This window comes from Micromonospora sp. NPDC005707 (assembly GCF_040631005.1).
GTDB lineage: Bacteria > Actinomycetota > Actinomycetes > Mycobacteriales > Micromonosporaceae > Micromonospora.
The window spans coordinates 317,701-372,915 of the sequence record NZ_JBEXYR010000004.1; the positions used below are offsets into that span (position 1 = coordinate 317,701).

A 55,215-nucleotide genomic window follows, 5' to 3' on the forward strand; every position below is an offset into this window, starting at 1 on the left:
CAGCGCCGTCGCGGCCACCGTGGCCGCCTCCGCCCGCACGGGCGGCGGGGCCGTCGCGAGCAGGCGGTTCGCCAGCCGCAGCGCGTCCTCCAGGTCGCCGGCGAGCGCCGCCGCGACGGCCTGGCGGGCGCCGGTCGGCAGCCCTCGCGCGGCGGCCGCGGCGAACAGCTCGGCGGAGAGGGCCGGCTCACCGCCCAGCGCCTCCTCGGCCGCGGCCTCCAGGGCCGCCGCCGGGCAGTCGTCGAGGGCGCCGGCCGTGCGCAGCGACCGGACCAGGGGGAGGACCGCCGCACCACGACTCAGCTGCCCCTCGGTGAGGCGGCGCCAGATGGCGGTGCGTTCGGTGGCCGGGCTGAGCGCGACGACCGCCCGCCGCACGATCGGCGCGAGCCGGCCGTCGGCGCCGAGCAGGCCGGCCGCCCTGGTGTACGCCACCAGGTCGTCCACCGCGGCCGGCTCCCGGTCGAGCAGCGGGCCGAGCAGGTCGACGGGCAGCGGCAACCCCGCGGCGACGGCCAGCAGCAACCGCCGGACGTCCTGCGGCAGCTCCTCCAGGTCCGGCCCGAACGCGAGGACGGCCGGCCGCGGGGGCTCGGTCGGCAGGGCGTTCTGGTTCGCCGACCCGCGCAGCCCGACGGCCAGCCGCTCGACGTCCCGCGGCACCCCGCCGGTCTGCGCGTGCACGAACGCGGCCAGCTCGCCTGCCCGGCCGAGGTCGGGTACGCCGGCGAGGTAGTCGCGGGTCTGCTCGGCGGTGAACGGGTCGAGCACGACCTGCCGGCCGTCCCGCTTCAGCGCCTCGGCCAGCCCGGCCAGCGCCGCGGGCCGGGGCCACGGGCGGTAACCGATCAGCAGCCGGTGCCGACCGCCGGTCACCAGCCGGCGCAGCGTTTCGAGCCGCGCGTCGTCCAGCAGGTGCGCGTCGTCGACCAGCAGCACGGCCCCGGGGTCGACCGGGACGTCCGGGCTCGGGGCGCCCTCCCGCACCGTGCCACCGGCGTCCCGGTAAGTCCGCGCCAGCTCCCGGAGCAGGGCGGTCTTTCCGTGGCCGCCGGGGCCCGTCACGCCGACGGCGAGGGGGCGTCCGGGGTCCGCCACGACCGCCCCGAGCAGGGCGGTCGGCCCGGTGCCCAGCACGAGCCGGGCGTCGGTGACGGTACTCATGATCATGTGGGTCATCCTTCGCGGTCCCGGCCCCGGCCGCGGGCCAGCGCCAGGCGGGACGCCTTCGGCAGGTTCAGCGGGGTGATCCGCACCGGGGGGCGGGCCGGAGGCTCACCGTGGCGGGGCTGGTCGGGTTCGGTGTGCCGCCGCGCCGGAACGGCCGGTCCCGCGTCACCGGACGGTGCGGTGGCGGGGACCGGGGCCGGGCGGCGCGGCCGCGGTGACACCACCTGGCAGGCGGCCAGCGCCGCCCCGGTGGCGGCGGTCAGTTGAGGGTCCGGCTCCACCTCGACCGGGACGGGAAGCGCCGCGGTGAGCAGTTCGGTGACCAGCGGGATCCGGGCCGAGCCGCCGGCCAGGAGGACGCCGTCGAGCTGCGCCGGCGTCAGGCCGGCGGAGTGCACGGTCTGCGCCAGCAGGTCGACGGTGGCGCGGACCGCGGGACGGATCAGGTCCTCGAACTGCGCCCGGGTCACCGGCACCCGGACCGGGCCGCTCGGCAGGGTGAGCATGACGTCGGCCTCCGTACCGATGGTCAGCTCGCGCTTGACGCGGTCGCACTCGGCCAGCAGCCCGTGCGGGGTCGGGTACGCCTCCCCGCCGGTCGGACCGGCGAACTCCCGGCCGAGCGCGGCGCGTACGTGCTCGGCGAGCGCCTCGTCGAAGTCGGTGCCGCCGAGCGCCTCCAGGCCCTGCGGCAGGCCGAACGTCTCGTACCTGCCCCGCGCGTTCCGGCGGACCAGCGCCGCCTCGAACGAGTTGCCGCCCAGGGCGTAGACCGCGGCCGTGGTGCCCGGGAAGCCCCGCGCGGCATGGCTCTCGGCCACCGTGACCGTGCGCGGGAGCAGCGTGACGTTCCGCAGGTCGACGGCCCACAGTGCCCGGTGCAGCAGGTCACGCCGGTGCGGGCCCCACCCGGCGGGGTGGCTCAGCACGACGGCTTCGGCGAACGCGGCCTCGTATGCGGAGACCCGGTGCACCACCCAGGCCGCCAGCTCGGCGACCAGCGTTTCCGGCGGGCAGGGCTCGCCGCCGAGCAGGAGGGGCACGTCGTCGCCGACGCGCCGGACGAAATCGCGGGTGGTGCCGCTGCGGTCCTCGGTCGCCGGCTCGCCCACCCGCAGCGACCCGTCCGGCGCCAGGTGCAGCACCGACGGCACCGCGGCCGACCGGTCACCCAGCGCGACGACTTCGGGGCGCGCCCAGGACCCGCCCCGCCGCCTCGCGACGGCGGCGGCCGTGCCGGTGTTCCCGATGTCCAACCCCAGGACGTACGGCATGTGTTTCTTCCTCCACCGCGAGTGGCCTGGGGACGGTGTCGGCACCGTGGCGACCCACCCCCGGCGAACCCCGTGGGCTCCTACGTTCGTACCAGAGATCGCCTCCGACCCGGTACCCTAACTCCGGCCGGCCCGCCTCCCCCTGCCCCCCTAACGCACGAGGGGGCGAGGGCCCCTAATCGGCGGGGGCCGGTTGCGGGTCGCGCCCCGATGACGACCGGTGACCCCCGGCCCTAGCGTCACTGTCGCGGCACGACGGTGCTGACGCTACGTTCGAGGAGAAGCCCCCATGGATTCGCACCAGACCCTGCACGACTTCGTGCTCAACCTGCTCACCGACCCCGACGCGCGGTCGGCCTTCGACCTCGACCCGGAGGGCGCGCTGCAGGCCGCGGGGCTCACCGACGTCACCGCCGCCGACGTGCAGGACGTCGTGCCGCTGGTGGTCGACTACGCCCCCGGCGCGGCGGGGCTCGCCCCGGTGGCCCCGGTGGTCGGGCAGCTCGGGCTCGACCCGCTCACGAGCGACGTCACCGACGTGGTCGGCCAGGTCCAGGCGGTGCCGCACCAGATCGGCGTGAGCAGCTCGCACAGCGGTGTGGACGTGTCGGCCGGCGCGCTGGGCGCCATCGCGGTCGACCCGGCCGGCCTGTACGCCGGGGCGGCCCTGGTCCCGGGCATCGGCCTGGGTGTCGGGCCGGGCGGGCTGGGCACCGACCTGACCGCGGTGCACGACGTGGCGGACACCCTCGACTCCGACGTGGTGGGCACGGTGAACACCGCCGTCGACCCGGTCGTCGGGGACGTCACCGGGGCGGTCGGCGACCCGCTCGGCGCCACGGCCGGCACCGACCTGCTGCACGACGGCGGCGTGCTCGGCGGCGACCTGGGTGTCCTGTCCGGCACGCAGGCCCAGGTCCACGGTGTGGTCGGTTCGCTCGGCGTCGACCAGACGCTGGGCGGGCTCGGCCTGGGCGACGGCAGCGGTGTGGTCCCGCCGGTGCACGTGCCGGCCACCGTGGACGGTGTGACGCACCAGGTGGACAGCACGCTCTCCGGCGTGACCGGCACGGTGAGCGGCGTGACGGGCACCGTCGGCGGTCTGACCGGCGGGCTCACCGGGGATGCCGGGGCGCACGGCGCCGGGGTCCACGGCGACGTGCACGCCTCGTCCGACGGCGGCCTGCTGGGCGGGCTGCTCTGACGGAGGGTTCAGGCAGGGAGCGGGAGGCCCGATCCGGCCTTCCGCTCCTCTTCCGTTCAGGACCCTCTTGATAATTGAGCCGAAATCAGCACACTTGGTGCGTGATCGCGGGGATCTGGCTGGATGTGCTCGATGAGATCGCCCGTACGTGCGGCGCACACGGGCGAGGCGACCTGCTTCAGACGGTGCGGCAGAAGCGGGTGCAACTGCTGGACCCCAGGCTGCGCGTCCTGGTCATCGGCGAGTCGCAGCAGGGCAAGAGCCAGCTGATCAACGCCATCGTCAACGCGCCGGCCTGCCCGGTCGGTGACGGCCGCACCACCGTGCTGCCGACCGTGGTGCAGCACGCGGAGGTCCCGTCCGCCGCCCTGGTCCAGACGCCACCTCCCACCCCGGGCCGGGCCGCCGGCGCGGTGCTCCCGGTGACCGGTGAGCGGACCCTGGTGCCGCTGGACCAGGTCGCCGCCGGGGTCGCCGGCACGTTCGGCCGCCGGCCGGGCGGCGGGCCCGCGTACGTCGAGATCGGACTGCCGCGCGCGCTGCTCGGCTCCGGGCTGGTGCTGGTGGACACGCCGGGCACCGAGGAGGCGGCCGCACTGGGCGCGGCCGGCCCGGCCGCGGCGCCGGCGTGGGCGGACACCGTGCTGCTCGTCTCCGACTCCACCCGGGAACTCTCGGCCGGCGAGCTGACCATGCTGCTGCACGTCGCGCGGTCGCACCCGAACGTGGTGCTGGTGCAGACCAAGACGGATCTCGTGCCGGACTGGCGCGCGGTCGCCGAGCGCAACCGGCAGCACCTCGCCGAGGCCGGCGTGCCGGCGCCGGTCATCCCGGTCTCGGCGGCCCTGCGGCTGCGCGCGGCCGTCGGGGACGACCGGGAGCTGAACGCCGAGTCCGGCTTTCCCGTGCTGATCGGCCGGTTGCAGCGGGACCTCGCCGGCAAGTCCGACCGCCTGGCCCGGGCCGCGGTCGGCGCGATCGCCCGGAGCGTGGTGGAACAGCTGGCCGCGCCGCTGCGCGCCGAGCTGGAGAGCCAGGAGGTCGAGGAGCAGTCCGGCCCCATCTCCCGGCTGCACGCGGCGCAGCGCGAGGTCGACGAGCTGCGCCGCTGCTCCACGAGGTGGCAGAACACGCTCGCCGACGAGATGGCCGACCTGCTGTCCGACATCGAGTACGACCTGCGCGACCGCACCCGGCAGATCCTGCGCGAGGTCGACGACGCGTTCGACAGCGCCGACCCGCTGGTCAGCTGGGACACGTTCCAGGAGTGGCTGGAACGCAGCCTGTCGGAGTCGGCCGAGGCCAACCACGAGTGGCTGGTGCGGCGCTGCGACTGGGCCGCGCGGCGGGTGGCCGACAACTTCGCCCGGTACGGCGGCGACGTGCTGCCCCCCTGGTCGATGACGACGCCCCCGGACCTCGGCGACGGCCTGCCCGAGCTGGAACGGCCCGCCGTCGACCGGTTCACCACCAGCCAGAAGCTGATCAGCGGCATGCGGGGTTCGTACGGTGGCCTGTTGATGGTCGGGCTGGCGACGACGCTGGCCGGCATGCCCATGATCAACCCGCTGTCGGTCGGTGTCGGCGCGCTGTTCGGCGGGAAGAGCATCCGCGACGAGAGCAAGCAGCTGCTCCGCCGCCGGCAGGCGGTGGTCAAGACGGCGATCCAGCGGCACGTGGACGACTTCTTCGTCCGGGTCACCAAGGACCGCCGGGACGCCGTCCGGCAGGTGCAGCGGATGCTGCGGGACCACTTCACGGCGCTGACCGAGGAACTCCAGGAGGCCATCATCCGGTCGTTCCGCAGCGCCAAGCAGGCCGCCGACACCGACGCGGCCGTCCGCGACCAGCGGCAGCGGGAGATCCGGTTGAAGATGACCCGGCTGGCCGGGCTCTTCGAGCAGGCCCAGCAGTTGACCGGCGCGCGACCCGCCCCGGCGCCGCTGGAGCCCCGGCCATGACGGTCGGGCTGCGGCTGGACGAGGCGGTCTGGGGACTGCTGCACCAGGCGCTCCAGCACTACCGGGACGACCCCCGGGCGACGGACCACCTGCGGCACCAGTTGGCGCGGCTGGAGCAGCCGCTGCGGATCGCGATCGCCGGCCCGTGGCGGTCCGGCAAGTCGACCCTGCTGAACGCGATCATGGGCGAGGAGGTCGCGCCGGTCGACGGGGTGGACGGCAGCACCGTCTTCACCTGGTACGAGGACGGGCCGCAGCCGAGCGCCACCGCGTACGCGAACGGCCAGCCGCCGCAGGAGCTGGCGATCGCCAAGTCGGCGACCGGCATGCGGGTGGACCTCGTCGGCTGGCGGGCGGGCGAGCTGCGCGACATCGTGGTGCAGTGGCCGACCCGGACGCTGCGTCAGGTCACCCTCATCGACACCCCGGCCACCGGTCGCGACGAGCAGGGCCGGGCGCCGGTGATGGAGCGGGTGCTGCGGGACGCGGACGCGGTGCTGTACCTGACCCGCGACGGCCGCGACAGTGACCTGCGGGTGCTGGAGACCAGCCGGGAGAGCGCGGTCGGGCAGGCCGCCGCGGTGCACGTGATCATGGTGCTGTCCCGGGTGGACGAGACCGGCGGTGGGCGGATCGACGGCCTGCTCACCGCCCGCCGGCTCGCCCGCCGCCAGCACCGGGACCCACGGGTGAACGAACTCAGCGTGCACGTCGTCCCGTGCAGCGGCCTGCTCGGCCTGGCCGGCCGGATTCTCAGCGAGTCGGACTACGCCGTGCTCGCGGCGCTGGCCCGGGTGCCCCGGCCGGAGCTGGAGACGCACCTGCTCTCGGCCGATCGGTTCCTCCGCGGCGACCTGCCCGTCCGGCTCGACACCGGGGTGCGCGCCGCGCTGCTGGACCGGCTCGGGCTCTTCGGGATCCGGCTGGCGACCACGCTGATCCGCACCGGGTGCGACAGCCGGGCGAAGCTCTCCGCCGAGCTGATCCGGCGCAGCGGCCTGACCGAGCTGCGCGAGTCGATGGCCCGCTTCCTCGTCGACCGGCGGGACACGCTCAAGGCGCGCTCGGCGCTGGCGGCCGTCGAGGCGCTGCTGCGGGCCGAGCCCGGCCGGGGCACGGAGGAACTGCTCGGCCGGGTCGAGCAGATCCTCGTCGGGGCGCACGAGTTCCGCGAGCTGCGCCTGCTCGCCGCGCTGCGGACCACCAAGCTCGGCTTCGACGCCGAGCTGGCCGCGGAGGCGGCGCGGCTGGTCGGCGGCGACGGCGTCGGCCTGGCGGCCCGGCTCGGCGTGGAGCACGACGCGACGGTGCACCGGCTCTGGGACGTCGCCTCGGAGGCCCAGTGGCGGTGGCGGAACCGCGCGGAGGATCCGCTGCTACGCCTGGCCCAGCGGCGCGGCGCCCAGGTCGTCGTCCGCAGCTGCGAGGGGATGCTCGCCGAGCTGGCCGAGGGGGGCCGGTGACCGGCGCCGGCGGAGCCACGCGATCGGGCGGACCTTCTCCAGCGGCAGGAAGCTGGTCATGGCCACCAGGTGCGGCGCGAACGAGATGGTGATCGTCGCGATGGTCACCAGGTGGAACGAGTAGAAGAAGCCGACCATGGCCAGCCGCCACCGCTCGGGCAGCAGGAAGACGAGCGGGCTGAGCAGCTCGAAGGCCAGGATGCCGAACTGGGCGACGATCAGCAGGTGCGGCACCTGGGCGATCACGTCCGCGAGGTCGGTGCCGCGCCGGATGATCGCGCGGGCCAGCACCGAGCCGGTGGCCCAGTCCAGGCCGCCGAAGCGGAACTTCGCCCAGGCGGCCAGGAAGTAGGTGCAGATGACCGCGATCTGGGTGACCCGCAGCGCCCAGCCGCCCGCCTCGGTGCGGGTGGGATCGCCGTGCCGGGCCCGCCCGGCGGTGGGCAGCACGGCCAGCGCGACGAGCAGCCCGACCCGGTCATGGTCGACCTTGCCGTAGCTCATCGCGACGATCATCCACTCGAAGTAGAGGGCGAAGACCGTCCAGCCGAGCAGCCGGGGCGCCCGGCCGGTGGCGGCGAGCAGCGAGACCGCCAGCAGCACCCAGAAGATCACGCCGACCAGGGCCGGGGTGGGGGTGGGCAGCGGGAGCAGCCGGCCGATCAGCAGCGGCTGGTAGAGGTCGCCGGGCACGTCGACCCGGGTGCGTACCCAGGGGGTGAAGACCACCAGGTCGGCGGCGACGAAGAGGTAGACGAGGGTGCGGAAGGCGGCCACCCGGCCGCGCGGGACCGCCTCGGTGAGCCAGCCGGTCACGGGACGGTCTCCCAGCGTACGGCGGTGCGGTCGGTCCAGCGGCCGGTCGGCCGGCCGCCCTGGATGTCGTACCAGCGGACCACGATGCGCACCTCGGCCAGCGCGGGGGCGGCCGGGTGGCGCTCGGCGTACGCCTCGGCGACCCGGCGCAGGAGGCTCGGGTCGGCGGCGTACCGGTCCTGCTGGCCCTCGATCTCGGCGCGCCGGATGCCGGTGGCGTCCTGGCCGAGCGGCACCACGGCCCCGCTGCGGTCGACGCCCTCGACGCGGGTGTCGGGGGCGGGCGCGTCGGGCGGGTCCGAGGTCGAGTACATCCGGAACGGCCCGAACGGGAAGTCGTCGTCGGTGCCGCGCACGGTGCCGAGAAGGAGCAGCGCCAGCCCGAGCAGAGTGGCGCCCAGCCGGACGGCACGCCCGCGGGTGGTCAAGGTCTCCATCGGCTGGTGACGATACGGGATGAACATGGCCGGAAGACGTCGTACCGTCGTCCATTCCTCGCTGCCCGTGTCGCTCTTTCCGGCCGGCCCGACGACACCGGCCGGGCCCCCGTGGGGACCCGGCCGGTGGTGTCGGAGCCGGTCGGCTCAGTGCTGGTGGCCGTGCTCGGCGAGCTTCTTGCGGACGTCCTCCATGTCGAGCTGCTCGACCTGCTCGATCAGGTTCTCCAGCGCCGACTCGGGCAGGGCGCCCGGCTGGGCGAAGACGATCACGCCGTCGCGGATCGCCATGATGGTCGGGATGGAGCTGATGTTGAACTTGGCGCCCAGCTCCTGCTCCGCCTCGGTGTCGACCTTGCCGAAGACGATGTCCGGGTGCTTCTCGGACGAGCGCTCGTAGACGGGGGCGAAGCGCTTGCACGGGCCGCACCAGTCCGCCCAGAAGTCGAGCAGGACGATGCCGTCGCGTTCGGTCACCTCGTCGAAGTTGGCCGTGGTCAGCTCAACCGTTGCCATTGCACTCTCCGATCAGCGCGGATTGCCTACGTCCCGTGGAACCAGGGTGGATGGCTTGGCATTCCCGTGACGTGCGCGACCAAACACTGCGCAGCGCCGCGGTGACGGAGAGACGCATCGAGCGAGGTCTGTTTACCCCCGTCCTGCGGAACGCAAGTGCACGACGCATTTGCGTGACGGGACGTGATGGGAGCGTTTCCATGGAGATCGCACGCGGTTCGCGCTACGAATCGGTAACTTGACGCTTGACAAGCGGGGATCCGGCCTGCGGAGATCGCTTGTGGAGTGATCACGAGTCACTACGCGTAGTGTTACGAAAAGATAAATGTGACGTCCGTCTCTGTCGTCACAGTACCGGCGTACGGCAGAATCTGTCGCATCAGAGCGTGGGCGGCGGGTGCCGGGGAGGGCCCCGCCGCTCATTGCGTCTCCACCCGGGTCGGTCCGGGTGTGACTTTTCCGCACCGGCTGCGCCCCGTCCACCGCCTTAACAAGCGGTAAGGCATGCTGTGCCGAACTCCATCGCCGCCCGTCGAAGGGACAAGGATGCAGTTCGGCCGCTACTACGAGGAGTTCGAGGTCGGCGCCGTCTACCGGCACTGGCCCGGCAAGACGGTCACCGAGTATGACGACCACCTCTTCTGCCTGCTCACCATGAACCACCACCCGCTTCACATGGACGCCCACTACGCCGAGTCGGCGAGCCAGTTCAAGCGCAACGTGGTGGTCGGCAACTACATCTACTCCCTGCTGCTCGGCATGTCGGTGCCGGACGTCAGCGGCAAGGCGATCGCCAACCTGGAGATCGAGTCGCTGCGGCACGTCGCCCCGACGTTCCACGGCGACACCATCTACGGCGAGACGACGGTGCTGGACAAGCGGGAGTCCTCCTCCAAGCCGGACCGCGGCGTGGTCGCGGTGGAGACCCGGGGCTACAACCAGGACGGCACGCTGGTCTGCGTGTTCCGCCGCAAGGTCATGGTCCCCAAGAAGGAGTACGCGGCCGCCGCCCTGCCCGAGGGCGTCGACCCCGAGCGGCCCAGCTTCCCCGAGCCGCGCTGACCTCTTCCTACGCCCGGAAGGGCCCCTTTGCCGATCCGTCGGGAAGGGGCCCTTTTCCCGTTCCGGGGCATATGCTGACGCCGGAGGTCACCATGAGCCACTCCGTCGCCGGAGAGCCGCCCTCTGCCGGCCGTCGTGCCGCACCGCTGACCACCGCCGTCTACTCCGCGGCCGAGTGGGACCTGCTGACCGACCTGCCCGGCCGGGTCCTCGTCGCCGCCGCCACGCCCGGGCCGGGCCGTCCGCCGCGCGGCGTCGCCGCCGGGCTCGCGGGGCTGGACGCGGTGGCCGCCGGCCGGGCCTTCGACAGCGACCTGATCCGGGCCGTGGTCGCCGCGATCTACGCCCGCCACGACGGCGCCGCCGACCGGGACGAGCGCCTCACCGATCTGGTCGACCTGCTCGCCGCCGCCCGGGCCGCGGTACGGGTCCTGCGGCGGCGCGCCGACCCCGCCGACTCGGCGGCGTACCGGCAGTGGGTGGAGTCGGTGGCCGCGCGCGTCTGCCGGGCCGGCGAGGCCGCACCGAGCCCCGCCGACCGGCGCTTCCTCGACCGGCTCGCCGGGGCGCTGGACCTCCGCTGACCTGCGGGCCCGTGGCGCCCGTCCCGCCGGTCGGGCCGTACCCTCTGCAGACCGTGACCGACGACCAGCTCGACGTGGGCGTGGGGCCGTGGCCCGGCGACCCGCCGGACGACCCGCGTTACGACCCCGAGCTGCTCGCCCAGGGCGACCGGCGCAACGTCGTGGACCGGTACCGCTACTGGCGGCGCGAGGCCGTGGTGGCCGACCTGGACCGCCGCCGGCACGACTTCCACGTGGCCGTCGAGAACTGGCAGCACGACTTCAACATCGGCACGGTGGTCCGCAACGCCAACGCCTTCCTCGCCGCCGAGGTGCACATCGTCGGGCGGCGGCGGTGGAACCGGCGGGGCGCCATGGTGACCGACCGCTACCAGCACGTCCGGCACCACCCGACCATTGAGGAGTTCGTGGCCTGGGCGGCCGGCGAGCGGCTGCCGGTGGTCGGCATCGACAACCTGCCCGGCTCGAAGCCGCTGGAGACCAGCACGCTTCCCCGCCGCTGCGTGCTGCTCTTCGGCCAGGAGGGGCCGGGGCTGTCCGAGGTCGCCCGGGACGCCTGCGACCAGCTCATCTCGATCGCCCAGTACGGCTCGACCCGCTCGATCAACGCCGGCGTGGCCAGCGGGATCGCCATGCACGCCTGGATCCGGGCGTACGCCGGGCCGCCACCGGACTGACCGATCCGGCCGCTCCGCTTGACGGCCCGCCGGTCCGGGGTGACCGTGAAGGCGTGAGTGTCGCGGTGAGTTGTCCCAGGTGCGCGGGGACGGTCCGGGAACCGGACCTGATGCACGGCGAATACCGGTGCCTGCGCTGCGGTCCCGTGCCGCCGCTGCACGTGCCGGAGCACATCGGCGCCGAGATCATGGCGAGCGTGGTGGAGCGGGTGGCCGCCGACACCGACCCGGCGGGGCGGCCGGGAATGCCGCTCTGGTGCCCGTGGCCGCTGCCCACCGGTTGGACGCTGACCGGGGTGGCCTGGGTGGGGGACGACCGCTCCGGGGTGCGCGCCACGGCGGTGGCCTGCGCCGGCCCGGCCCCGCTCGACGGTGGACCGGCCGACCTGCTCTTCGTCGCCGAGGAGCCGGGCGTCGGGCTGGGCTCCCGCCTCGCCGGCCTGCCCGGCCCCGACCCGGGGCCCGAGATGGCGGAGGCGCTCACCGATCCCGGCCCTGGTCACCCCGAACGGGTGCCGCACGCCAAGATCCGGGTGGGCGGCCATCCCACTCCACTGTGGCTCGTGAATTCCCCGACCGATCGAAGCGCGTACGCCGGCGAGGCTCGGGGAATGTGGCTCCATGCGATAGCCTGGCCGGCGAGTGCGGGTCACCTCCTCGCGGAAGAAGTCGTGCTGCACGACCTCACCGAGTGGACACCGCCCGAGCTCGTGTACGGCGCACCATCTCCGTACCTGCACGGGCGGGCCTGACCGGCCGGCACCGGCAAGTCGGGGAACAGACGCAGATATTCACTCTACGACACCATACTGATACTCTGGGTGCCGCTGCGGTAAACGGACCCGGCTCCGCGCGAGAGGATGGCCCGCTATGGTCAAGAAGGTCCTCACCTGGGCCGGCATCGCATTCTTGATCTTCTTCGTTGCCTACCGGCCCAACTCCGCCGCCGACGTGTTCAAGTCCCTGGGCGGCGGCATCATGGACATCGCGCAGGGCTTCGGCGACTTCTTCACCAACCTGGTCGCCTAGCCGCCCATGGGAAGCCCCTCCGGTCCACCCTTCGACCCGGACGACCCCGACCGGGAGCGCCGGGAGCGCGACACCGAGCCGATCCCGCGGATCGACCCCGACGACGGTCCGGGCTTCGGCTCCGGCTCCGGCTACGGTGGCGGCCCCTCCCTTTCGGACGACGCCGCCTTCGGTGACGGCCCGGGCTACGCCGGGGAGGGGCGGTCCGGCCGCGCCTGGATCCGCGACCCGGAGGCCGGCTACCAGAACCCGCAGATCTCCGAGGAGGAGCTGGCCGGCCTGCGTGCCGACGCCTCCGGCATGGCGCCGCGCCGGGTGCTGCCGATGGAGGACGAGCCGAGCGCGCTGGCGGCCCGCTACCTCTTCCCGACGGAGCGCTTCCGGGGCGAGTGGAAGCGGCACTGGGTCCACCTCTCCACGCCGATCATCGTCGGCATCGCGGCGACGTTCGTGCTCGGCTACCTCTCCGGCTTCCTCGCCGGGCGCGACGTCGGGGCGCTGACCACCGTCGCGGTGCTGCTCTGGTTCGCCGTGATGGGCTGGGTCGCCTGGCGGGTCGCCGACTGGTGGTACGACCGCTTCATCCTCACCAACAAGCGGGTCATGGTGGTCAACGGGATCATCACCCGCCGGGTGGCGATGATGCCGCTGGTCCGGGTCACCGACATGAAATACGAGCAGACCCCGAGCGGTCGCGCGCTCAACTACGGCACCTTCGTCCTGGAGTCGGCCGGCCAGGAGCAGGCCCTCCGGGAGATCAAGAACCTGCCCAACCCGAACGAGCTCTACCTCCGCGTCGTGGAGGAGATGTACGAGCCGCAGGCCGTCGAGGCGCGGATCGGCAAGGAGCAGGACGAGGCGAAGGCCGACGACGGCGCCTGAAGCTTTCTGTCCGAACATCGGAGGAACTGCGCACCTTTTGCCGTCGACCCACCCCGCTCTACCGTGGGAGCCTGCCAGGCAGGACGGGGTGTGGAGGTGGGCGTGGCGAGCAGGGATCCGCTGGAGGAGGAGTTCCGCGACTTCGTCGCGGCCCGCTCCGGTGCCCTGCTGCGCACCGCCTACCTGCTGGCCGGTGACTGGGCGACGGCCGAGGACCTGCTCCAGACCGCGCTGACCAAGACCTACCTGGCCTGGAAGCGGCTCGGCGGGATCGACGCCATCGAGCCGTACGCCCGCCGGGTCCTGGTCAACACCTCGACGAGCTGGTGGCGCCGGCGCTGGCACGGTGAACGCCCGACCGAGGTGCTGCCCGAGCGGGCCGGGGTCGACGAGATCGAGCAGCAACTCGACCGGGACGCGCTGTGGCGGCACCTCCAGGCGCTCCCGGCCCGGCAGCGGGCCGTGCTCGTGCTCCGCTTCTACGAGGACATGTCCGAGGCCCAGACCGCCGCCCTGCTGGAGATCTCCCCGGGCACCGTGAAGAGCCAGACCTCCCGGGCGCTGAACACCCTGCGCCGCCGGCTCGGCTCCGAGGCCGCCCTCGGCCTGCCGGCCGCGCCGGAGGAGAAGGCCGCGCCGCCTGCCCCGCCGCGGGTGGTCCGGCAGCCGGCCCCGCCCGCCCCGGCGCCGCCGGTGGTCCGGCCGGCCGCACGACCCGCCGCGGCTCCCGCGCGCCCCTCCGCGTCCGTCCCGGTGAAATCCCGATGAGCCGCACGCCGGAGGACTGCGACAACCGGACGGCCGGCCCGAAGCGTCCATTCCCCGTGACCGAGGACGAGCTGGAACGGGCGCTGCGGCAGACGCTGGCCGGCCGCGTCGCCACGTCCCGGCCGCTCGCCGCCGACCCGGCCGGCGCCGCGCTCCGGCGGGCCCGGGCCGCCGGGCGGCGCCGGACGCTGGCCGGGCTCGCCCTGGCCGGGGTGGCGACCGTGCTGGTCACCACCGGCATGGCCCAGCTCGGCGGGCCGACCGGGCACAGCGGCACGCCCACCGTCGTGCTCGGTGACCCGGGCGGGTTCGCGCCCTCACCGCTGCCCACCGCCAGCAGCCCGGCGCCCGCGCAGGGTCCGGTCCGCGCCGAGCTGGACCTGATCGCCGGCTCGCGGCTGGACACCAGCGGTGGCGAGCGCCGGGAACTGACCGGGTTGAGCGTCGTCGAGCGGGCACAGCGGGTCCCGGACTACGGCGGCTGGCTCATCACCTCGGCGGCCACCCCGGCCGGCCGTACCCTCTGGTGGGTGCCGCCCAACGGCAGCGACCCGCAGGTGCTGCTCGCCGGGGCGGACGCCGTCGTGGTGGCCGCCGACGGGCGGCAGGTCGCCTGGCGCGACGGCGCCTACCTGGCCGCGGCCGGCGTGGTCGGCGGTCAACTCCTGGCCAGCAGCCGGACGGCGGCTCCGGAGGGGGCGACGCCGATCGGCTTCGCCGGCGACGCCGTGCTGGTCCGGCAGCCCGACCGGGGCGGGGTCAGCGTCTGGCGGCGGCCGGCCGGTGGGGTGCCGGGCGCGGCGAACCCGGACGTGCTCGGCGTCTACGGCACGCTGCCCGACGGCCGGGTGGTCGGCCTGGTCTCCGCCGGCACGCCCCGGCAGCCCTGCGTGGCGCTGCTCGACCCGGGCCGCGAACTCACCCCCGTCCGCACCGGCTGCGGCCCGGCGGTGGCCACCGACGGTCTCGGCGCGGTCTCCGCCGACGGGCGGTGGCTGCTGCTCAACGCCGCGCCCAGGAACGCCCTGCTGGTCGACCTGGCCAACCTCGGCGCCGCCGCCACGACCCACCCGGCCGGCCCGGCGGTCGCGGGTGCGGTGGCCTGGACCCGCGACGGAGCGGCGCTGCACGTCGACGCCACCGGCGGCCTGGTCCGGGTCCGGCCCGACCGGGTGCTGGCCGGCGAGGCCCCCACCGCCTCCCGGCTCGACGGGGTGGCCGCGGGCGAGCGCCTCGTGGTGGTGGCCGACACCCGCTCCTGACCGGGGCGTAGCGTCGGCGGCGTGAGCGCCGCCGCCCGGATCGACCTGCACACCCACTCCACCGCCAGCGACGGCACCCTGAATCCGGCCGAGCTGGTCCGGGCCGCCGCCGCGGCCGGTCTCGACATCGTGGCGCTCACCGACCACGACACCACGGCCGGCTGGGAGCCCGCCGTCGCGGCCCTGCCACCCGGGCTCACCCTGATCCGGGGCGCCGAGCTCTCCTGCCGCTGGTTCGGCGTCGAGCCGGCGATCCCGCTGCACCTGCTGGCGTACCTCTTCGACCCGGCCGAACCGGAGCTGGCCGCCGAGCTGGCCCGGGTCCGGCGCGCCCGGGAGGAGCGCGGCGAGCGCATCGTCCGGCTGCTCCAGGCCGACGGGATCCCGGTGAGCTGGTCGGAGATCCTGGCCGGCGCCGCCGGCGGGACGGTCGGCCGGCCGCACATCGCGCAGGCGCTGATCCGGGCGGGGCTCGTCGCCACCACCACCGAGGCGTTCGGGCCGCGCTGGCTGGGCGAGCGCTACCGGCTGCCCAAGGAGGACATCGACGTGTTCCGGGCGGTGGCGCTGGTCCGGGCGGCCGGCGGGGTGCCCGTCTTCGCCCACCCCCGGGCCAGCCGGCGCGGCCGGATCGTGCCGGACGAGCTGATCGTGGACCTGGCCGCGGCCGGGCTGGCCGGCCTGGAGGCCGACCACGAGGACCACAGCCCGGCCGAGCGCGAGCACGTCCGCGCGCTCGCTGCCGAGCTGGGGCTGCTGGTCACCGGTTCGTCGGACTTCCACGGCACGCACAAGACCGTCCGGCTCGGCGCGTTCACCACCGGCGCCGGGGCGTACGAGCGGCTCGTCGAACTGGCCCGGGGGGTGACCCCGGTCGCTTCGAGCTGAAGCGTTCCGGCCGCCCGGCTACCGTGTCCGAGTGGATCTCAAGCTCTTCGGCGAGGTCTTCGTGACCCTGCTGGTGATCGTCGACCCGCCCGGCATGATGCCGATCTTCCTGGCCCTGACCGGCCCACTGGCCGCCCGCGACCGGAACCGGGCCGCCTGGCAGGCCGTCGCGCTGGCGCTCGGGGTGATCGTGGTGTTCGCCGTGGCCGGCCAGACCATCCTCGCCTACCTGCACGTCGACCTGCCCGCGCTGCAGGCCGCCGGCGGGCTGCTGTTGATCCTCGTCGCCCTGGAACTGCTCACCGGCAAGTCCGACGACCCGAACCAGCAGGCCACCAGCAACATCGCGCTGGTGCCGCTGGGCACCCCGCTGCTGGCCGGCCCCGGCGCCATCGTCGCCACCATGCTCTTCGTGCAGCAGGCCGGCGGGTTCACCGACTACCTCGCCATCGCCGCCGCGATCGTCGCGGTCATGGTCGCCGTCTGGGTGGTGCTGCGCTTCTCCGGCGGCATCGTCAAGGTCCTCCGGCCGGGCGGCATCGAGGTGCTGACCCGGATCGCCGGCCTGCTGCTGGCCGCCATCGCCGTGCAGCTCATCGCCGACGCGATCGCCGCGTTCGTCACGCAGTACCTCACCATGAGCTGAGCCGTCGCGGCGCTGTCGTACGCAGGTGGCAGGATCTCAGGCGTGCGACGACCCTCCCCGACCGGGCGACCCACCGGCGGCCGGCCACCCCGGCCCCGCGCCGAGCAGGCCGAGCAGCTCGGCTTCGAGGGCATGCCGGAGCGCCTCTTCGTCTGCACGCCCAGCAAGCTCGGCGCCTACACCGACTGCCCCCGGCGCTACCGCTACTCGTACGTGGACCGCCCCGCGCCGCCCAAGGGTCCGCCGTGGGCGCACAACTCGCTCGGCGCCAGCGTCCACACGGCCCTGAAGAACTGGTACGCGCTGGCCCCCGACCGCCGCCGCCCCGAGGTGCTGGGCACCCTGCTCAAGGGCACCTGGGTCCGCGAGGGCTACCGCGACGACGAGCAGGAGCGGGACGCGTTCCGCCGGGCGCTCTCCTGGCTGGAGTCCTATGTGGCGGGGCTCGACCCGGCCGACGAGCCGATCGGGGTGGAGCGGGTGGTCGCCGTGAAGACCGCCGTCCTCGCCTTCAACGGCCGCACCGACCGGATCGACTCCCGCCCCGGCCCGGACGGCCGGCCGGAGCTCGTCATCGTCGACTACAAGACCGGCCGCACCGGGCTCGACGGCGACGACGCGCGCGGCTCACAGGCCCTCGCGCTCTACGCCTACGCCGCCGAGCGCGTGTTCCGCCGCCCGTGCCGCCGGGTCGAGCTGCACCACCTGCCCACCGGCACGGTCGCGGCGCACGAGCACACCCCGGAGTCGTTGCAGCGCCAGCTCACCCGCGCCGAGGACACCGCGCGGGACATCATGGCCGCCGAGCGGGCCGTCGCCGACGGCACCGACCCCGACGAGGCGTTTCCCACCGAGCCGGGACCCCGGTGCGGCTGGTGCGACTACCGGCGCACCTGCCCGGCCGGCGCCCAGGCCCCGGGCAAGGAGCCCTGGGCGGCCGTGGAGCGCCACGCCGAGCCGGTCGCCGACCAGGGCTGACAGCCGCTGCTCAGGCCGCCGCGAGGCGGGCGGCGCGTTCCTTGGCGGCCTGCTGCAACGGGCCCTCCCGGTAGCGCCGCGGCACCGCCGCCAGGGCGAGCCGCAGGGCGCGCACGCTCAGGTCCGCCGAGAGCGCGGTGGTGGGCAGGCCGAGCCCGCCGTACAGCCGCTGGGCCCAGGCCGGCAGCAGCGCCAGCGCGGTGCCGGCGATCCCCAGGTACGCCCAGCGCGGCGGGCCTAGGTGCAGGCCGAGCCGCACGGGCAGGCTGAGCTTCCACGGGATCGGCGGGGCGGTCAGGAACAGCGCCGTCTCCGCCGCCTCCCTGGTCATCCGCAGCTCCGGCCGGATCCGGCGGTAGTAGTCGGCCACCTCGGCGGCGGTGCCCGGCACGTCGGCCGGGTCCAGCCCGACCAGGGCCGCCGCCCGGCGCTGCTCGGTGTAGTAGCCGTCCACCTCGTCGTCGGTCAGCGCGAGCCCGGCGCGCCGCGCGGTGCTCACGAACGACTCGACCTCGGTGACGTGCACCCAGCGCAGCAGGTCGGGGTCGTCGATCCGGAAGCGCTCGCCGGTGAACGGGTCGGTGGCCCGCATCCGGGCGTGCAGCGTGCGCAGCCGCCGGCCGGCCGCCTCCGCCTCGGCGGTGGTGCCGTAGACCGTCGTGGCCACGTAGGTGGCCGTGCGGACCAGCCGGCCCCAGGCGTCCGTGCGGTAGTTGCTGTTCTGGGCGACCCCCGCCATGGCGCGGGGGTGCAGCGCCTGGAGGTAGAGCGAACGCAGGCCGGCGACGATCAGGATCGGCTCCTCGTGCACCTTCCACGTGACCGATCCCGGACCGAACAGGCCGAGGTCATCGGAGTCCACCGACCAAGAGTGCCACGCCGGCCGCGGCGCGGGGATCGCTGCCAGCTCGAACGGGCCCGGCTCTCAGTCGTCGGCGGAGCGGCGGGCCTGGCAGGCCGGGCAGAGGCCCCAGAAGGTCACTTCCGCCTCGTCGACCTCGAAGCCGTGTGCGACGTTCGGATCGAGGCAGGGGGCGTTGCCGGTGGCGCAGTCCACGTCGGCGATCTCGCCGCAGCCCCGGCACACCACGTGGTGGTGGTTGTCCCCGACGCGGGCCTCGTAGCGGGCGGGGCTGCCGGCCGGCTCGATCCGGCGGGACAGCCCGGCCCGGGAGAGCGCGCCGAGCACGTCGTAGACGGCCTGGGTGGAGACCGAGTCGAGGCGCTCCCGGACCCGGCGGGTGATCTCGTCGACCTCCAGGTGACCGCCGGCGGCGAGCACGTCCAGCACGGCGAGACGCGGCCGGGTGACCCGCAGGCCCCTCGACCGGAGCAGCTCCTCACCCGTGGACATGCGTCCATGACAGCACGGTGCCTCGGGGCCGACAAGCGAGCGTGACCGCGGGTGGTTTGGGCCACAGGTGAACCGCGCCGGTGGCCCGTGCGTGTGTGGGTGTACGGAAGCGGGACGGCGGATCATCACGTCGTACGCTGGCCGCGCGATCCCGTCCACTCGCCGGAGGTGTCGGTGTTCAGGGAAGTCAACGGTCTGCCGGGCCACGTCCTGGTCATTCACGCCGCGGTGGTGCTGGTGCCGCTGCTGGCGTTGCTCTCCGTCGCCTACGGGGTGCTGCCCCGCTGGCGGCCCCGGATGGGCTGGGCGGTGGCGGTCCTCGCCGTGCTCACCCCGATCGTCACCTGGGTGGCGACCGAGTCCGGCGAGGCGCTGGAGGAGGTGCTGCGCGGCCGCGGCTACCCGCCCGAGGGCCTGCAGAAGATCCACGAGCACTCCGAGTACGGCGAGAACCTGTTCTGGTTCACCGTCGGGCTGGCCGTGGCGGCGCTCCTGCTGCTGCTGGTGACCAGCGGCCTCCCCCGCACCCGCGACCTGCCCCGCTGGCTGTCCCTGGTGCTCACCGCCATCGTCATCGTGCTCGCCGTCTTCGCGCTCATCTACGTCTACCTGACCGGTGACAGCGGCGCCAAGATGGTGTGGAGCGGCATCGTCTGACCGGGATCGGCCGGGCCGCCTCGGACGAGGCGCCCGGCCGGCTCAGAAGAGCAGGCGCGAGCAGAGCAGGCAGGTGAGCAGCACCAGCACGACGCCGACGACGGCGCCGATGCCGTAGGTGAGCCGCTGGGACTGCCCCTCGGCCTGATCCATGGTGGCCATGTCCTGCGGTGGCAGCCGGCGCGGCGGTGTCGGCTGCACGTGCACGGGCGGCCGCCACCCGGGCGGCGGCGGGACGGTCGGCGGCGGGCCCGCATACCCGGCCGGCGCGCCCCCGGGTCCCCAGCCACCGGCCGGCGCGGGCTGCCGCGGCCAACCACCGGCCGGGCCCGCCTGGCCGCCGCTCGAACCGGCCTGCCCGCCCCAGCCGCCGCTCGCCCCGGCCGACCCGCCCGAGCCGCCGCCCTGGCCGGGCCTCGCCCACGGGCTGTCCGTGTGGCCGGCGCGCGACCAGGGGCTGGCCTCCGGGGCGCCGCCGGGCTGGTCGCTCTCGGCCGCCGGGCCGGGGCGCCGGCCGGGCTCACCGGCCGGACCGGGCTGCTCGGCGCCGTGAGTCGGGGCCGGGCCGGCCGTTGGGTCCGGCGGACCGGGCTGGTCCGCGCCGGGCGTCGGGGCGGCGTCGGCCGGCTCGTCCGGGCGTCGCCAGATCTCGTCCTCGGGGCTGCCACCGCTCGGCGTCGTCACGCCGTCCGACGCTACCAACGCGCCGGCGGGTCGGCCGCCCGACTCGGCGGGCCACGGTGCCCGGCGTTGACGCTCGACGACCTGGCGGACGATGCACGCCCGAGCGGTCGAACTGTTCCGCTCGCGGCGGTATCCTTGCCGCTCGTGAGCGATCCCGGCATCCGTGTCCCGCGCGGCGACGACGACCGCGTGGTCGACCTCAGCGAAGATCTCGTGGTGCTGCCCGAGCAGACCACCGACGACACCGACCGCGGGTGGGGCGAGCGCTCCTCCGGCAACGACGACTGGCTGCTCGCCGAGCGCCCGCCGCACTGGGACTGAGCCCCGCCGGTCATTCGCGTACGACCACGGCGAAGCGGCTGCCCTCGGGCAGGCCGACCGCGCGCTGTGCCTGGTCCGGGCGGAGCGCCAGGTAGAGCGCCGAGGAGCCGTCGACCGCCCCGGCCGCACCCACCACGTCGAGGACCAACGCCCGCGGGGCGAGCAGGGTGGCCGCGCCCGCCGCTCCGCCGGCCGGGACGACCAGCAGGTCCACCCGGGCGCCCGGGCGGAGCACCGCCAGCGCGGCCGGTTCGGCGAGCCGGACCGGCACCCCGACCGCCCCGGCGGGCAGCGGCAGGGCAGCCGCGCGACGATCACCGCCGGCCGGGGCGCCACCGCCTTGCGGGGTCCCGCCACCTGCCGGAACACCGCCGGTCGGGCTGGGCGCGACGGCCGGGACCGCGCCCGGCGGGCAGCCGCCCGGGGTCTGCAGGACGGCCGCGGCCAGCCCGAGCAGCACCGCGACCAGCGCCACCCGGAGCAGCGTCCGCCCCCGCGGCAGACCGCGCCAGCGCACCGGTCGCAGCGATGCCTCCCCACCCGCCACCAGCGCCCTCCCGCCATCCGATCCGTCCGGTACGCGGGCAGGCTAAGCGGCCGACGGCAGCCCCCGCCGTCCCCGCCGGCTCACCTGTGGAAAACCGGCCGGCCTGTGGACAAGCCGCCGGGGAACTCCTGGGAAACGGACCACCGGCCGGATAGGCCCCCGGGAAACGCGAAAAGTGGCCATCCGCGCGGGATGACCACTTTTCGGGGACGAAGAAGCGTCAGGACGAGCTGCTGGCCGCCGGAGCCTTGCTGGCCGACGAACCGGAGGACGAGCCGGACGACGAGCCGGACGACGAGCCGGACGACGCCGCGGACGAGCCCTTGCCCGACCCGGACGACGAGCTGTCGGACGAGCCGCTGGTCGACGACTCGGACTTGGCCGGCTTGCTCGCGGTGCTCGTGCTGCTCTCGGAACCGGACGAACGGGAGTCCGTGCGGTAGAAGCCGGAGCCCTTGAACACGATGCCGACCGAGTTGAAGACCTTGCGCAGCCGCCCCTCACACGCCGGGCACTCGGTCAGCGGCGCGTCGGAGAAGGACTGCACCGCCTCGAGCTGGTGGCCGCACGCGGTGCAGGCGTACTGGTACGTGGGCACGTTCTCCTCCGGATCTTGGCACGGCCGGGTTGGCACTCGACGGATTCGAGTGCCAATGGTGCGTCATGGAACCCGGGTTCGTCCAGCGGAAGCGCCTTGGGCCACATCCGGCACGGCCACCAGCCCCTCCGCGGGTGTGATCACGAAGCCCACCGGCCGGTCGTGTGCCTGCGCCGGAACGGCCTCCACCAGCTCCCCGTCGTGCAGCAGCGCCACCGTGGGGACCGTGGCGGGCACCCGGGCCAGCGCCCGGTCGTACGAGCCGCCGCCCCGGCCCAGCCGGAAGCCCCGGCGGTCCACCGCCAGCGCCGGCACCACCACGAGGTCGGCCCCGGCCACCGCCGCGCTCCCCAGCGGCGGGCCGGTCGGCTCGCGCAGGCCCCGGCCGGCGGCCCGCAGCGACTCCGGGTCGGTGTAGGCGGCCCAGTCCAGGTCGAGGTCGTCGAGGAGCACCGGCAGCAGCAGCTCGGCCTCCGGCGGCAGCGCCGCCCGCAGCACCCTGGGCAGGTCGCTGCCGCCCGGCTCGGAGCCGACCGGCACGTACGCGGTCATCCGGGCCGGCCGCAGCCGGCGTACCAGAGCGACCAGCCCGGCCTGGACGGACGCCGCCGCCTCCGCCCGGCGCGGTGGCGGCAGCGACCGGCGGTGGGCGAGCAGCGCGATCCGCAGGTCCCGCTTGGTCACATCCGCTCCATCAGAAAATTCCGGCACGCAACACTCCTGACGCAACGCTTGTCTCCCGGTCGCTCTGTGTCAGCATCGCAGGAGGGGCGCGGTACTTCCGGGGGGAAGCTTGACGCTACGCGGGCGGTTGACGGCGGCCTTCCTCACCGTGGTGCTCGGCCCCGTCCTGCTCGGCGCCTTCTTCGTCGGGTCCACCCTGAGCGCCGTCGACCGCGGCCGGGCCGCCGAGCGGCTGGGTGTGGCCGCCGCCGGGGTGCGCACCTCCGTCGACGCCCTCTGCCAACAGCTCCGCGCGGCGGCCGACGCGGTCGCGCTGGTGACCGATCCGGCCGCCCGCTCCCGCGCGGCCGACCAGGTGGTCGGCCGCGGACTGGCCGCCGCCGTGCTGATCGCCGACCCGACCGGCCGGACCAGCTACGCCACGGCCGGCGGCCCGGCCGGGCCCTGGCAGGACTGCGCCGGCGGCGCGACGGCCGGGCCGGTCCGCGCGCTCGCCGCCCGGGTCCGGCTCCGTGACCCGGCCGGCGCCGACCTGGGCACGGTCGCCGCCGCGCAGCCCGTCGACCCGGCGTTCGTGGCGCGGCTCGCCGCGGTGACCGGGGCCGGGGTCACCCTCCTCGACGACCCGGGCCGGATCACCCACACGACCGAGGACCGGGAGGTACGCGCAGCGGTGCTGGCCGCCGCCCGCCAGGCGGACGGGGATCGGGTGGCCGGGACCACCGACGGCCGGTACGTGCGCCGGGTCGGTCCCACCCCCGGCCAGCCGCTGCCGCTGGTGCTCTCGGTGCCGGGGGAGCGCCCGCCCGGGCTCTACGCCGCCCTGGTCGGCGCCGTGGTGCTGGCCGCCCTGCTGGCCGTGGTGGCGGCCTGGCGGCTGGCCCGGGTGACCACCCGGCCCCTGGTCGAGCTGGCGGGCGCCGTGGACCGGGTGGCGGGCGGCGACCTCAGCACCCGGGTGCCCATCCGCAGCCGCGACGAGATCGGGCGACTGGCGGGCGCGTTCAACCGGATGACCCGGGAGACCGGCAGCTACGTGGCCGCCCTGACCAGCAGCCGGGACCAGCTCCGCGGCCATCTGACCGTGCTCGGCGACACCCTGGCCAGCACCCACGACCTGCAACGCATCCTGCGGGTGATCCTGCACAGCGCGATCGCCGCCACCGGCGCCCGCGCCGGCGCCGTGCTGCTGCTCGACGGGGACGGCGCGCTGGTCGGCCAGTGCGTCGAGGGGCTGGACGGGCGCTGGCCGACCGAGGACCCGGCCGACCCGGCCACGCTGCGGGTGCCGGTCGGCGCCGGGGTGCTCGGCACGGTGGCCGCCACGGGGGAGCCGCTGCGCGGCCGGTGGGAGCCGGTGGACGGCGAGCCGACCGGGGAGCCGTCCTGCGAGACGTACGTGGCGGTGCCCTTCGCCGCGCCCCGCGGCGCGGAACCGCGTCCGGACCGGCCCGGGCATCCCCCGGCCGACGCCGACGCGGGCTCCGACGGCTCGGCGCGCCGTGACCCGGAGTCGTCGTCCGGGGCGCTCGGCGTCCTGGCCCTCTACGACCGGCTCGGCGCGGACGAGTTCGACGACGACGATCTGGTCACCCTGCGGACGTTCGCCGGGCACGCCGCGGTGGCGGTGGAGAACGTCCGGGTGCACGAGGAGGCGCAGCGGCTCTCGCTGACCGACCCGCTCACCGGGCTGTGGAACTACCGCTACCTGCGCGAGTCGATCCGGCGCGAGGTGGAGCGGGCCAACCGCTTCGGCCGGATGCTCAGCGTGCTCGCCCTCGACCTGGACCGGTTCAAGCACGTCAACGACACCTGGGGACACGCCGCCGGGGACGCGGTGCTGGTCGAGTTCGCCCGCCGGGTACGCGGCGAGATCCGCGAGGTCGACCTCGCGTTCCGGCAGGGCGGCGAGGAGTTCGTGGTGCTGCTGCCGGAGACCGACGCCCGGGGCGCGACGATCGTCGCCGAGCGGCTCGGCGCGGTGGTCCGGGACCAGCCGGTGCCGGTGGACGGGCACGCGGGGGAGCCCGTCCGGGTGCCGGTGACCGTGTCCATCGGCATCGCCGTCTACCCCGACCACGCGGCCGGCGGGCAGCAGGTTCTCGACGCCGCCGACGACGCGCTCTACGCGGCCAAGGCCGCCGGCCGCGACGGCTACCGGCTGGCGCGGGCCCCCGACCCGGTGCCCACCCAGGAGATCCCCGTGGTGGTCGCGGCGGCCAGCCCGCCCGACGGACTGCCCCGGGCCGGCGCCGGGGACGCCGCGGCGGCGGCACAGGGCGGCGCGTCTTCCGGTCCTCACCCGCCGCGGCAGAGCCGTGGCCGATAGTCTCGCGACATGTCGGAGCACTCAGCGAACCCCTCAGCGACCGCCGCGACCGGTCGCTCCCGCGCCGTCAAGGCCGTCATCCCGGCCGCCGGCCTGGCCACCCGGTTCCTGCCGGCCACGAAAGCCGTCCCCAAGGAGTTGCTGCCGGTCGTCGACCGGCCGGTGCTCCAGTACATCGTCGAGGAGGCCACCCAGGCCGGGCTCAACGACGTGCTGCTGATCACCGGGCGCGGCAAGACGGCCATGGTGGACCACTTCGACCGCCGGCCCGACCTGGAGGAGCGGCTGGAGAACAAGCCCGAGCTGCTGGCCGCCGTCAAGCGCACCGAGGACCTGGCCGAGATCTACACCTGCCGGCAGCCCGAGCAGCTCGGCCTCGGCCACGCCGTCGGCTACGCCGAGTCGCACGTCGGCGACGCGCCCTTCGCGGTGCTGCTCGGCGACGAGTTCGTCAAGATGGACGAGCCGCTGCTGCCGGCCATGCTGGACCTCCAGGCCCGCACCGGCGGCATCGTGCTGGCGTTCTTCGAGGTCGACCCGTCCGAGACCTCGCGCTACGGCATCGCCTCGGTCGAGCCGGCCGGGCCCGAGTTCGGCGACCTCGCCGAGGTCGTCAGGGTCACCGGCATGGTGGAGAAGCCGAAGCCGGAGGACGCGCCGAGCAACCTCGCCGTCCTCGGCCGCTACGTGCTCCCCGGGAAGATCTTCGACGCGATCCGGCGCACCGAGCCGGGCAGCGGCGGGGAGATCCAGCTGACCGACGCCATGGAGATCCTGCGCAACGAGGGGGTGCCGGTGCACGCCATCGTCTACCGGGGCACCCGCTACGACACCGGCCAGCCGCTCGGCTACCTCCAGACCGTGGTGCAGATCGCCGTCGAGCGCGAGGACCTGGGCGCCGAGTTCCGCAAGTGGCTGACCGAGTTCGTCAACAACGGCGACGAGACGGTCACCGCGGCGGTCCTGAACGGCATGCGCGACCAGTCCGGCGGTGCCGGTACATGACCGCGACGGCCGACGCCGAGGCGGCCGCGAACGAGTTGACGCCGCTCGCCGACTACCTGGGCAGCGTGCTGCGCAGGTTACGCGCGCTGCCTCCGCTCGACCTCGACCTCACCCAGGCGTACGGCAACGTCCTCGCCGAGGACGTGGTCGCGCCGCACTCGTTCCCCGCCTTCGACCAGGCGGCGGTGGACGGGTACGCCGCGCGCTGGGAGGACATCTCCGGAGGGAGCCGGGGGCCGGGCTACGTCCCGGCCCCCTCCGGTATCCCCGGTGGCCGCAGCATCCGGCTGAACGTGGTCGGCGACCTGGGCGCGGCGAGCTGGCGCCCGGTCCGGCTCACCCCCGGCTCCTGCTTCTCGGTGGCGGCGGGCGCCCCGCTGCCCGTGGGCGCCGACGTGGTGGTCCCCGTCGAGTGGACCGACCAGGGCATGGCCGCGGTGGAGATCTTCCGCGCCCCCAAGCGGGGTTACGGCGTCCGCCGCGCCGGTGAGGAGCTGCCCGCCGGCACCCTGCTCGCCCGCGCCGGCACGTACGTCTCGCCCGCCCTGGTCGCGGTCTTCGCCGCCACCGGCATCGGGCACGTGGTGGTCCGGCCCAGCCCGCGGGTGGTCATCGTGGCCACCGGCGACGAGCTGGTCGACGTGGGCCGGGGCAGCCAGCCGGGCCAGGTGGTGGACACCAACTCGCACGCGCTGACCGCCGCCGCGGCCGAGGCGGGCGCGCTGGCGTACCGGGTCGGGATCTGCGACGACGACCCCGAGGCGCTGCGCGGCCTGCTGGAGGACCAGACCCTGCGCGCCGACCTGATCATCACGACCGGTGGCACCGGCACCGGCCCCGGCGACATGGTCCGCCGGATCCTGTCCCGCCGGGAGGGCGGCCGGGCCGGGCCGGTCACCTTCACAGAGGTGGCCCTCTATCCCGGAACGGCCCTCGGATTCGGTACGGTCGGCGCCGAGGAGGTGCCGGTGGTGTGTCTTCCCGGTGAGCCCGGCGCGGCACTGATCGGCTTCGAGGTGCTGGCCCGCCCGGCCATCCAGTTGCTGGCCGGCGCCGAGCCGGTGTTCCGGCCCAGCGTCCGGGCGCACCTGCTGGAGACGGTCTCGTCCCCGGTGGGGCTGCGTGAGTTCCGTCCCGCGCACGTCGCCGAGCGGCGCGGCGGCGGCTACACCGTGCAGCCGCTCGCCGGTGGGCCGTTCACCCTCTCCGGCCTGGCCGAGGCGAACGGCCTGCTCGTCCTCGGCGAGCGGGTCACCACCGCGGCCGCGGGCTCGACTGTGGACGTCCTCCTGCTGGACCGGCGTCGGTGACCGCGGGGACTGAGCCGGCGAGCCCCGCGGTCCCGAACGGAAGGCCGGCTCGGTGAGCTGGCTCGGGCGGCAGCCGGGATGGCCGGCGGTGTTGATGGACGGTCCCGTGGTGCTGCGGCCGTACCGGCGGTCCGACGCGACGAGCTGGTCGGAGATCCGGCGGGCCAACCGGGCCTGGCTGTCCCCCTGGGAGTCCCACCTGCCGGGCAGCTGGGACGAGATGAACTCGCCGGCCGCGTTCCGCTACGTCCACGCCGACCAGCGCCGGTCCGCGCGGACCGGCGACGGCATGCCGTTCGCGGTCTGCCTGCGCGAGGACGGCGAGGAACGGCTCGTCGGCCACCTCAACGTGGGCAGCATCGTGCGGCGCGCGTTCTGCTCCGGCTACGTGGGCTACTGGGTGGACTCCCGCGTGGCCGGTCGCGGGGTCATGCCCACCGCCGTGGCCCTGGCCGTCGACCACGCGTTCGGCCCTGGCGGGCTGCACCGCATCGAGGTGAACATCCGGCCGGAGAACCAGCCGTCCCGCCGGGTGGTGGAGAAGCTCGGCTTCCGCGAGGAGGCCTTCCACGTGCGCTACATGCACATCGACGGCGCGTGGCGGGACCACATCGGATATGCGATGACCAGTGAGGAAGTGGTCGCCGAGGGCGGGCTGCTGGCCCGCTGGCACCGCGTACGTGACAACCGCGGTTGAAGGCTCCCCGCCGCCACGCCCGGCGCGGCGCACCGTGAAGTCGGTCGGCGGCCCGTAACCTCAAGTAACTGCAAGCTGTGGCAAGCGCTGCCTGCCCGCACGATCTGCGCCATAAACGACGGGCGACGGAAGAAGTTGCGGTCGTGTGGCGCTCGCCCCGAACTTGGTGACGGGAGGGGTGAGGGTGCCGACCTCGGTGCTCCTCGCCGTCCTCGCCGCCGCCGGTCTGCTCGCCCTCGCGCCGGCGCTGGTCCGCCGGTACGACGCCACCGAGCGGCTGGTGGCGGAGCGGGCGCAGTCGACGGCCCGGGTGCTCCAGCGCCGCCGTCGGCGTCGCACCGTGCCCGGACGGCGGCCGGTGCACCCGCCGCGCTCCCTCGTCATCACTCTCAGTGAAGATTCCGACACGGGCGGTCTCGCCCGTCCGGTGTCGGCGCCGCCCGCGCGGCGGCGGTCGGGCCGGCTCCGCTCGGTGCCGCCCACCCCCGCGAAGTCCCGCCGACGGCACCCGGCAAAGCGCCGGCACACCTCGGCCGTCTACCGCCGGCGCCGGGTGCTCGCCGCACTGCTGCTGCTCAACTTCGTCGAGCTGATCGGCGTGGTGCTGGTGAGCCCCGGATTCTGGATCAGCGTCTCGGTCACCGGCGCCCTCCTCGTGGCGTACGTCGTACACCTGCGGCAGCGGGCTCTCACCGAGCGCCGGCGGCGGCGCGCGGAGGCCCGGGAGGCGGCGTGGCTGGCCGCCCGCCAGGCCGAGGTGCGCCGCGAGCAGGCGAGGCGCGCCGCGGCCCGGCGCGAGGCGCAGCGCCGGCTGGCCGCCCAGCGGGAGGCGGTCCGGCGTACCGCCATGGGGCTGGACCGGCCCGCGGACCTGCCGCCCGCGGCGAGCGGCGGCTCGGTCTCCTACCGCCGGGCGGGCGGCCTGCGGGGACGGCCGTACCAGAGCGGGCGGGGCGCCTGAAACTTTTCCTGCCGCTGATGTCGAATCCGGCGGGGGTCGTCCGACGGGTTGGTGAAGGCCGGTGCGGAGCCGGCCGCGGACAGGGAGCTTGTGATGGCCAAGATCGTGTCGAACTTCTTCATCTCGCTGGACGGTGTCGTGGAGCGGCCCGACCAGTGGCACTTCCCGTACTTCGACGACGAGATGGGCGCCACGGTGGGGCGCGGGGTGGAGGCGACCACGGCGTTCCTCATGGGGCGCACGCAGTACCAGGAGTGGTCCGAGTTCTGGCCCAACCAGTCCGGGGACGAGATGGAGTTCGCGTCGTTCATCAACTCGGTGCCGAAGTACGTGCTGTCCAACACGCTCACCGAGACGACCTGGCAGAACTCGCACCTGATCTCCGGCGACCCGGACCGGGTCGCGGCGCGGCTGCGGGAGATCAAGGAGCAGGCCGACGGGGACATCTCCATGTCGGGCGGCGCCACCACGGTCCGGTGGCTGCTCGCCAACGGCCTGCTCGACGAGCTGCGGCTGCTGGTCCACCCGATCGCCGTGGGGCGCGGCCAGCGGCTCTTCGAGGACACGCCGACGTACCCGCTGCGGCTGCTGAACAGCGAGACCTTCAAGAGCGGAGTGCTGAACCTGACGTACGCGCCGGTGTGAGCTCGGCTCGGGGATCTTGGAGAGTTTCGGCCCCTATGGGGGCCGTTTCCCTCCAAGATCTCCTGGTCCGGTGGGGCGGTTCGCGTCGGGACCGCCGGACCTGTTAGCCTTGGCGCCGGCCCGCCCGGTGAATGCCGGGTGGGACCTACGCTGGTACGCCAGCGGAGGGGCTGTGGCGCAGACCGGTAGCGCACCTCGTTCGCATCGAGGGGGTCAGGGGTTCAAATCCCCTCAGCTCCACCAGTAACACCGTTGATCTGGGAGTACGCGCCGACCAAGATCGGCGGGTACACATCCGGTACAAATCAGCGCTGCTCCGGGGTCGTCGGGGAGTGGTGGCGCTTGGTGCTCGCGTCTCGGAGCGCGCTGCTGCTGATGATGATGTTGCGGCGGCGATCTTTCTTCGGCCACCAATGAACGTAGGTCTGGCCTTCGGCCGCCAGCGCGTCGTTGATAGCCCGCCGACGGCGCGACATACGACGATGCCCCGAGCCGCCATGATTGCTGGCAGATCCGGGGCTACCCGGTTGATCGATACAAGGACCGTGCCTCCGCGAGGTCCTCGGGCACTCCGGGATGGCGGGAAGACGCAGCGGAGGGGAAATCCGTCGCGAAAGCTACAGGGGCTCGAATCCTCTACCCGCCACCGGGAGCACCAGCGGCCCCTGACCAGCAGAAATGCTGATCAGGGACCGCTGTCGTTGATCCTGCGGTTCGGCTGAAGCCAGCCCGTCGCGACTCGTCGTGAGCAGATCGTGGACAGCTCGATCACGGCGCTGAGTGCGCTGGCGGTCCTGGCGCGTCGTCGTTCGCCGCGATCGCCGACTGACTGTGCGCGATCTGGACGAGCAGCCCCGCGCGGCCGGGTCGGCTTCCGGCTGTCCACGTGAAGTGGTGGCGGGGGCGCTCCCGTATCTAGATGCGGGCTTGGCGGCGGCCTGCGATTGTGCCGGCCGCAAGCGTGGTCACCATGACTGCCGCGAGAACAAGGATCGCGGTGATGGAGATATCTAGTGGCCACCCCGCTTGTTTGGAACCGAGCAGATAGGTGGCTTGTGCCAAGGCCGGCGCCAGGAGAAGCACCGAGGCGACGATGGGCATCCGTGCATCGACCGGCGCGGTGATGACGGCCAGTGCGGCGAACGCGCACAGGGACATCAGTGGTGCGTCCAACCAGCCGTTGATCGGGCTCGGCGCCAAAGCGACGACTGCCAGTGCCCCGAGGACGGGCCAGGCCCACGGTCGGGCCACGGGCGTTCGGGGTGCGCCGAGCAGTCGCAGCAACGCCAGCGAAGCCAGCGGCGCTGGCCAAAACTCGGGAAGCATCGCGTCCTGGAGGTCATAAACCGACGAGAACCAGAACGATAGGTCCCACCCATTCGCCGACAAATGTTGCGCGGCCACGGTCAAGATCGCCGCAGCGAATGCCAGCCGGTAGCTACCCCACGCCGCAGCGAAGAGCGCGATGGTCAGCAGCGCCGGAATGACGATGAACCACCATCCGCCGGGGTTGTATGGGCCCTCCGACAGCATCGTCACCAAGACCCCGATCGGGCCTCCGGCCCGCTGCGTCAGGCCGTACACGAGCAGGGACAGCGCGGACAGCCGCAGCAAGGAGTAGCCCAGCGCCGAGCGCGAGCCGAGACGGTCGACACCGGTGCGGGCGCGCAGCCCTCCGACCACGAGCGCCACCGCTTCTCGAAGGCTCGGCCGCCGCGGGTTGTCAGCCGTGACAAGCAGGGTTTCGAGCATCTCGTCGGCCCGATACTGCCGGTAGGCGCGGGGGTAGGCCCGCAACAGCCACCGGTAGCGGCGCTCCAGCTCGGTCATGCCGGCACCACCCAACCCGCCGCAGGCGTCGAGCGGACGGAACGATCACGAACGACGCTCGCCGCCGCAGCCATCCGCTGCGCTTCCGCACTCAGCGCGGACATACCTCGCTGAGTCAGCTCGTAGGTACGGCGGGCACGGCCGTTGACCACCGCCTCCTGGGCCACCCGCACCATCTCTTCACGAGTGAGCCGGTCCAGCGCGGCGTAGAGGGTGCCCGTCGTGAGGCGTACCCGCCCGTCGGACAACTCCTGCGCCCGCTTGACGATCGCGTAGCCGTGCAAGGGTTCGTCCTGCAACGCGGCCAAGATGAAGTAGGTGGGTTCGCGCATCGACGCGAAGGATCCGGTCATGCCGTCGACATAAGCAGATGATCGACGCATGGGTCAAGACTTGATGTGCCGACGGCGGCGACGCGGAGGGGGCTGGCGGCCCGCGACCGCGCCGAGGAGCTTGGCCGCCGTTAAAGATCATCTAGTGCAGATCGGGTACAACTGAGGGCACCCAATGCCGGCAGACGTTGGCAAGCGTCGGCAGGCTCACCGTCGGCCAGGACGTCGCCGATCTTGCGGGTGAAGCAGGCGCGCCAGCTGGATGAGAGCGCTCGCAACAACAATGCAGCCCCGACGCCGGGCAACCGTCACATCGAGTCAACGCGTAGATGAGGGGCAGGCTCGACGGAGGAGGACGGTTGGCCGACCGAACCGAATACGACCAATTTGTGGTCGACCGATCGCCCCGACTGCTGCGCGTCGCCTACCTGCTGACCGGCGACTGGGCAGCGGCCGAGGACCTGCTGCAGACCGCCCTGGTCAAGGTCTGGTTCGCGTGGCCCCGGGTGCACGGCGACCCCGACGCTTATGTCCGGCGGACCATCGTCAACACCTTCATCTCCTGGCGCCGTCGTCGCTGGACCGGCGAGATTCCGCAGGCGCTGCCCGAGCGCGTCGAGGCGGCCGACCGGATGACGGAGTACGTCGAGCGGGATGCGTTGTGGCGGCTGCTCGCCGAGCTCCCGCGACGGCAGCGGGCGGTCCTCGTCCTGCGCTACTTCGAGGACCTCACCGAGGCGCAGATCGCCGAGACGCTCGGCATCAGCGTCGGCACTGTCAAGAGCCAGGCCAGCAAGGGCTTGGCGAAGCTGCGCACGCACCCCGCGTTGGTCGACAGCCGAGACCAGAAGGAGCTCATTCATTGACCGTCGAAGAGGAGCGCCTACGCCGTCTCCTGACGACGCAGAGCGCTGAAATTCCGACCAGCGTGGACCGCGTGGGCATGCTGCACCGTCGCATCGCCCGGCAGCGGCGGGTCCGCGCCGTGGGCGTCGCCGCCGCCGTACTGGTGGCGACCACTGCGACATCGGTCGGCCTGGTCACACGTCAGCCCGTCGGCTCCACACCGTCGCCTCTGGCGAGCATGTCCTCGGCAACCCCGCCGCCAACCGGCACGGCGAGCCCGGCTCCTCCACCCGCCGGCGAACTGCTGCCCGAGTATCTCCGCGGGCATCGCCGAATCCTGGCGCGTGAGATGACCCTGCCGCGGCAGCCGAGCATCACCCTCACCTTCACCCCCGATGCCGCGGATTTCCAGCTGGGCATCAAGTGCGATGACCGCCTGGCGGCAGGCTCGGCCAACGGCCGACCCGACCACCTGATCCAGGTCACGGTCAGCAAGACCGTGATCGGCACCGCTGACTGCGGATCTTCACTGCTGCCCGGCCCGGTCCTGGTCGACGCCGGGATGAACGGGCACTATCGGCGGTGGAGTGACCTCGGAGTGCGTGCGGGGAAGCCGGTGACGGTCACTGTGAAGATCGGTAAGCCGCTCGCCGCCCACAACGCGGATGCGCGACCGGGTGACCCCACACACCTCACCGGAACGATGGCGGTCGGCGTCTACACACCGGTGCCGTTCGAGCAGTTCCCGATGCCGCCCCGGCCCGCGGAGCTGGTCGAACTGGACACCGTCGGGAAGCTGGCAACGGGCAATCCTGGGCAGCCCTTCCCGGACCAACTCGGTCAGCTCGACGCCCGCACCGCAGCATCCCCGAACGGATCCCACCGGCTCGACCTGGCCATGCCGTTGCAGCTGGACATCTACATCTGCGCCGTGGCGCCCGGCCGGATCCGCGTGTTGGTCGACGGAAAGGAGGTCGAGCGGCGAGCGTTCTACGACTGGACCGGCGAATGCTGGACGGGTGGCGCGCTGGCGTCCGAATACGACCTGCCGCCCAAGTTCAAGGTGCCCGTCCGGACCGGCCAACGGGTGACGGTCACGGTCATCGCCGACAGCTTCACCGTGCCCGGTTGGCGGGTCGGTCTCGCTCCTGGCGCCGCCAGCTGACCCGAAATGGTCCGGCCGCGGTGAACGGTCCGCCGGGCTGGTCGGTGACCGCCAGCCCGGCCCGTTGCCGTGCGGTGGGCGCGAGCTGGCTCAGGGCGTGGCGGGGACGGTGGTGACGGATCCGCCGGCGTCGCCGCGCACCTCGGTGGCGTTGGCGGGTAGAAGTGCGGCGTTCCGGCCGGCGTCCTGCCAGCTGCCATCGCCGACCCGGTAGCTCAGCGCTGCCCCCTCGGCGGCCACCAGGATGCCCTGGTTGTCAGGCAGTCGCAGTCGTACGGGCAACGGTGCTCGCCAGTCCGCAACGGTGCTGGCGACCGCCTTGAAGGGGAGGTACCTGGGGGCGAGCAGTGCGATGACGCGGGCCGGGTCGTCGTCGTACTGGATGGTTTCCACGAGGAGCAGCCGGCCGTCCGGGGTTGCCCCGTAGACCCACAGGAGGGGAGACCCGTCGCTCGTGTGCACGCCTGCCGAGTCGATGTATTCCGCGAGAGCCTCAGCCGGCGCGCTCACCTTCTTGGCACTGGGGTCGCCCACCCACACCTTCTCCGCGCCGGGCAACGTGTGGCGGACCTGTTGTGGTCTCGGCCGGTCCTTGCCGTCGGGAAAAAGAATCGGCCCGTCATTGGTGATGTGAACCATGTTCTCCCGGCTGACCGGGGTCCTGGAAATCGCGACGGTGATCTTCGTGAGCTGTGGCGGCACCGTCAGCACGGCTGCACCGTCTCGAAACGTCACCCGCTGGAAGCTGCGGCTGACTTTGCCGTCGGGCAGGTACCTGAGCTCCGGCGAGAACTCGACCGGCCGCCCGAAGTCGAGTACGAGCAGCAGGTCGCGTCGTGGTCCGAGCAGCGCGGCCTGCGAGATGCCATCCGTGCCGGCATCGGTGACCTGCTCCCGGGTCGTGACACGCGGCCCGTCAGCGGTGGGTTCGACGAACGCCGCCGTCGCGATCACCCGGTCGCCTTCCGAGCTGGCGACCGGGTTGTGGAGGGTGCGGTGGGCGATGTAGGCGGCCGGACCAGCGGGCGTACTTCCCGCCCAGACGATGTGCGGCTCGCCGCGCATCTGCTCTCCGTCCTGCTTCAGGCGGCGCTGCCACGCGTCGCGGACCTGCCGCAGGTACCCTTCGTCGCCGGCCAGATCACCGCGAGTGGGCTCGTCGAGCAGCGGCGAGGCGACCTGCCCCTCGCCTCCGTCGCCCGCCAGTTGAAGCCCGCCCACGGGCACCGCCACCACGGCCGCGCAGACGGCCGCCAACACGGCCCGGCGCCGCACCACCCGTCGGCGCCCACCCCGGCGCACCTCGTCAAGCAGACCCGGCGGACCGACCAGATGATCCGTCGCGCGATGCAAGACGTCGCGCACGTCACTGTCGTTCAAAGTCATCGCGAGCTCCCAGAATCAGTGATGGGCATGACGAGGCTCGGTTCGGCCAGTGCCTCCCGCAGGCGAGCCAATCCGCGCGCGGCGTGACTTTTCACGGCGCCCTCGGAACAGCCCATCGCCGCCGCAACGTCGGCGATCGGCAGATCCTCCAGATAACGGAAGACGACCGCGGCCCGCTGCCGGGGCGGCAAGGCCCGTACCGCCCCGACGACCAGCTCGCGGAGAGCCACGGCGTCGGCATGGTCCCGGGCCACCCCGTCGTGGTCGCCCAGGGCCTGCTCGGGCCGCCGGGAACGCCAGCGCCAGCGGTTTATCGACCGATTCACCAACGCGCGGCGCGCGTACGCCTCCGGGCTGCCGCGCACCCGACGCCAACGCACGTACACCTGCTCCAGCACCTCCTGAAGCAGGTCCTCCGCCGCATGCCGATTCCCGGTCAGCAGAAAGGCAACCCGTAGCAGCGCCATCGACCGTGTGCGAACGAAGTCGTCGAACTCCGCTCCACGCGAATCCCTCATCTGACCTCCCGGCCTTCGTCAATCAGCAAGACACCGGATCGGCCGGCGAGGTTTACCGGTCCGGCAACTTGCTCGACGAGGCCGGCGAGCGGCCACAGCAGAACTCCGTCCGTCGGGGAGCACCTTTCGCGCTTCTGGCGGGATCGGCGGCGCCCCGTCGAACTCGGCACTATGGTCGGTGAATGATCAATGGCGCTCACGTGATCATCTACAGCCGGGACCCGGAAGGGGACCGCGCCTTCTTCCGGGACACGCTCGGCTACCACCACGTCGACGCCGGCCATGGCTGGCTCATCTTCAAGCTCCCGCCGGCCGAGCTCGCCATGCACCCGACCGACGGCGAGCCGGCCCACGAGCTCTTCCTCATGTGCGACGACGTCGCGGCGACGATGGCCGACCTGGCCGCGAAGGGCGTCGAGTTCACGATCCCGGTCACCGAGGAGCGGTGGGGGCTGCGCACCGCGCTGCGGCTGCCCGGTGGCGGCGAGCTGGGTCTCTACGAACCGCGTCACCCGGTCGCGATCTGACGGGCCGGCCCGCGCCTCGCGCGGACCACGGCCCGCTCCTCAGGCCCGGCGTACGTCGGTCACCATGACCGGGTACGGCCCGCCCGGCATCTCGGTCGTGGCGTGGTCGGCGGGGATCACGTTGTCCATCCGCATGCGCAGGTGCTCGCCGTCGGCGGCGTCGAACACGATCCGCCACGCCCAACCGCCGCCGTACTCGCCCGCCAGCTCGAACGTCGCGCCCGTGCCCGGGCCGCCGGTCAACGACATGGGCGTCGGTTGCTGGTGCCACGAGTCGCCCCAGACGGCCACCAGCGAGCCCTCCCGGTCGCCGGCCCCGACGACGATCAGGCCGTCCTGCGGCCCGTCGTCCGGGTGCGTCCAGGAGTAGGCGATCGAGGTCAGGTGACCACCGGCCGCCGTCGTCACGGTGACCGTGGCCGGCGACTCGGCGAGCGGGTCAGGGGGCATCAGCCGGAACCCGTTGGTGCCGGCCCAGGACCCGGCGAAGTCGGCGAGGATCATCCGCCCACCATAGGGGCGAGGCGACACCCCCGACCGCCGGCGCACTGCGCCGCGCGGTTACGCGGATCGCCGTCAGCCGCCCTGCCACCGTGGTACGACTGCGTGAAACCGGCGCAAAGCGGACAGGGGCGCGGGCGGTAGATGTCGATCGGTGGCTGGCGCGGACTGTTGCGGGGCCGGGAGGGGGAACTGCTCCTCGACCTGGTCTTCGTCTTCGTGCTGACCCGATTCTCCCAGCGCCTGATCGAGGACTTCACCACCGACCGTCAGGTCGTCCTGCCCGAGGTCGGTCAGACGGTGCTCCTGCTGCTGGCACTGTGGATGGTCTGGGTCCACGCGGCATGGGTGACCAGCCGGGTCGAACCCCAACAACCGGTGACCCAGTTGCTGATCGTCTGGACCATGTTCGGCAGCATGATCATCGCGGTGACCCTGCCGCACGCGTTCGGTGCGCGAGGGCTGCTCTTCGCGATCACGTACGTCGCCATCCAGGCCGGCAAGCCCGTCATCCTGCTGATCGCGCGCCGGGACGTCGAGCGGCACAGCCCGGCGCGGCACCTGTGGTGGGCCACGATGTCCGCGGTGCCGTGGATCGCCGGAGCGGCGCTGTTCCCGCAGAGCCCGGCGCGCGGGGCGCTCTGGACGGTGGCCGTCGCCATCGACTACGCGGGACTCGTGTTCGGCTGGCCCGTGCCGAAGCTCGGCCGGACCGGAGCCGAGGACTGGCGCCTCGCGGGCGAGCACCTCGCGGAGCGCTACCAGCAGCTCATCGTCATCACGATCGGCGAGACCATCCTGCTCACGGGTGCGACGTTCGCCGAGGCGTTCACGCCGGACCGGGTGGCGCCGAGCGTGCTGTCCTTCGCCACGGCGGTGCTGACGTGGCGGATCTACTTCCATCGGGCGGGGGCGGTGTTCTCCGCCGCCGTCGAGGTCGCCGCTCGCCCCGACAAGCTCGGCAAGTCCGGGTACTACACGCAACTCGTCATCGTGACGGGCATCCTGGCCGCCGGCGTCGGCTACGCGCTGGTCATCCGGGAACCGCGTGGACACCAGGATCCGCTCTGGCTCGCGGTCCTCCTCGGCGGGCCGGGGCTCTTCCTCGCCGGGCGGTCCCGCATGGAGTACGAGGTGTTCGCCCGGCTGTCCCCGTCCCGGGTGGTCGGGCTGCTCGCGCTCGCCGCCGTGACGCCGGCGCTGCTGCACCGCCCGCCGCTGCTCGCCGCCGCTGCCGCCACCGTCGTCCTCGCCGGGGTGGCGGTGTGGGACGCGGTGCGCGAGCGCAGAAACCCCGAAGAGGCGCCCTCACCGCCGCCCTAGCGGAACCGGAGCGGGGCCGCACGAGCGCCGGCCCGAGCTACGGCCGCCGGGCGCACTGCCGCGCCCGGCGGTCCCGGCCTCAGTCGCAGGCGATCCCGTCGCCGTCGCGGTCCAGGTCGTAGATGTCGCTGCCCACCACCCGGACCGGACCGACGACGTACGCGGGACCGTTGCCGCTGCCGCCCGCGCAGTCGACGTCGCTGGCGATCGGCACGCAGGCGCCGCTGTAGTTCGAGTCGCACTGTCGCGTCTGCTTGGTTCCCACGGCGACCACCTGCGTGACCGGCGCCTTCGTGACCACCGACCGCACCAGCTTCTTCCCGGTCTCCACCCCGTCGGTGACGGTCACCTGGTACGTGAGGGTCCGGACGCCGGCCACGCCGCGGGTCCGGATCTTCTTCGTGCCCTTGGCCAGCGAGGAGTCCTTGACCGTCCTGGTCGAGTAGGCGATCTTCTCGGTCGCCGTGACGGTCCGGGTCTCCACCTGCGGCGACGGTGATTCGCTCGGCGCCGCCTCGGTCGGGCTCGCCGCCGCGGACGGGGTGGCGACATCGACCACGGCCGGAGCGGGAGCGGCGGCCTCGCCGCCGCTCGGCGCGGAGGTGGCCGGGGCGGCGTCCTTCTTGCCGGTGTTCGCCGGAGTGTCGGCAACCGCGCCGATGGCGACGCCGCCGCAGCAGCAGAGCACCAGGACGCCCGCCGTCACGATGGCGACCTGCGCCCCGCGGGAGAGCCGGCGCCACCACGACCGCTGCGCCGACATGGCGGGGTTCTGCGCCACCGGGTACGGCGGGACCGTGCCGAATTCGGCGGTCGGCTGCGGGGGCGGCGGAGGCGGGGGCGCCTGCCCGCGCCACGGGTCCTGCGGGGGTGGGTACGTCACGCCTCTCAGTGTGCTTTCAGCCGCAACAATTGCTAGCGGCTAATCGGCCACCCTCCGTGCCGACACCTCGACCGCCTGTCATATCGGAAGGTCGCGAATGGTTGCCCGGAGCGACGAGTGGTGATCATCCACCTGGCCGGCGGGCAACGCTGGTCAGCCCGGTTCCGGTCCCACCGGCGACCGATGGCGGGACGCCGGCCTCAAGCGGTGAAGTCGTCCCGCGCATCCCGGGCGTCCTGCTGGACGTGCTCACCGGGCCGCCTGCCCCGGATCTCGTCCTCGCGCCGCACCTCGTCCGCCTCGGACCGTTCGTCCCGGGTCAGGTCGCCCAACCGCGCCCGGGCCGGGCCGGCCAGATCCTCAAGGTCGTCCTTCGCCCGTTCGACGCTCATGCCGCCTCCCCTGTCGCCGTGGGCGCCGTCAGCACCCCTCCGCCAGCGGCGTCCCCGGCTGACGGGGACTGAAACCCGGGGTGGTCAGTCGGTGGTCGCGGCCAGGTCCGCCGCGTGCCGCAGCGTGTCGGCCAGCCGCTCCCGGCCGTCCTCGCTCAGCGGCACGGTTCCCGCCCGCTCCAGCAGCTCCCGGGCGGCCGCCGGCTCGTCCAGGACCAGAGCCAGTTCGGCCCGGTAGACCAGTGCCTCGACGTGGACGACCGGGTCGTCGGCGGCGTCCGGCCGGGACAGCGCCGCGTCGAGGATCCGGGCGGCCTGCCGGTGGTCGCCGCGCGAGTCCGCCTGCACCACCGCGTTCTCCAGCGTCCGGGCCAGCCGCCCGGTCGGTTCGTCGGCGACCGAGGGGGTGCCGCGGGCCACGAACCGGATCCAGTTGCCGCCGGGGTCGACGATGCTGAAGCCGGTGTGCCCGTCCTGGTTCTTCCGCACCCGCGGCCGGGTCATCCGCGGCACCCCGGAGACGAGCACCTTGCCGTAGGCCGCGCGCATGCCGGCGGCGAAGTCGCGGTGGATCGCCACGATGTCGTCCACCAGGACCAGGCAGGAGCCGTACGAGTCCGCGGGGTCGAACTCGGGCATCCCGAAGAAGTGCAGGTGGAGATCCTCGCGGTGCAGGGCGAGGTACGGGTTGGGTCGCGCCTGCCGGTAGCCGACCTGGAAGCCGAGGGCGCGGTAGAAGGGCGCCACGTCGTCCAGGGAACGGCACGGCAACAGCGGGATGGTCGTCTCGTGGGCCATCCGTTCTTCCTAGCGGGGCGACGGCGGCGTTCGCACATGGAAATGTCCGAACGGATGAGGGGCCGGCCCCTACCGGGACCGACCCCTCGCTGACGCCGTGGAAGTCGTTACGGCTTCCAGGAGCCCGCGGTACGCAGGTGGTGCTGGTACTCCACCGTGCCGCTGTTGTTCTTGACGTCGAAGATGAGCTGCCCGGTGCGCTTGCTGCCGCTGGGCAGGTTGTTGCCCGAGCCCATCAGCTTGCCGCAGCCGGAGAAGGCGCCGCCGACGCCGCTCTCCTCGGTGCCGTCGGTGCCGACCCACTTGAAGAAGAACGGGTTGATCGAGCCGGTGCCCTTGGTGACCTCGGCGGTCACATCGGCGATCAGGTACATGCCGTTCTTCGGCCCCGGCATGAACTCCTGGCAGGCCTTGTCCTTGGTGCGGAAGTTGCCGACCGTGATCTCGACGGTGCCGTCGTCGTCGTTGACGATCAGCTTGTCGCCCGACGGCATGTTGAAGGTCTCGCTGTCGGTCCGGCCCGGCTCCGGCGTCGCCGAGGTGCCGTCGGTCGGGGTGTCGTCGACCGGGTTGCTGTAGGTGACCCCGGGGGTGGGCAGGCTGTCGATCGCGTCCTTGGTCTTCTGCGCGCCGCTGTAGATGGCGAAGATGCCGCCGCCGCAGCAGAGCAGCAGCATGACGGCCACGACGATGCCGACGGTGATCCAGACGTTCTTGTTGGATTTCTTGGCCGGCGGGCCGAACTGCCCGGGCGCGGGCGGGTACGGCCCGGTCGGCGGGTAGACCTCACCCGGCGGCGGGTACTGCCCGGGCGGCGGGGGGAACGCGGCCCCCGCGGCCGGGTACGGCGGCTGCGGCGCACCGGGCGGCGGGTACGGCGCGCCCGACGTCGGCGGGTACGGCGCGTACGGCGCACCCGAGGTCGGCGGCGGCGCGTACGGGGACTCCGGGGCGGGCGGGTACCCGCCACCCGGCGGCGGGTACGGCGCGCCGGAGGTCGGCGGCTGCGGCGGGTACGGGGCACCCGAGGTCGGCGGCTGCGGCGCGCCCGAGACCGGCGGCTGCGGCGCCTGCGGGCTGCCGGGCACCGGCGGCATGGGCGCGGTGGGGAACGCCTGGGTCGGCGGTTCCTGAGGCTGCTGGTTCGGGTCCTGCGGTCCGAACGGAGGCTGAGGGTGGCTCACCGTACTCCTTGGGCACCTTCGGGATCGTCAGTCGGGACGACGGTACAAGCCGACCGCAACGCGACCGTCAGGCCCTCACCCGGCTACCAGAACGGCGGCGGTGCGCACCAGATCGGTGTCCACCGCGAACCGACCGGCTATCGATGACGGCGGATCGGTCAGCGGGGCGGCGGCGAGCCGGGCCGGCGCGATGCGGGCGGTGAACGTGCCCGCCTCGGGGTCGAGCGTGACCCGGGCGTCGGAGAAGTCCAGCCAGGTCCCGACGAGCGGGTGCCAGACCTTGTAGACGGTCTCCTTGACGCTGAACAGCACGACCGACCAGGCCACCCCGCCGGGCAGCCGGGCCAGCTGCGCCTCCTCCTCGGGCAGGCAGACCTTCCGGCGTACCCCGGTGGGAAGTTCCCGGTGGCCCTCGGCGTCGATGCCCACCGCGCGAATCTCTGCGACGCGGGCGGCGGCGGCCGCGCAGTAGCCCCGGGTGTGGGTGATGGCGCCGACCACGCCGGCCGGCCAGACCGGGGCGCGGTCGGTTCCCGCGGGCACCGGTGTGGCCGGCAGCCCGAGCCCGGCCAGCGCCCGGCGGGCGCACACCCGGCCGGCGGTGAAGTCCCGGCGGCGGCCGGTCACGGCACGCTCGCCCAGGCAGGCCCGCTCGGCCGGGAGCAGCACGCCGGTCCAGTCCGCGGCGGCGGCCACCGCCACGGCGACCTCGGGCGGCAGCAGGTCCCGCATGACGCCGAAACGTACCGCAACCGTGTAACGCCGGTGCGTTCCCGAACGCTGTTGGGTCATTGCGGGAGGCACCGTCCACACACACATGTCCATCGACGAGAGGAACGGCCGATGACGCCTGGTGCGAAGGCGTCGGAATCACGACCGGGCGAGCACGCCCCCGTGACCCCCGACTGGACCTGCGGTTCCTGCGGCGAGGACTGGCCCTGTGTCACCAAACGCCGGCAACTGCTGGACGAGTACCAGGTGGACCGCGCCTCGTTGAGCGTCTATCTCGGCTCCTGCCTGGCGGCCGCCACGCAGGACCTTCGCGCCGCTCCGGACACCTCGCTCCAGGACCGGTTCATCGGCTGGGTGCCGCGCGGCCCACGCCACCCGTGACCCCCGCTTCCGGTGGCCGCCCCGCACCCGACGCGGCGGCCACCGGTCGCGGGCTCACCGGCGGCGGGGCCGCCGGGTGAGCGCGAAGCCCACCACGCCCGCCACGGCGGCGAGCACCCCGCCCGCACCGGTCCAGACCCAGCGCGAGCCGGGCTCCGGGAGCCAGCCGCTGAAGGCGGATTCGTCGCCGGCGACGGGCTCGGGGGCCGGCTCCGCGGTGAGCACCGTGCCGGCCCTGGTGTTCGCCACCAGTGGGGCCGCCAGCTCCCCGTCGTCGCCGGACCCGCCGCCCGCGGTGTCGGCGCCGACCAGCAGGTCCACCTCGACCGGCAGGCCGAGGTCGGCCTCCGGCAGGTCGGTGACCGAGAGCCGCAGGTAGTAGGTGCCGGGCAGCGGGTCGCCGGACCACGGCTCCGCCCAGGGCCGGACCCGGCGCAGCGTGCACCCGAGGGTCACGCCGGTCGCGGTCGCCGCCGCGGTCGGGGTCTGCGCGCCGGCCGTGCACGCCTGCCGGCGGCGCAGCCCGTCGAAGACATCGACGGTCCAGGTGGACGGGCCGGTGCGCGCCTTGCCGAACGAGACCGTGGCGGTGACCTCGTGGACCTCGCCGGCCTCGGCGGGGAACGACCAGTAGAGGTGGTCGCCGGTCGAGGCGCCCACCCGGACGGGCTGACCGGGGTTGATGGTCGTGGCGGTCAGGAACGAGGTGCCGGCCTTGGTGACGGTGGCCGCGCCGGGCGAGGGAGTCGGCGCCGCGGCGGCGGCCGTGGGGGTGAGGGCCAGCCCCCCGGCGGCGGTCAGCGCCGCCGCGGAGCGGATCAGGGTACGCATCCTCAGTTCTCCCTCCACGTGGCCACCCACCAGCGGGTGAGCAGCCCGGCGACCAGCCCGGTGATCAACCCGGCCAGGGTGAGCAGGAGCAGCAGCGCCCAGCCGCGGCCGAGGTCCGGCCCGTCCGGGGCGGGGGACGCGGCGACCACGTCCACGGTCAACTCCACCGGCATGCCCGGGCTGATCTGGGTGCCGGGGCGCGGCGCGAACGAGTTGCTGACCACCAGGCACACGGTCCGCGCCGGCTGCACCCCGCTCGGAGCGGGTTCGGGGCCCTCCTCCTCGGCGGCCGACCAGCGCAGCCCGGCCGAGACCACGTCGGTACGCCCGCTGCCGGCGTCGACACCCCGGACCAGTTCCCGCCCGTCGGGAGCGGTGGCGCGCAGCAGCACGCCGTAGTCCGGATTCACCGGCCGGTCCAGCGCGACGCTCACCGAGGCGCGCAGCTCCTGCCCGGGCCGCACCGGCACCCGGTACCAGCGGTGCTCGGCGAACGCCTCCCGGTCGGTGTAGACGCCGGGAGCGAGCAGCGGCGCGCCGTCGCACGCCGCCGACCCGCCGACCACGGTCGGGGTGGCGGTGTACGTGTCCCGGGCCCGGTCCACCAGCTGCTTGATCCGCCCGGTCAGCTCGTCGGCGCTCTGCGCCGCGGTGTACGTGCCGCCGGTCGCCCCGGCGATGCACAGCAGCTGCCGGCGAACCTTCTCGTCGGGGGCCAGGCCGAGCGTGTCGACGACCAACCGGGTGCCCTGCGCGGCCAGCTCGCGGGCCACCTGGCAGGGGTCGGGCGGTGCGCAGGTGTCCTCGCCGTCGGTGATCAGCACGATCCGGCGGGCCGTGCTGCCGGTGCCCAGGTCCTGTGCCGCGGAGCGGAGCGCGAGCCCCACCGGGGTGAAGCCGGTCGGGCGCAGCGTGGCGACGGCCGCCTTGGCCTGCGTACGGTCCACGGGGCCGACCGGCACGATCTGCTGGGTGTCCTGGCAGCCCTGCTTCTTGTCCTTGCCCCGGTAGGTGGCGCCGAGCACCCGGATGCCGAGCTGCGTCCCGTCCGGCAGCGCGTCGACCACCTCGTTGAACGCCTGCTGGGCGACGGAGATCCGGCTGCGCCCGTCGATGTCCCGGGCCCGCATCGAGCCGCTGACGTCCAGGACCAGTTCGACCTTGGGCGGCTCGGCGGGGGGTTCGGCGGTCTCGTCGTCGGCGGCGGCGGGCGGCGGACCGATCAGCGCGGTCGTCGCCAGCAGTCCGATCAGGACGGCCGCCGATCGTCTCTTGTTGATCACTGGGCGAAGTGTAGCGAGATCCACTGTGGAAGATCATCGGGGTCCGGGCGTCGAGGTGGATCGATGCGTTGAGCCCGATGATCAGGAGTTGTGTGCCGCCCCGCCCGCGGGCCGGCAAATGGTAAGGAATTCGTGACGTTTCCGCAGCGTGACGCACCGTGAGGTGCCCGATGTAAACCTTTTGTGGGGTGGCGCATTCGTCGGAAATCTGACCAGGGTCGACCCGTTGTGCCACTGCCGCACTGTGGTTAAGCTCTGTCTTGCGCGCCCCAATCGCCCGCTTCCCCCGTGGCAGGCGATCGGGGCGCGCTTTTTCGTGCCCGATGGCGCCGCCGACGGACGGGCCCCTGATCGCAACCGGTTTTCCGGCCCGGCGGGGCGCCCCCGCCGGGCCGCGCCGGTCAGATCCAGCGGCCGTCCAACCACATCCGGGCGGACCAGTCCGCGTAGGTCATCAGCCGGCCCACGAAGATCGGGTAGAAGTAGCCGAAACAGAGGCCGACCAGCAGCACGTAGACGCCCGCGATGATCCCGCCGACCAGGCGGCGGTCGGCGGCGGCCTCGGCGCTCGGTGGCGCCGCCGTGCCGGCCGCCGGTGCGGGCGAGACGATCGCGCCGAGCACGTAGACCACCGCCAGCACGAGGAACGGCACCGCCGGCGCGGCGTAGAAGGAGAACATCGTGCGGCCGTCGAGGGCGAACCAGAACCAGGGCAGCAGGCCGGCGGCCACGCTCAGCAGGATGGCCCCGGCCCGCCAGTCGCGCCGGGCCAGGCCGAGCCAGACCGTCGCCGCCAGGGCCGGCAGGAACGACCACCACAGCAGCGGGGTGCCCAGCAGCAGGATCTCCGAGGCGCAGCTCGGCGCGCCGCAGTTGCCGTCGCCGGACCAGTAGAACGCGACCGGCCGGCCGAGCAGCAGCCACTGCCACGGCCAGGACTGGTACTTGTGCGGGTCGTCGAGCTGGGTGTGGAAGCCGTACGCCGCCTTGTGGTATTCCCACAGGTTGATCAGCGGCCCGATGACCGGAGTGTCGCTCAGCCCCGGGGTGTTCGGGTAGCGGCTGGCCAGGCGGTAGTAGCCCTCGTCACCGAGCAGCCAGCCCGACCAGGTGAGCACGTAGGTGACGACCATCAGCACGCCGGCCGCCAGCAGCCAGGGCAGCTCGTCCAGCAGGGCGTCCCGCCACGGGCGGCGGACCCCGGCCGAGCGGCGTACGCCCACCTCCCAGAGGAGCACCAGCAGCGCGAAGGCCGGGACGAAGTAGAGGCCGCTCCACTTGACCGCGCAGGCGCAGCCGAGCAGCACCCCGGCGACCAGCCGCCACCACGGCCAGTCCCGCCAGGTCGACGGCGGCCGGCCCGCCCGCCCCGGCAGCGACGGGTCGAGCCCCGCCTCCAGCGCCCGGGTCCAGCGCCGCCGCCGGGCGTCCCGGTCGAGCACCAGCGCGCCGAACGCCGCCAGCACGAACAGGAGCAGGAAGATGTCGAGCAGCGCGGTGCGGGAGAGCACGAAGTGGAAGCCGTCCAGGGCGAGCAGCAGCCCGGCCGCGCAGCCCAGCGTGGTGGAGCGGAACATCCGCCGGCCGATCCGCACCAGCAGCAGCACCGACAGGGTGCCGGCGACGGCCGCCGCGAACCGCCAGCCGAACTCGGGGGCGGTGGTGAGCAGGTGCCCCGGCACGGAGATCTTGGTCTCCGCGTCCTGGTAGCCGAAGGCCCACTCGCCGAGGCCGATGAGCCACTTGCCCAGCGGCGGGTGCACCACGTACGACGGGCCGTTGTCCTTGTAGTTCCACTCGACGCCGCGATCGATCAGCCCGTACGCGTCACGGGCGTAGTAGATCTCGTCGAAGATCTTCCCGTTGGGGCCGCTCAGCCCGACGAAGCGCAGGATGGCCGCGATCGCCACCACGACCCCGGTGGCCAGCCACGCGCGCCCCCGGTCGAGGCGGGCGTCGACGGTGTCGAGCCGTCGCCGGACGACGGCCGGGATCCGGCCACCACCGCCACTCGTGGCGGGGCCGGTGGCCTGGTCGGCGGTGGTCGGCTCGACGGCGGACCCGCCCGCGTTCGCGCTCTGTGCTGTCGACGCACTCGTCACCCGGCGATCGTAGGCTGCGAAGGTGCCCGGTGGCGCCCGTCGTCCCCGAGATTGGTACGGCCGTCGATGAAGGAGCGCACGTCGTGGGTGAAATGTCCGAGGTTGGCCGCCTGGTGCTGCTCGGTGCGCCGCTGGGCAACCCGGCCGACGCGTCCGCCCGGTTCCGCGAGGTGCTCGCCGCCGCGGACGTGGTCGCCGCCGAGGACACCCGGCGGCTCACCCGGCTGGCCCGCGACCTGGCGGTCACCGTGCCGGGCCGGATCGTCTCCTACTTCGAGGGCAACGAGGAGCGGCGCACCCCGGAACTGGTCGACGTGCTCGCCGCCGGCTACACCGTCGCGCTGGTCACCGATGGCGGGATGCCCAGCGTCTCCGACCCCGGCTACCGGCTGGTCCGGGCCGCCCTCGACGCCGGCGTCCCGGTCACGGCGGCCCCCGGGCCGAGCGCCGTGACCACCGCCCTGGCGCTGTCCGGCCTGCCGTGCGACCGGTTCTGCTTCGAGGGCTTCCTGCCCCGCACGCCGGGCGCCCGCCGGTCCCGGCTGCGCGCGCTGGCCGCCGAGGAGCGCACCCTGGTGCTCTTCGAGGCGCCGCACCGGATCGCCGGTGCGCTGGCCGACCTGGCCGAGGCGTTCGGCCCGGACCGGCCCGCCGCGCTCTGCCGCGAGCTGACGAAGACGTACGAGGAGGTGGTCCGCCGGCCGCTCGGCGAGCTGGCCGAGTGGGCCGCGGCGGGCGACCCGCGCGGCGAGATCACCTTGGTCGTGGCCGGTGCGCCGCCGGCTGCGGCCGTCCGGCCCGACGACGACACGCTGCGCGCCGCGGTGGCCGCGCGGGAGGCGGCCGGGCTGTCCCGGCGCGACGCCGTCACCGAGGTGGCCACGGAGTACGGGCTGCGCCGCCGCGAGGTCTACACGGTCGTGCACAGCTGACCGCGGCTACCAGGCCCAGGCCAGGAACCCGACGGTGATCAGCAGCGGGCCGGCCAGCGCCACGCCCACCGCCCAGCGGCGGTGCCGGCGGTCCGGCAGCCGGGTCGCGCCGGTCCACCGGGCGATGCCGGCGGCGCAGCCGGCCACCATCAGCAGCCCGAGCAGCCAGCGCAGGTGCCGGCCGGCGCCGGCGTCCGCGTAGGCGGTGCCGCCGGCCGGCCCGGTCATCCGGGCGGGCAGCACCGAGCCGGTGGCGGTGCGGTCGGCCGGCACCCCGCTGACCCGGACACCGTGGGCCAGGAAGCGCTCGCCGTCGGCCAGGAAGAGCCCGCGGCAGCGCTGCGTCAGCCCGCCGCCGGTGCAGTCGGTGATCACGGCGGTGCCGCTCGTCCCGTGCCCCAGGGCCAGCCAGAGCGGCCCGGCGCTCACCCAGGCGAAGAACGCGGCCAGCAGGCTCAGCGACAGCAGCACGGACAGGCCGGTGACCGGGTCCGGGGGAGGGGCCGCGCGGGCCCGGGCGCGGCGGGACGCCCACCGGCGCACGGGCCACGGCGCGGACCGGCGGCGCGGCTCCTCCCGCAGCGGGGTGCCGTCCCAGTGCACCTCCTCGATCGGGGCCCAGGTCGTGCCGCCGTCCGCCGGGGCGGACCGCCGGTGCCAGCGCGGTTGCCGGACCGGCACCCGGCGCGGGACGGCGTCCACCGGCGCGCCGGTGGTCGGTTCCACCTCGACGGGCGGGTCCGCCGGGTCCAGCCGGGGCTGGGGAGCCACCGACGTGCCGCGCGCCGGGGTCCGACGCGGGGCCTCCTCGGTCGCGGGCGCGGAGGAGGGCCCGCCCTGCCCGGGTGCCGCTGGTCTGCTGGTCACGCCGTTCATTTGACACCGGCTGGGCAGGGCCGCCGGGCAGCTCAGGCCGCGTGTCGGCGACAAATCGGGCGTACGGGCGGGGTCGGCCCGTGGTACGCGCCCTATTGGTTCGCCGGTGCCCCGCGGCACTCACTAGGCTTGGCGCTCATGAGTCACGTTCTCGCCGCGGTCGCCTGGCCCTACGCCAACGGCCCGCGCCACATCGGCCACGTATCCGGATTCGGCGTTCCCTCCGACGTCTTCGCCCGGTACATGCGGATGGCCGGTCACGACGTGCTCATGGTCTCCGGCACCGACGAGCACGGCACCCCGATCCAGGTGCAGGCCGACGCCGAGGGGGTCACCCCGCGCGAGCTGGCCGACCGCTACAACCGGGTGATCGCCGAGGACCTGCGGGCGCTGGGCCTGTCGTACGACCTGTTCACCCGGACCACCACCCGCAACCACTACGCGGTGGTGCAGGAGCTGTTCGAGGGGCTCCACCGCAACGGCTACATCGTCCCCAAGGTCACCACCGGGGCGATCTCCCCGTCCACCGGCCGGACCCTGCCCGACCGCTACATCGAGGGCACCTGCCCGATCTGCGGCTACGACAGCGCCCGCGGCGACCAGTGCGACAACTGCGGCAACCAGCTCGACCCGATCGACCTGATCAACCCCAAGTCGAAGATCAACGGCGAGACGCCGGAGTTCGTCGAGACCGAGCACTTCTTCCTCGACCTGCCCGCCCTGGCCGACGCGCTGCGGCAGTGGCTGGACAACCGGGAGGGCTGGCGCCCCAACGTGCTCCGGTTCTCCCGCAACCTGCTCGACGACCTCCAGCCCCGGGCCATCACCCGCGACCTGGAGTGGGGCGTGCCCATCCCGCTCGACGGCTGGCGCGACCGGCCCGACAAGCGGATCTACGTCTGGTTCGACGCGGTCATCGGCTACCTGTCGGCCTCCATCGAGTGGGCCCGCCGCACCGGGGACCCCGAGGCCTGGCGTAAGTGGTGGTCCGCCGACGGCGAGGGCAAGGACGCCCGGGGCTACTACTTCATGGGCAAGGACAACATCGTCTTCCACTCGGTGATCTGGCCGGCGCTGCTCGGCGGCTACTCCGGCGAGGGCTCCCGGGACGGCGAGCCCGGCCGGCTGGGCCGGCTCAACCTGCCCACCGAGGTCGTCTCCAGCGAATACCTGACCATGGAGGGCCGGAAGTTCTCCTCCTCCCGCAAGGTCGTCATCTACGTCCGGGACTTCCTGGAGCGGTACGACGCCGACGCGCTGCGCTACTTCATCGCGGTGGCCGGCCCGGAGAGCAACGACACCGACTTCACCTGGGCCGAGTTCCTCCGCCGCAACAACGACGAGCTGGTCGCCGGCTGGGGCAACCTGGTCAACCGGTCCATCTCGATGGCGGCGAAGAACTTCGGCGCGATCCCGCCGGTCGACCCGGCCGGGCTCACCGACGCCGACCGGGCCCTGCTGGAGACCGCCCGGGCGGGCTTCGCCACCGTCGGCGACCTGATCGCCCGGCACCGGCAGAAGCAGGCCATCGGCGAGGCCATGAAGGTCGTCGCCGAGGCCAACAAGTACCTGTCCGAGCAGGCGCCCTGGAAGCTCAAGGGCGAGGAGGACAAGCCGCGGATGGGCACCATCCTGCACGTCGCCCTCCAGGTGGTCAGCGACGCCAACACGCTGCTCACCCCGTTCCTGCCGCACGCCGCCCAGAAGATCCACGAGCTGCTCGGCGGCACCGGGGTGCACGCGCCCATGCCGGTGATCGAGGAGGTCGAGGACCTCGACGGCGGGCCGGCGTACCCGGTGCTGACCGGTGACTACACGGTCGGTGCGCGGTGGGAGTCCGTACCACTGGAGGCGGGCCGGCCGCTCGCGGCGCCGAAGCCGGTGTTCCGCAAGCTCGACCCGTCGATCGTCGACGAGGAACTGGCCCGGCTGGCCGGCTGAGCCGACCGACGCACGACGCGGCCCCGGGGGTGTCCCCGGGGCCGTCGCCGTCGGTGGCTCAGGCGCGCGCCATGCTCGGCGCGCCGATGAACTCCATGATCGCCTTGTTGACCTCGGTGGGGTGGGTCCACGGCGTGCCGTGCGGCGCCCCCTTCAAGGTGATCATCTGGCAGTTGGGGAGCATGTGCTGCAACCGCTGGCCGGTGACCGGGTAGGGCAGGACGTTGTCCTTGTCGCCCTGGATGATCAGCACGGGGATGTTGATGTTCGGCAGGTCGCCCCGGAAGTCCGTGAGCCAGGCGTCCACGGAGTCGTGGGTGCCCTTCGCCGACGCCCGCGCGCCGATTTCCCAGTGCGCCCGGTACGCCTCCTCGCTGACCCACTTGCCCTTGTTCTCGCTGTAGTTGAAGAAGGCGTCGCAGAACTGGGTCAGGTAGGCGAACCGGTCCTGGATGATGGCCGCCTTGAACCCCTCGAACAGGCTCTTGTCGACACCCTCCGGATTGTCGGCCGTCTTCAGCAGGAACGGCGCCAACGGGGCCATCAGCACCGCCCGGTCCACCCGGTCCGACCCGTACGCCCCGAGGTAGCGAGTCACCTCGCCGGTGCCCATCGAGTGCCCGATCAGGATCGCGTTGCGCAGGTCCAACTCGGTCATCAGCACGTCGAGGTCGGCCGAGAAGGTGTTGTAGTCGTAGCCGAACGCCGGTTGGGCGGAGTTGCCGAATCCGCGCCGGTCGTACGTGATCACCCGGTAGCCGGCCGCGAGCAGCGGGTTGGCCATCTTCTCCCAGGTCGCCCCGTTGAACGGGAACCCGTGGATCAGGACGATCGGCTGGCCGGAGCCGTGATCCTCGTAGTAGAGGTCGATGGGTGCGGAATTCTCCGTACCGACGGTGACGAAAGGCATGTCGGGTTCTCTCCCCTTGCGTGCGTCTCGGACGCCCGCGCTTTCCCCGCCCGTCCCCCGTTATGCCGTCCGGTAGGGCAGATCCACCACCCGGTCGTCGGTCAGCTCGGCGCCCGGCGCCCACGTCTCGTAGACGCCCCGCTCGTGGCACTGCGCCCCGGTGGTGGCCACCGCGTCCGGATCGGGCCGGCACAGCCGCAGCCGCAGCCAGCCCGCCTCCTCACGGAGCACCAGGCAGGGCACCCCGCGCCAGGCGGCGTAACGCAGCCGGCGGGCCGCCGACTCCACCGGGTAGCGGGCCGCCCGGGTCATGGCCAGCACCCGGAACCCGCCGGGCTGGTCGGCCACCGCCTCGTACTCCATGCCGCCGTACCCGCCGACGAGCCGGGTGGAGCGGGGCGCATCGCTGGTCGGCACGTACTCCTGGTCGGGGGAGAGGCCGGGCACCGCGGCGAGCAGGTGCCGCCACTGCGGGCCGACCATGCGCAGCCAGCCCCGCTGCTCCGCCTGGTAGGTGTAGAGCACCACCTCCACCCCCTCCGCCGGGTAGGCGAGCAGGGTGGCGTTGGCCGGCATCGGCAGGTCGGCGAAGTCGCGGGTGACGAACTCGGGGACGAGCTGGGCGTTGCTCGGCACGAACCCGGTGCCCAGCACCGGCGGCCCGAGCCGGTCCCGCGGCGCCAGCGCGGTCAGCCCTCGGTGTGACGGGCCGACCGGCACGTCGTAGTCGGCCGGGTCGGTGGCGCGCCAGCGCAGCGCGTACGCCACGTCGCCGCCCTCCGAGTCGCCGCGCAGCACCGCCATCCCCGCCGGGGTACGCAGGTGCGCCACGTCGTGCTCCCGGTGGCAGAAGCCGTGCGGCAGCCAGCCCCGCACGTAGCCGGCGAGCTGGCGGGCGGAGAGCACCTTCACCATCCGGGTGCCCGGCCGGATCACCGCCGAGCCGCGCACCGCCGCGAGGGTCGGGTCGCCGGCCGCACCCGGCTGCTGGCTGAGCTGGTGCAGGTACGCCCAGCCGTGCTCCCGGTGCAGGGGCATGAGCAGCGGCGGGTCGGGGTCCTCCGTCGGCTCCGCCGCCCCGTGCACCGCGCTCACCTCGGTGACGTGCACGAACTTCCGCCACGGGTACGCCACCCCGGGCCGGGGCGCCCACTCGAACCCGGGCGCCTCGTCGGCGCTGAACAGCTCGTACGCCGCGCCCCGGGCGATCTCCTCCGCGGGGTGGACGCGGCCGTCGTACGTCACGCGCAGCCCGGTCCGCTCGGGGGCGGCCTCGCCGGCCTGAGGAGTGACGGTCACGCACCGGACCGTAGGCGCGGCAGATGTGGTGCACGTGAACAGTCGGTGGCGGTCCGGAAACGCCGGCCCCGGCGGTGTGTGATGCTGGCCGCGATGAGCGAGCAGACCGAAACCCGCAAGCAGCGCGCCGCCCGCCGCGCCGGTGAGTTCCCGCCCGCACCGGAGCCGCTGGCGGTGCCCGTGCTGGACAGCCACACCCACCTCGACATCACGGTCAGCGAGGCCGGCGTACCCGGGGGACCCGCCGACGACCCGGTGGGCGCGGCCGTCGCGGTGGCCGCCGGCGTCGGCGTGGACCGGCTCGTGCAGGTCGGCGTCGACGTCGAGTCGTCCCGGTGGGGCGCCGACGTGGCGGAGCGCTACGGCGCGGTCCTGGCCACCGTGGCGCTGCACCCGAACGAGGCGCCCCGCCTGGCCGACCTGGACGAGGCGCTGCGCGAGATCGAGGCGCTCGCCGGCCGCGCCCGGGTCCGCGGCGTCGGCGAGACCGGCATGGACTTCTTCCGCACCGGCGACGAGGGGCGGGCCGCGCAGGAGGAGAGCTTCCGGGCGCACATCGCCATCGCCAAGCGGCACGGCAAGGCGCTGGTCATCCACGACCGGGACGCGCACGCCGACGTGCTGCGGATCCTCGACGACGAGGGCGCCCCGGACACCGTGGTGCTGCACTGCTTCTCCGGCGACGCCGACTTCGCCCGCGAGTGCGTCCGCCGGGGCTACCTGCTCAGCTTCGCCGGCACGGTCACCTTCGGCAGCGCCACGGCGCTCCGCGAGGCCGCCGCGGTCACCCCGCCCGGGCAGCTGCTCGTGGAGACCGACGCGCCGTACCTCACCCCCATGCCGCACCGGGGGCGGCCGAACGCCTCGTACCTCATCCCGCTGACCGTGCGGTTCCTGGCCGAGACCACCGGCGCCGACCTCGACGAGCTGTGCGCGGCGATCTCCGCGACCGGCGAGCGCGCCTTCGGGCCGTGGTGAAAGGATGCCCGGCGTGACCGGACTCCTCGGCCCGGCGGAGATCCGGGAACTCGCCGCGCGGCTCGGCGTGACACCGACCAAGAAGCTCGGCCAGAACTTCGTGCACGACCCCAACACGGTCCGCCGGATCGTCACCACCGCCGGGCTCGCACCGGACGACGTGGCGCTGGAGGTCGGCCCCGGGCTCGGCTCGCTCACCCTGGCCCTGCTCCCGGTGGCCGCGCACGTGCACGCCGTGGAACTCGACCCCGCCCTGGCCGCCGCGCTGCCGGAGACCGCCGCCCGGTTCGCGGGCCCGGACGCCGCCCGGCTCACCGTGCACCCCGCCGACGCGCTGCGGGTCACCGCCGCCGAGCTGGCCGACCCGGCGCCGACCGCGCTGGTGGCGAACCTGCCGTACAACGTGGCCGTGCCGGTGGTGCTGCACCTGCTCGCCGAGCTGCCCACCCTGCGCCACGGCCTCGTGATGGTGCAGAAGGAGGTCGCCGACCGGCTCGTCGCCGGTCCCGGCTCCAAGGTGTACGGCATCCCGTCGGTGAAACTCGCCTGGTACGCCCGCTCCCGCGCCGCCGGCAAGGTCCCGCCGAACGTCTTCTGGCCGGTGCCGAACGTCGACTCCGGGCTGGTCGCCTTCACCCGGCGCGAGCCGCCCCGCCCCGACGTACCCCGGGAGGCCGTCTTCGCGGTGGTCGACGCGGCGTTCGCGCAGCGCCGCAAGACCCTGCGCGCCGCCCTCGCCGGCTGGGCCGGCGGCGCGGACCGGGCCGCCGCGGCGCTCACCGCCGCCGGCGTCGACCCCGGCGCACGCGGCGAGTCACTCACCGTGGAGCAGTTCGCCGCGATCGCCGCGTCGGCCCCGGCCGCTTCCGCGGTCGCCCAGTAGGCTGGCGCCGTTGCCGACCCCGCCGAGGAGCTGACCGTGCAGAAGCCGTTCGACATCCGCCTGCGCCCGCGGGACATCGTCCCGTGACCGAGGCCTGGCGACCGGACGACGAGGGCGGGCAGCGGCGCGGGGCCAGCGGCCCGGTGAAGGTGCGGGTGCCGGCCAAGGTCAACCTGCACCTCGGGGTGGGCCCGCTGCGCCGGGACGGCTACCACGAGCTGAACACCGTCTACCACGCCATCTCCATCTACGACGAGCTGACCGCCCGCCGCGGCGACACGCTCACCCTCACCATGGAGGGCGAGGGCGCCGGCGAGCTGGCCCTGGACGACACCAACCTGGTGATCCGGGCCGCCCACGCCCTCGCCGGCTACGCGGGCGTCCTGCCGCACGCCCGGCTGCACCTGCGCAAGCAGATCCCGCTCGCCGGCGGGCTGGCCGGCGGCAGCGCCGACGCGGCCGCCGCGCTGGTCGCCTGCGACGCGCTCTGGGGCACCGGGCTGTCCCGCGACGAACTGGCCGGGATCGCCGCCGACCTCGGCTCCGACGTGCCGTTCCTGATCCACGGCGGCACCGCGTTGGGCACCGGGCGGGGCGAGGCGGTCAGCCCGGTGCTGGCCCGCCCCACCTCCTGGCACTGGGTGGTGGCCCTCGCCGACGGCGGCCTCTCGACCCCGGCCGCCTACCGGGAACTGGACCGGCTCCGCGACGCCGGCACCGCGGGGGAGCCGCTGGGCAGCACCGACACCCTGCTGGGCGCGCTGCGCCAGCGCGACCCGCGGGTGCTCGCCGCGGCCCTCGGCAACGACCTCCAGGCCGCCGCGCTGACCATGCGCCCGTCGCTGGCCGAGACGCTCAAGGCGGGCGAGGCGGCCGGGGCGCTCGCCGGCCTCGTCTCCGGCTCGGGCCCGACCTGCGTCTTCCTCGCCACCGACGAGGCGCACGCCAACCGGATCGCCGCCGACCTGTCCGC

General features: G+C 73.9%; 59 protein-coding genes and 1 tRNA gene (2 of these 60 cut by a window edge). 33 read left to right on the top strand and 27 right to left on the bottom strand.

Translation table 11 applies throughout. The features are described from left to right. Window positions 1–1,170 carry the 5' portion of a LuxR C-terminal-related transcriptional regulator gene (locus ABZ452_RS09360; protein ID WP_357940659.1) on the bottom strand. Its footprint begins 1,389 nt before the window's first position, so the window shows 1,170 of its 2,559 coding nt (coding positions 1–1,170); it begins with the start codon at window positions 1,168–1,170; the stop codon falls past the left edge of the window. Window positions 1,171–1,175: 5 nt separating this feature from the next. Further along, window positions 1,176–2,444 carry an Hsp70 family protein gene (locus ABZ452_RS09365; protein ID WP_357940661.1) on the bottom strand — a complete coding sequence of 423 codons (1,269 nt, stop codon included), beginning with the start codon at window positions 2,442–2,444 and terminating at the stop codon, window positions 1,176–1,178. A gap of 289 nt (window positions 2,445–2,733) precedes the next feature. Here ABZ452_RS09365 and ABZ452_RS09370 point away from each other — a divergent pair, with 289 nt between their 5' ends. The 3 genes from ABZ452_RS09370 (at window position 2,734) to ABZ452_RS09380 (ending at window position 7,072) form a co-directional block, all read left to right on the top strand. Then, window positions 2,734–3,648, top strand: a complete 915-nt coding sequence (locus ABZ452_RS09370; protein ID WP_357940663.1) for an IniB N-terminal domain-containing protein — start codon at window positions 2,734–2,736, stop codon at window positions 3,646–3,648. A gap of 101 nt (window positions 3,649–3,749) precedes the next feature. Further along, complete coding sequence (locus ABZ452_RS09375; RefSeq protein ID WP_357940665.1) at window positions 3,750–5,609, top strand: dynamin family protein; 1,860 nt, start codon at window positions 3,750–3,752, stop codon at window positions 5,607–5,609. After that, window positions 5,606–7,072 (top strand): dynamin family protein, encoded by a 1,467-nt coding sequence (locus ABZ452_RS09380; RefSeq protein ID WP_357940667.1) that lies wholly within the window; start codon window positions 5,606–5,608, stop codon window positions 7,070–7,072. The genes ABZ452_RS09375 and ABZ452_RS09380 overlap by 4 nt, the downstream gene beginning before the upstream one ends. Here ABZ452_RS09380 and ABZ452_RS09385 read toward each other — a convergent pair. The 3 genes from ABZ452_RS09385 to trxA all read right to left on the bottom strand — a co-directional run bounded on the left by ABZ452_RS09385 (window position 6,986) and on the right by trxA (window position 8,841). Beyond that, window positions 6,986–7,888, bottom strand: coding sequence for an MFS transporter permease (locus tag ABZ452_RS09385; RefSeq protein WP_357940669.1), 903 nt, complete (start codon window positions 7,886–7,888; stop codon window positions 6,986–6,988). The two genes, ABZ452_RS09380 and ABZ452_RS09385, sit on opposite strands and share 87 nt — an antisense overlap. Continuing rightward, window positions 7,885–8,325: a hypothetical protein gene (locus ABZ452_RS09390; RefSeq protein ID WP_357940671.1), complete on the bottom strand. Its 441-nt coding sequence runs from the start codon at window positions 8,323–8,325 to the stop codon at window positions 7,885–7,887. Before ABZ452_RS09390 ends, ABZ452_RS09385 begins: the two co-directional genes overlap by 4 nt. 147 nt (window positions 8,326–8,472) lie before the next feature. After that, a complete protein-coding gene (gene trxA, locus ABZ452_RS09395) occupies window positions 8,473–8,841 on the bottom strand; it encodes a thioredoxin (protein ID WP_357940673.1) in 369 nt (122 codons plus the stop codon). 546 nt (window positions 8,842–9,387) lie between these two features. Between trxA and ABZ452_RS09400 the strand changes: the two genes are divergently transcribed. From ABZ452_RS09400 to ABZ452_RS09450, 11 genes are all read left to right on the top strand, one after another. After that, window positions 9,388–9,903 (top strand): MaoC family dehydratase, encoded by a 516-nt coding sequence (locus ABZ452_RS09400; protein ID WP_091314480.1) that lies wholly within the window; start codon window positions 9,388–9,390, stop codon window positions 9,901–9,903. A gap of 92 nt (window positions 9,904–9,995) precedes the next feature. Further along, entirely contained in the window at window positions 9,996–10,487 is a 492-nt protein-coding gene (locus tag ABZ452_RS09405) for a hypothetical protein (RefSeq protein WP_357940675.1), read from the top strand. Between the two features lie 53 nt (window positions 10,488–10,540). After that, window positions 10,541–11,164 (top strand): RNA methyltransferase, encoded by a 624-nt coding sequence (locus tag ABZ452_RS09410; protein ID WP_357940677.1) that lies wholly within the window; start codon window positions 10,541–10,543, stop codon window positions 11,162–11,164. A 65-nt stretch (window positions 11,165–11,229) separates the two neighbouring features. Continuing rightward, complete coding sequence (locus ABZ452_RS09415) at window positions 11,230–11,916, top strand: DUF6758 family protein (protein ID WP_357940679.1); 687 nt, start codon at window positions 11,230–11,232, stop codon at window positions 11,914–11,916. Window positions 11,917–12,034: 118 nt separating this feature from the next. Then, window positions 12,035–12,193 carry a hypothetical protein gene (locus ABZ452_RS09420; protein WP_013283898.1) on the top strand — a complete coding sequence of 53 codons (159 nt, stop codon included), beginning with the start codon at window positions 12,035–12,037 and terminating at the stop codon, window positions 12,191–12,193. 6 nt (window positions 12,194–12,199) lie between these two features. Then, window positions 12,200–13,075 carry a PH domain-containing protein gene (locus ABZ452_RS09425; protein ID WP_357940681.1) on the top strand — a complete coding sequence of 292 codons (876 nt, stop codon included), beginning with the start codon at window positions 12,200–12,202 and terminating at the stop codon, window positions 13,073–13,075. Window positions 13,076–13,177: 102 nt separating this feature from the next. Next, window positions 13,178–13,843: a SigE family RNA polymerase sigma factor gene (locus ABZ452_RS09430; protein WP_357940683.1), complete on the top strand. Its 666-nt coding sequence runs from the start codon at window positions 13,178–13,180 to the stop codon at window positions 13,841–13,843. Window positions 13,844–13,899: 56 nt separating this feature from the next. Next, window positions 13,900–15,105, top strand: a complete 1,206-nt coding sequence (locus ABZ452_RS09435; RefSeq protein ID WP_357940685.1) for a hypothetical protein — start codon at window positions 13,900–13,902, stop codon at window positions 15,103–15,105. A 21-nt stretch (window positions 15,106–15,126) separates the two neighbouring features. After that, window positions 15,127–15,993 (top strand): PHP domain-containing protein, encoded by an 867-nt coding sequence (locus tag ABZ452_RS09440; RefSeq protein WP_357940687.1) that lies wholly within the window; start codon window positions 15,127–15,129, stop codon window positions 15,991–15,993. A 31-nt stretch (window positions 15,994–16,024) separates the two neighbouring features. After that, on the top strand, window positions 16,025–16,639 hold the full coding sequence (locus tag ABZ452_RS09445) for a MarC family protein (RefSeq protein ID WP_189193044.1): 615 nt from the start codon (window positions 16,025–16,027) through the stop codon (window positions 16,637–16,639). Window positions 16,640–16,771: 132 nt separating this feature from the next. Further along, the gene (locus ABZ452_RS09450; RefSeq protein ID WP_357941063.1) at window positions 16,772–17,617 is read left to right on the top strand and encodes a PD-(D/E)XK nuclease family protein; all 846 of its coding nucleotides are present in this window, start codon (window positions 16,772–16,774) and stop codon (window positions 17,615–17,617) included. A 10-nt stretch (window positions 17,618–17,627) separates the two neighbouring features. On the opposite strand, the gene ABZ452_RS09455 is transcribed toward ABZ452_RS09450, so the two are convergent. Both ABZ452_RS09455 and ABZ452_RS09460 read right to left on the bottom strand, forming a co-directional pair. Beyond that, window positions 17,628–18,479: an oxygenase MpaB family protein gene (locus tag ABZ452_RS09455; protein WP_357940689.1), complete on the bottom strand. Its 852-nt coding sequence runs from the start codon at window positions 18,477–18,479 to the stop codon at window positions 17,628–17,630. Window positions 18,480–18,542: 63 nt separating this feature from the next. Then, window positions 18,543–18,971 (bottom strand): Fur family transcriptional regulator, encoded by a 429-nt coding sequence (locus tag ABZ452_RS09460; RefSeq protein ID WP_262286943.1) that lies wholly within the window; start codon window positions 18,969–18,971, stop codon window positions 18,543–18,545. Window positions 18,972–19,145: 174 nt separating this feature from the next. On the opposite strand from ABZ452_RS09460, the gene ABZ452_RS09465 reads away from it, so the two are divergent. Beyond that, on the top strand, window positions 19,146–19,628 hold the full coding sequence (locus tag ABZ452_RS09465; RefSeq protein WP_357940693.1) for a DUF2231 domain-containing protein: 483 nt from the start codon (window positions 19,146–19,148) through the stop codon (window positions 19,626–19,628). A 42-nt stretch (window positions 19,629–19,670) separates the two neighbouring features. Here ABZ452_RS09465 and ABZ452_RS09470 read toward each other — a convergent pair whose 3' ends face one another. Then, window positions 19,671–20,312 (bottom strand): hypothetical protein, encoded by a 642-nt coding sequence (locus ABZ452_RS09470; protein ID WP_357940695.1) that lies wholly within the window; start codon window positions 20,310–20,312, stop codon window positions 19,671–19,673. A gap of 135 nt (window positions 20,313–20,447) precedes the next feature. Here ABZ452_RS09470 and ABZ452_RS09475 point away from each other — a divergent pair, with 135 nt between their 5' ends. Next, window positions 20,448–20,633: a hypothetical protein gene (locus tag ABZ452_RS09475; protein WP_355053696.1), complete on the top strand. Its 186-nt coding sequence runs from the start codon at window positions 20,448–20,450 to the stop codon at window positions 20,631–20,633. 10 nt (window positions 20,634–20,643) lie between these two features. On the opposite strand, the gene ABZ452_RS09480 is transcribed toward ABZ452_RS09475, so the two are convergent. From ABZ452_RS09480 to ABZ452_RS09490, 3 genes are all read right to left on the bottom strand, one after another. Beyond that, on the bottom strand, window positions 20,644–21,180 hold the full coding sequence (locus ABZ452_RS09480; protein ID WP_357940697.1) for a flagellar biosynthesis protein FlgA: 537 nt from the start codon (window positions 21,178–21,180) through the stop codon (window positions 20,644–20,646). 220 nt (window positions 21,181–21,400) lie between these two features. Beyond that, window positions 21,401–21,778 (bottom strand): FmdB family zinc ribbon protein, encoded by a 378-nt coding sequence (locus ABZ452_RS09485; protein WP_357941065.1) that lies wholly within the window; start codon window positions 21,776–21,778, stop codon window positions 21,401–21,403. A 63-nt stretch (window positions 21,779–21,841) separates the two neighbouring features. Continuing rightward, window positions 21,842–22,489 (bottom strand): 5-formyltetrahydrofolate cyclo-ligase, encoded by a 648-nt coding sequence (locus ABZ452_RS09490; RefSeq protein WP_357940699.1) that lies wholly within the window; start codon window positions 22,487–22,489, stop codon window positions 21,842–21,844. A gap of 82 nt (window positions 22,490–22,571) precedes the next feature. On the opposite strand from ABZ452_RS09490, the gene ABZ452_RS09495 reads away from it, so the two are divergent. The 7 genes from ABZ452_RS09495 to ABZ452_RS09525 all read left to right on the top strand — a co-directional run bounded on the left by ABZ452_RS09495 (window position 22,572) and on the right by ABZ452_RS09525 (window position 29,652). Then, window positions 22,572–24,791: a diguanylate cyclase gene (locus ABZ452_RS09495; RefSeq protein ID WP_357940701.1), complete on the top strand. Its 2,220-nt coding sequence runs from the start codon at window positions 22,572–22,574 to the stop codon at window positions 24,789–24,791. A 9-nt stretch (window positions 24,792–24,800) separates the two neighbouring features. Then, entirely contained in the window at window positions 24,801–25,796 is a 996-nt protein-coding gene (locus ABZ452_RS09500; protein WP_357940703.1) for a UTP--glucose-1-phosphate uridylyltransferase, read from the top strand. After that, the gene (glp, locus tag ABZ452_RS09505; protein WP_151464315.1) at window positions 25,793–27,106 is read left to right on the top strand and encodes a gephyrin-like molybdotransferase Glp; all 1,314 of its coding nucleotides are present in this window, start codon (window positions 25,793–25,795) and stop codon (window positions 27,104–27,106) included. The genes ABZ452_RS09500 and glp overlap by 4 nt, the downstream gene beginning before the upstream one ends. Before the next feature lie 52 nt (window positions 27,107–27,158). Beyond that, window positions 27,159–27,803: a GNAT family protein gene (locus tag ABZ452_RS09510; RefSeq protein ID WP_357940705.1), complete on the top strand. Its 645-nt coding sequence runs from the start codon at window positions 27,159–27,161 to the stop codon at window positions 27,801–27,803. A 178-nt stretch (window positions 27,804–27,981) separates the two neighbouring features. Then, the gene (locus ABZ452_RS09515) at window positions 27,982–28,764 is read left to right on the top strand and encodes a hypothetical protein (protein WP_357940707.1); all 783 of its coding nucleotides are present in this window, start codon (window positions 27,982–27,984) and stop codon (window positions 28,762–28,764) included. Window positions 28,765–28,857: 93 nt separating this feature from the next. Next, window positions 28,858–29,409 (top strand): dihydrofolate reductase family protein, encoded by a 552-nt coding sequence (locus ABZ452_RS09520; RefSeq protein WP_357940709.1) that lies wholly within the window; start codon window positions 28,858–28,860, stop codon window positions 29,407–29,409. Window positions 29,410–29,575: 166 nt separating this feature from the next. Beyond that, window positions 29,576–29,652 (top strand) — tRNA-Ala (locus ABZ452_RS09525). Window positions 29,653–30,324: 672 nt separating this feature from the next. On the opposite strand, the gene ABZ452_RS09530 is transcribed toward ABZ452_RS09525, so the two are convergent. Next, on the bottom strand, window positions 30,325–31,239 hold the full coding sequence (locus ABZ452_RS09530; protein WP_357940711.1) for a hypothetical protein: 915 nt from the start codon (window positions 31,237–31,239) through the stop codon (window positions 30,325–30,327). Then, entirely contained in the window at window positions 31,236–31,592 is a 357-nt protein-coding gene (locus ABZ452_RS09535) for a PadR family transcriptional regulator (RefSeq protein ID WP_357940714.1), read from the bottom strand. The genes ABZ452_RS09530 and ABZ452_RS09535 overlap by 4 nt, the downstream gene beginning before the upstream one ends. Window positions 31,593–31,930: 338 nt before the next feature. On the opposite strand from ABZ452_RS09535, the gene ABZ452_RS09540 reads away from it, so the two are divergent. Both ABZ452_RS09540 and ABZ452_RS09545 read left to right on the top strand, forming a co-directional pair. Beyond that, window positions 31,931–32,437 carry a SigE family RNA polymerase sigma factor gene (locus tag ABZ452_RS09540; RefSeq protein ID WP_357940716.1) on the top strand — a complete coding sequence of 169 codons (507 nt, stop codon included), beginning with the start codon at window positions 31,931–31,933 and terminating at the stop codon, window positions 32,435–32,437. Then, on the top strand, window positions 32,434–33,582 hold the full coding sequence (locus ABZ452_RS09545; RefSeq protein WP_357940718.1) for a hypothetical protein: 1,149 nt from the start codon (window positions 32,434–32,436) through the stop codon (window positions 33,580–33,582). Before ABZ452_RS09540 ends, ABZ452_RS09545 begins: the two co-directional genes overlap by 4 nt. A 90-nt stretch (window positions 33,583–33,672) precedes the next feature. Here the strand turns inward: ABZ452_RS09545 and ABZ452_RS09550 are convergent, their stop codons facing one another. Both ABZ452_RS09550 and ABZ452_RS09555 read right to left on the bottom strand, forming a co-directional pair. Beyond that, window positions 33,673–34,968, bottom strand: coding sequence for a hypothetical protein (locus ABZ452_RS09550; protein ID WP_357940720.1), 1,296 nt, complete (start codon window positions 34,966–34,968; stop codon window positions 33,673–33,675). After that, the gene (locus ABZ452_RS09555) at window positions 34,965–35,486 is read right to left on the bottom strand and encodes a SigE family RNA polymerase sigma factor (RefSeq protein ID WP_357940722.1); all 522 of its coding nucleotides are present in this window, start codon (window positions 35,484–35,486) and stop codon (window positions 34,965–34,967) included. The genes ABZ452_RS09550 and ABZ452_RS09555 overlap by 4 nt, the downstream gene beginning before the upstream one ends. A gap of 182 nt (window positions 35,487–35,668) precedes the next feature. On the opposite strand from ABZ452_RS09555, the gene ABZ452_RS09560 reads away from it, so the two are divergent. Beyond that, window positions 35,669–36,013, top strand: a complete 345-nt coding sequence (locus ABZ452_RS09560) for a VOC family protein (RefSeq protein WP_357940724.1) — start codon at window positions 35,669–35,671, stop codon at window positions 36,011–36,013. A 39-nt stretch (window positions 36,014–36,052) separates the two neighbouring features. On the opposite strand, the gene ABZ452_RS09565 is transcribed toward ABZ452_RS09560, so the two are convergent. Further along, complete coding sequence (locus ABZ452_RS09565; RefSeq protein ID WP_357940726.1) at window positions 36,053–36,517, bottom strand: DUF1579 family protein; 465 nt, start codon at window positions 36,515–36,517, stop codon at window positions 36,053–36,055. A gap of 141 nt (window positions 36,518–36,658) precedes the next feature. Between ABZ452_RS09565 and ABZ452_RS09570 the strand changes: the two genes are divergently transcribed. Further along, a complete protein-coding gene (locus tag ABZ452_RS09570; RefSeq protein WP_357940728.1) occupies window positions 36,659–37,837 on the top strand; it encodes a low temperature requirement protein A in 1,179 nt (392 codons plus the stop codon). Between the two features lie 79 nt (window positions 37,838–37,916). Here the strand turns inward: ABZ452_RS09570 and ABZ452_RS09575 are convergent, their stop codons facing one another. The 5 genes from ABZ452_RS09575 to ABZ452_RS09595 all read right to left on the bottom strand — a co-directional run bounded on the left by ABZ452_RS09575 (window position 37,917) and on the right by ABZ452_RS09595 (window position 41,826). Further along, on the bottom strand, window positions 37,917–38,720 hold the full coding sequence (locus tag ABZ452_RS09575) for a G5 domain-containing protein (RefSeq protein ID WP_357940730.1): 804 nt from the start codon (window positions 38,718–38,720) through the stop codon (window positions 37,917–37,919). Between the two features lie 200 nt (window positions 38,721–38,920). After that, the gene (locus ABZ452_RS09580; RefSeq protein WP_357940732.1) at window positions 38,921–39,112 is read right to left on the bottom strand and encodes a general stress protein CsbD; all 192 of its coding nucleotides are present in this window, start codon (window positions 39,110–39,112) and stop codon (window positions 38,921–38,923) included. A gap of 84 nt (window positions 39,113–39,196) precedes the next feature. Next, window positions 39,197–39,910 carry a VOC family protein gene (locus tag ABZ452_RS09585; protein ID WP_357940734.1) on the bottom strand — a complete coding sequence of 238 codons (714 nt, stop codon included), beginning with the start codon at window positions 39,908–39,910 and terminating at the stop codon, window positions 39,197–39,199. Between the two features lie 107 nt (window positions 39,911–40,017). Continuing rightward, window positions 40,018–41,094, bottom strand: coding sequence for a hypothetical protein (locus ABZ452_RS09590; RefSeq protein ID WP_357940736.1), 1,077 nt, complete (start codon window positions 41,092–41,094; stop codon window positions 40,018–40,020). Between the two features lie 75 nt (window positions 41,095–41,169). After that, on the bottom strand, window positions 41,170–41,826 hold the full coding sequence (locus tag ABZ452_RS09595) for a 4'-phosphopantetheinyl transferase superfamily protein (protein WP_357940738.1): 657 nt from the start codon (window positions 41,824–41,826) through the stop codon (window positions 41,170–41,172). 162 nt (window positions 41,827–41,988) lie between these two features. On the opposite strand from ABZ452_RS09595, the gene ABZ452_RS09600 reads away from it, so the two are divergent. Beyond that, window positions 41,989–42,207: a hypothetical protein gene (locus tag ABZ452_RS09600; RefSeq protein ID WP_357940740.1), complete on the top strand. Its 219-nt coding sequence runs from the start codon at window positions 41,989–41,991 to the stop codon at window positions 42,205–42,207. A 54-nt stretch (window positions 42,208–42,261) separates the two neighbouring features. On the opposite strand, the gene ABZ452_RS09605 is transcribed toward ABZ452_RS09600, so the two are convergent. The 3 genes from ABZ452_RS09605 to ABZ452_RS09615 all read right to left on the bottom strand — a co-directional run bounded on the left by ABZ452_RS09605 (window position 42,262) and on the right by ABZ452_RS09615 (window position 46,423). Next, a complete protein-coding gene (locus tag ABZ452_RS09605) occupies window positions 42,262–43,038 on the bottom strand; it encodes a peptidase (protein WP_357940742.1) in 777 nt (258 codons plus the stop codon). Between the two features lie 2 nt (window positions 43,039–43,040). After that, complete coding sequence (locus ABZ452_RS09610; protein WP_357940744.1) at window positions 43,041–44,321, bottom strand: VWA domain-containing protein; 1,281 nt, start codon at window positions 44,319–44,321, stop codon at window positions 43,041–43,043. Between the two features lie 401 nt (window positions 44,322–44,722). Continuing rightward, complete coding sequence (locus tag ABZ452_RS09615; RefSeq protein WP_357940746.1) at window positions 44,723–46,423, bottom strand: phospholipid carrier-dependent glycosyltransferase; 1,701 nt, start codon at window positions 46,421–46,423, stop codon at window positions 44,723–44,725. Window positions 46,424–46,506: 83 nt separating this feature from the next. On the opposite strand from ABZ452_RS09615, the gene rsmI reads away from it, so the two are divergent. After that, complete coding sequence (gene rsmI / locus ABZ452_RS09620; RefSeq protein ID WP_355053718.1) at window positions 46,507–47,355, top strand: 16S rRNA (cytidine(1402)-2'-O)-methyltransferase; 849 nt, start codon at window positions 46,507–46,509, stop codon at window positions 47,353–47,355. Between the two features lie 6 nt (window positions 47,356–47,361). Here the strand turns inward: rsmI and ABZ452_RS09625 are convergent, their stop codons facing one another. Beyond that, entirely contained in the window at window positions 47,362–48,231 is an 870-nt protein-coding gene (locus tag ABZ452_RS09625) for a hypothetical protein (RefSeq protein WP_357940749.1), read from the bottom strand. Between the two features lie 138 nt (window positions 48,232–48,369). On the opposite strand from ABZ452_RS09625, the gene metG reads away from it, so the two are divergent. Continuing rightward, entirely contained in the window at window positions 48,370–50,172 is a 1,803-nt protein-coding gene (gene metG, locus ABZ452_RS09630) for a methionine--tRNA ligase (RefSeq protein WP_357940751.1), read from the top strand. Window positions 50,173–50,230: 58 nt separating this feature from the next. Here the strand turns inward: metG and ABZ452_RS09635 are convergent, their stop codons facing one another. Next, window positions 50,231–51,082, bottom strand: coding sequence for an alpha/beta hydrolase (locus ABZ452_RS09635; RefSeq protein WP_357940753.1), 852 nt, complete (start codon window positions 51,080–51,082; stop codon window positions 50,231–50,233). A 60-nt stretch (window positions 51,083–51,142) separates the two neighbouring features. Next, entirely contained in the window at window positions 51,143–52,381 is a 1,239-nt protein-coding gene (locus ABZ452_RS09640; protein ID WP_357940755.1) for a hypothetical protein, read from the bottom strand. A gap of 81 nt (window positions 52,382–52,462) precedes the next feature. On the opposite strand from ABZ452_RS09640, the gene ABZ452_RS09645 reads away from it, so the two are divergent. From ABZ452_RS09645 to ABZ452_RS09655, 3 genes are all read left to right on the top strand, one after another. Beyond that, on the top strand, window positions 52,463–53,359 hold the full coding sequence (locus tag ABZ452_RS09645) for a TatD family hydrolase (RefSeq protein WP_357940757.1): 897 nt from the start codon (window positions 52,463–52,465) through the stop codon (window positions 53,357–53,359). Between the two features lie 13 nt (window positions 53,360–53,372). After that, window positions 53,373–54,242, top strand: coding sequence for a 16S rRNA (adenine(1518)-N(6)/adenine(1519)-N(6))-dimethyltransferase RsmA (gene rsmA / locus ABZ452_RS09650; protein WP_357940759.1), 870 nt, complete (start codon window positions 53,373–53,375; stop codon window positions 54,240–54,242). Window positions 54,243–54,325: 83 nt separating this feature from the next. After that, window positions 54,326–55,215: the 5' portion of a 4-(cytidine 5'-diphospho)-2-C-methyl-D-erythritol kinase gene (locus tag ABZ452_RS09655; protein WP_357940761.1), read on the top strand. It continues 64 nt past the right edge of the window; the window shows 890 of its 954 coding nt (coding positions 1–890); its start codon is at window positions 54,326–54,328; the stop codon falls past the right edge of the window.

Coding starts and splice junctions, on each gene's coding strand:
- ABZ452_RS09365 (WP_357940661.1), bottom strand. CDS start 2,444: ATGCCGTACGTCCTGGGGTTGGACATCGGGAACACCGGCACGGCCGCC.
- ABZ452_RS09370 (WP_357940663.1), top strand. CDS start 2,734: ATGGATTCGCACCAGACCCTGCACGACTTCGTGCTCAACCTGCTCACC.
- ABZ452_RS09380 (WP_357940667.1), top strand. CDS start 5,606: ATGACGGTCGGGCTGCGGCTGGACGAGGCGGTCTGGGGACTGCTGCAC.
- ABZ452_RS09390 (WP_357940671.1), bottom strand. CDS start 8,325: ATGGAGACCTTGACCACCCGCGGGCGTGCCGTCCGGCTGGGCGCCACT.
- trxA (WP_357940673.1), bottom strand. CDS start 8,841: ATGGCAACGGTTGAGCTGACCACGGCCAACTTCGACGAGGTGACCGAA.
- ABZ452_RS09400 (WP_091314480.1), top strand. CDS start 9,388: ATGCAGTTCGGCCGCTACTACGAGGAGTTCGAGGTCGGCGCCGTCTAC.
- ABZ452_RS09405 (WP_357940675.1), top strand. CDS start 9,996: ATGAGCCACTCCGTCGCCGGAGAGCCGCCCTCTGCCGGCCGTCGTGCC.
- ABZ452_RS09420 (WP_013283898.1), top strand. CDS start 12,035: ATGGTCAAGAAGGTCCTCACCTGGGCCGGCATCGCATTCTTGATCTTC.
- ABZ452_RS09425 (WP_357940681.1), top strand. CDS start 12,200: ATGGGAAGCCCCTCCGGTCCACCCTTCGACCCGGACGACCCCGACCGG.
- ABZ452_RS09450 (WP_357941063.1), top strand. CDS start 16,772: ATGCCGGAGCGCCTCTTCGTCTGCACGCCCAGCAAGCTCGGCGCCTAC.
- ABZ452_RS09460 (WP_262286943.1), bottom strand. CDS start 18,971: ATGTCCACGGGTGAGGAGCTGCTCCGGTCGAGGGGCCTGCGGGTCACC.
- ABZ452_RS09500 (WP_357940703.1), top strand. CDS start 24,801: ATGTCGGAGCACTCAGCGAACCCCTCAGCGACCGCCGCGACCGGTCGC.
- glp (WP_151464315.1), top strand. CDS start 25,793: ATGACCGCGACGGCCGACGCCGAGGCGGCCGCGAACGAGTTGACGCCG.
- ABZ452_RS09520 (WP_357940709.1), top strand. CDS start 28,858: ATGGCCAAGATCGTGTCGAACTTCTTCATCTCGCTGGACGGTGTCGTG.
- ABZ452_RS09530 (WP_357940711.1), bottom strand. CDS start 31,239: ATGACCGAGCTGGAGCGCCGCTACCGGTGGCTGTTGCGGGCCTACCCC.
- ABZ452_RS09535 (WP_357940714.1), bottom strand. CDS start 31,592: ATGACCGGATCCTTCGCGTCGATGCGCGAACCCACCTACTTCATCTTG.
- ABZ452_RS09550 (WP_357940720.1), bottom strand. CDS start 34,968: ATGACTTTGAACGACAGTGACGTGCGCGACGTCTTGCATCGCGCGACG.
- ABZ452_RS09555 (WP_357940722.1), bottom strand. CDS start 35,486: ATGAGGGATTCGCGTGGAGCGGAGTTCGACGACTTCGTTCGCACACGG.
- ABZ452_RS09560 (WP_357940724.1), top strand. CDS start 35,669: ATGATCAATGGCGCTCACGTGATCATCTACAGCCGGGACCCGGAAGGG.
- ABZ452_RS09565 (WP_357940726.1), bottom strand. CDS start 36,517: ATGATCCTCGCCGACTTCGCCGGGTCCTGGGCCGGCACCAACGGGTTC.
- ABZ452_RS09570 (WP_357940728.1), top strand. CDS start 36,659: ATGTCGATCGGTGGCTGGCGCGGACTGTTGCGGGGCCGGGAGGGGGAA.
- ABZ452_RS09580 (WP_357940732.1), bottom strand. CDS start 39,112: ATGAGCGTCGAACGGGCGAAGGACGACCTTGAGGATCTGGCCGGCCCG.
- ABZ452_RS09585 (WP_357940734.1), bottom strand. CDS start 39,910: ATGGCCCACGAGACGACCATCCCGCTGTTGCCGTGCCGTTCCCTGGAC.
- ABZ452_RS09595 (WP_357940738.1), bottom strand. CDS start 41,826: ATGCGGGACCTGCTGCCGCCCGAGGTCGCCGTGGCGGTGGCCGCCGCC.
- ABZ452_RS09605 (WP_357940742.1), bottom strand. CDS start 43,038: ATGCGTACCCTGATCCGCTCCGCGGCGGCGCTGACCGCCGCCGGGGGG.
- ABZ452_RS09625 (WP_357940749.1), bottom strand. CDS start 48,231: ATGAACGGCGTGACCAGCAGACCAGCGGCACCCGGGCAGGGCGGGCCC.
- metG (WP_357940751.1), top strand. CDS start 48,370: ATGAGTCACGTTCTCGCCGCGGTCGCCTGGCCCTACGCCAACGGCCCG.
- ABZ452_RS09635 (WP_357940753.1), bottom strand. CDS start 51,082: ATGCCTTTCGTCACCGTCGGTACGGAGAATTCCGCACCCATCGACCTC.
- ABZ452_RS09645 (WP_357940757.1), top strand. CDS start 52,463: ATGCTGGCCGCGATGAGCGAGCAGACCGAAACCCGCAAGCAGCGCGCC.